Origin of the sequence: Streptomyces sp. MUSC 14 (assembly GCF_001866675.1) — a bacterium.
Lineage (GTDB): Bacteria > Actinomycetota > Actinomycetes > Streptomycetales > Streptomycetaceae > Streptomyces.
In genome coordinates, this window is the sequence record NZ_MLYN01000008.1 from 1 (window position 1) to 56,860 (window position 56,860).

Annotated in this window: 52 protein-coding genes (1 of these 52 cut by a window edge); 10 read left to right on the forward strand and 42 right to left on the reverse strand. The window is 71.7% G+C overall.

Features of this window, described 5'->3' with window-relative positions; all coding sequences use genetic code 11:
• From BIV25_RS03580 to BIV25_RS03660, 17 genes are all read right to left on the reverse strand, one after another.
• A partial coding sequence (locus BIV25_RS03580) for a TetR/AcrR family transcriptional regulator (RefSeq protein WP_071370651.1) occupies positions 1-521 on the reverse strand: 521 nt, incomplete at its 3' end.
• A gap of 115 nt (positions 522-636) precedes the next feature.
• Positions 637-1,479 (reverse strand): RNA polymerase sigma factor WhiG, encoded by an 843-nt coding sequence (whiG, locus tag BIV25_RS03585; RefSeq protein WP_071370652.1) that lies wholly within the window; start codon positions 1,477-1,479, stop codon positions 637-639.
• A gap of 347 nt (positions 1,480-1,826) precedes the next feature.
• Positions 1,827-2,984, reverse strand: a complete 1,158-nt coding sequence (gene dprA / locus BIV25_RS03590) for a DNA-processing protein DprA (RefSeq protein ID WP_071370653.1) — start codon at positions 2,982-2,984, stop codon at positions 1,827-1,829.
• On the reverse strand, positions 2,981-4,606 hold the full coding sequence (locus BIV25_RS03595) for a YifB family Mg chelatase-like AAA ATPase (RefSeq protein ID WP_071370654.1): 1,626 nt from the start codon (positions 4,604-4,606) through the stop codon (positions 2,981-2,983). The genes dprA and BIV25_RS03595 overlap by 4 nt, the downstream gene beginning before the upstream one ends.
• Entirely contained in the window at positions 4,607-4,969 is a 363-nt protein-coding gene (locus BIV25_RS03600; RefSeq protein WP_071370655.1) for a YraN family protein, read from the reverse strand.
• A gap of 128 nt (positions 4,970-5,097) precedes the next feature.
• The gene (locus tag BIV25_RS03605; protein WP_014675276.1) at positions 5,098-5,406 is read right to left on the reverse strand and encodes a DUF2469 domain-containing protein; all 309 of its coding nucleotides are present in this window, start codon (positions 5,404-5,406) and stop codon (positions 5,098-5,100) included.
• A 56-nt stretch (positions 5,407-5,462) separates the two neighbouring features.
• Positions 5,463-5,987, reverse strand: coding sequence for an NUDIX hydrolase (locus BIV25_RS03610; RefSeq protein WP_071370656.1), 525 nt, complete (start codon positions 5,985-5,987; stop codon positions 5,463-5,465).
• The gene (gene lepB / locus BIV25_RS03615) at positions 5,977-6,762 is read right to left on the reverse strand and encodes a signal peptidase I (RefSeq protein WP_071370657.1); all 786 of its coding nucleotides are present in this window, start codon (positions 6,760-6,762) and stop codon (positions 5,977-5,979) included. Before lepB (BIV25_RS03615) ends, BIV25_RS03610 begins: the two co-directional genes overlap by 11 nt.
• 168 nt (positions 6,763-6,930) lie before the next feature.
• Complete coding sequence (gene lepB / locus BIV25_RS03620) at positions 6,931-7,947, reverse strand: signal peptidase I (RefSeq protein ID WP_107485901.1); 1,017 nt, start codon at positions 7,945-7,947, stop codon at positions 6,931-6,933.
• Entirely contained in the window at positions 7,835-8,926 is a 1,092-nt protein-coding gene (lepB, locus tag BIV25_RS03625; protein ID WP_071370659.1) for a signal peptidase I, read from the reverse strand. Before lepB (BIV25_RS03625) ends, lepB (BIV25_RS03620) begins: the two co-directional genes overlap by 113 nt.
• Complete coding sequence (lepB, locus tag BIV25_RS03630; protein WP_071370660.1) at positions 8,919-9,614, reverse strand: signal peptidase I; 696 nt, start codon at positions 9,612-9,614, stop codon at positions 8,919-8,921. The genes lepB (BIV25_RS03625) and lepB (BIV25_RS03630) overlap by 8 nt, the downstream gene beginning before the upstream one ends.
• Positions 9,615-9,659: 45 nt before the next feature.
• Complete coding sequence (gene rplS / locus BIV25_RS03635; RefSeq protein ID WP_071370661.1) at positions 9,660-10,010, reverse strand: 50S ribosomal protein L19; 351 nt, start codon at positions 10,008-10,010, stop codon at positions 9,660-9,662.
• A gap of 135 nt (positions 10,011-10,145) precedes the next feature.
• Positions 10,146-10,979: a tRNA (guanosine(37)-N1)-methyltransferase TrmD gene (gene trmD / locus BIV25_RS03640; RefSeq protein ID WP_071370662.1), complete on the reverse strand. Its 834-nt coding sequence runs from the start codon at positions 10,977-10,979 to the stop codon at positions 10,146-10,148.
• Positions 10,976-11,521, reverse strand: a complete 546-nt coding sequence (gene rimM, locus BIV25_RS03645) for a ribosome maturation factor RimM (protein ID WP_071370663.1) — start codon at positions 11,519-11,521, stop codon at positions 10,976-10,978. Before rimM ends, trmD begins: the two co-directional genes overlap by 4 nt.
• Positions 11,522-11,603: 82 nt before the next feature.
• Positions 11,604-11,843 (reverse strand): RNA-binding protein, encoded by a 240-nt coding sequence (locus BIV25_RS03650; protein ID WP_003973401.1) that lies wholly within the window; start codon positions 11,841-11,843, stop codon positions 11,604-11,606.
• Positions 11,844-11,848: 5 nt separating this feature from the next.
• The gene (gene rpsP, locus BIV25_RS03655) at positions 11,849-12,268 is read right to left on the reverse strand and encodes a 30S ribosomal protein S16 (RefSeq protein WP_071370664.1); all 420 of its coding nucleotides are present in this window, start codon (positions 12,266-12,268) and stop codon (positions 11,849-11,851) included.
• Between the two features lie 305 nt (positions 12,269-12,573).
• On the reverse strand, positions 12,574-13,170 hold the full coding sequence (locus BIV25_RS03660; protein WP_067041283.1) for a hypothetical protein: 597 nt from the start codon (positions 13,168-13,170) through the stop codon (positions 12,574-12,576).
• A 522-nt stretch (positions 13,171-13,692) separates the two neighbouring features.
• Between BIV25_RS03660 and BIV25_RS03665 the strand changes: the two genes are divergently transcribed.
• A complete protein-coding gene (locus BIV25_RS03665) occupies positions 13,693-14,613 on the forward strand; it encodes a class I SAM-dependent methyltransferase (RefSeq protein ID WP_071370665.1) in 921 nt (306 codons plus the stop codon).
• A gap of 7 nt (positions 14,614-14,620) precedes the next feature.
• Here the strand turns inward: BIV25_RS03665 and ftsH are convergent, their stop codons facing one another.
• The 6 genes from ftsH to BIV25_RS03695 all read right to left on the reverse strand — a co-directional run bounded on the left by ftsH (position 14,621) and on the right by BIV25_RS03695 (position 24,199).
• Entirely contained in the window at positions 14,621-16,555 is a 1,935-nt protein-coding gene (ftsH, locus tag BIV25_RS03670; RefSeq protein ID WP_079176414.1) for an ATP-dependent zinc metalloprotease FtsH, read from the reverse strand.
• Positions 16,556-16,616: 61 nt separating this feature from the next.
• Positions 16,617-18,164 carry a signal recognition particle protein gene (ffh, locus tag BIV25_RS03675; RefSeq protein ID WP_071370667.1) on the reverse strand — a complete coding sequence of 516 codons (1,548 nt, stop codon included), beginning with the start codon at positions 18,162-18,164 and terminating at the stop codon, positions 16,617-16,619.
• A 96-nt stretch (positions 18,165-18,260) separates the two neighbouring features.
• Positions 18,261-20,708, reverse strand: a complete 2,448-nt coding sequence (locus BIV25_RS03680) for a [protein-PII] uridylyltransferase (RefSeq protein WP_071370668.1) — start codon at positions 20,706-20,708, stop codon at positions 18,261-18,263.
• 29 nt (positions 20,709-20,737) lie between these two features.
• Positions 20,738-21,076, reverse strand: coding sequence for a P-II family nitrogen regulator (locus BIV25_RS03685; protein WP_071370669.1), 339 nt, complete (start codon positions 21,074-21,076; stop codon positions 20,738-20,740).
• Positions 21,073-22,416, reverse strand: coding sequence for an ammonium transporter (locus BIV25_RS03690; protein WP_071370670.1), 1,344 nt, complete (start codon positions 22,414-22,416; stop codon positions 21,073-21,075). Before BIV25_RS03690 ends, BIV25_RS03685 begins: the two co-directional genes overlap by 4 nt.
• A 304-nt stretch (positions 22,417-22,720) precedes the next feature.
• Positions 22,721-24,199: a hypothetical protein gene (locus BIV25_RS03695; RefSeq protein WP_071370671.1), complete on the reverse strand. Its 1,479-nt coding sequence runs from the start codon at positions 24,197-24,199 to the stop codon at positions 22,721-22,723.
• Between the two features lie 469 nt (positions 24,200-24,668).
• Here BIV25_RS03695 and BIV25_RS03700 point away from each other — a divergent pair, with 469 nt between their 5' ends.
• Positions 24,669-25,331, forward strand: a complete 663-nt coding sequence (locus tag BIV25_RS03700; RefSeq protein ID WP_071370672.1) for a bifunctional DNA primase/polymerase — start codon at positions 24,669-24,671, stop codon at positions 25,329-25,331.
• A gap of 110 nt (positions 25,332-25,441) precedes the next feature.
• Here BIV25_RS03700 and ftsY read toward each other — a convergent pair whose 3' ends face one another.
• Complete coding sequence (gene ftsY, locus BIV25_RS03705; RefSeq protein ID WP_071370673.1) at positions 25,442-26,659, reverse strand: signal recognition particle-docking protein FtsY; 1,218 nt, start codon at positions 26,657-26,659, stop codon at positions 25,442-25,444.
• Positions 26,660-26,828: 169 nt separating this feature from the next.
• Between ftsY and BIV25_RS03710 the strand changes: the two genes are divergently transcribed.
• Positions 26,829-28,280: a cytosine permease gene (locus BIV25_RS03710; protein WP_071370674.1), complete on the forward strand. Its 1,452-nt coding sequence runs from the start codon at positions 26,829-26,831 to the stop codon at positions 28,278-28,280.
• 6 nt (positions 28,281-28,286) lie between these two features.
• Here BIV25_RS03710 and BIV25_RS03715 read toward each other — a convergent pair whose 3' ends face one another.
• A complete protein-coding gene (locus tag BIV25_RS03715) occupies positions 28,287-28,499 on the reverse strand; it encodes a hypothetical protein (RefSeq protein WP_071370675.1) in 213 nt (70 codons plus the stop codon).
• A 92-nt stretch (positions 28,500-28,591) separates the two neighbouring features.
• Between BIV25_RS03715 and BIV25_RS03720 the strand changes: the two genes are divergently transcribed.
• Positions 28,592-29,563, forward strand: coding sequence for an LLM class flavin-dependent oxidoreductase (locus BIV25_RS03720; RefSeq protein WP_071370676.1), 972 nt, complete (start codon positions 28,592-28,594; stop codon positions 29,561-29,563).
• Positions 29,564-29,700: 137 nt separating this feature from the next.
• On the opposite strand, the gene BIV25_RS03725 is transcribed toward BIV25_RS03720, so the two are convergent.
• The 4 genes from BIV25_RS03725 to BIV25_RS03740 form a co-directional block, all read right to left on the reverse strand.
• On the reverse strand, positions 29,701-31,119 hold the full coding sequence (locus BIV25_RS03725) for a sugar porter family MFS transporter (RefSeq protein WP_071370677.1): 1,419 nt from the start codon (positions 31,117-31,119) through the stop codon (positions 29,701-29,703).
• A 224-nt stretch (positions 31,120-31,343) separates the two neighbouring features.
• Entirely contained in the window at positions 31,344-34,949 is a 3,606-nt protein-coding gene (smc, locus tag BIV25_RS03730; protein WP_071370678.1) for a chromosome segregation protein SMC, read from the reverse strand.
• 249 nt (positions 34,950-35,198) lie between these two features.
• Positions 35,199-35,402 (reverse strand): hypothetical protein, encoded by a 204-nt coding sequence (locus BIV25_RS03735; protein WP_023546484.1) that lies wholly within the window; start codon positions 35,400-35,402, stop codon positions 35,199-35,201.
• 382 nt (positions 35,403-35,784) lie between these two features.
• The gene (locus BIV25_RS03740; RefSeq protein ID WP_071370679.1) at positions 35,785-36,066 is read right to left on the reverse strand and encodes an acylphosphatase; all 282 of its coding nucleotides are present in this window, start codon (positions 36,064-36,066) and stop codon (positions 35,785-35,787) included.
• A 181-nt stretch (positions 36,067-36,247) separates the two neighbouring features.
• Here BIV25_RS03740 and BIV25_RS03745 point away from each other — a divergent pair, with 181 nt between their 5' ends.
• Positions 36,248-37,441, forward strand: coding sequence for a CAP domain-containing protein (locus BIV25_RS03745; RefSeq protein WP_071370680.1), 1,194 nt, complete (start codon positions 36,248-36,250; stop codon positions 37,439-37,441).
• 3 nt (positions 37,442-37,444) lie between these two features.
• Here the strand turns inward: BIV25_RS03745 and BIV25_RS03750 are convergent, their stop codons facing one another.
• A complete protein-coding gene (locus BIV25_RS03750) occupies positions 37,445-37,924 on the reverse strand; it encodes a GNAT family N-acetyltransferase (RefSeq protein WP_071370681.1) in 480 nt (159 codons plus the stop codon).
• A 52-nt stretch (positions 37,925-37,976) separates the two neighbouring features.
• Complete coding sequence (locus BIV25_RS03755; RefSeq protein WP_071370682.1) at positions 37,977-38,561, reverse strand: flavodoxin family protein; 585 nt, start codon at positions 38,559-38,561, stop codon at positions 37,977-37,979.
• A gap of 106 nt (positions 38,562-38,667) precedes the next feature.
• On the opposite strand from BIV25_RS03755, the gene BIV25_RS03760 reads away from it, so the two are divergent.
• Positions 38,668-39,054 carry a helix-turn-helix domain-containing protein gene (locus BIV25_RS03760; protein ID WP_071370683.1) on the forward strand — a complete coding sequence of 129 codons (387 nt, stop codon included), beginning with the start codon at positions 38,668-38,670 and terminating at the stop codon, positions 39,052-39,054.
• On the opposite strand, the gene mutM is transcribed toward BIV25_RS03760, so the two are convergent.
• The 8 genes from mutM to BIV25_RS03800 all read right to left on the reverse strand — a co-directional run bounded on the left by mutM (position 39,027) and on the right by BIV25_RS03800 (position 47,322).
• On the reverse strand, positions 39,027-39,887 hold the full coding sequence (gene mutM / locus BIV25_RS03765; protein WP_071370684.1) for a bifunctional DNA-formamidopyrimidine glycosylase/DNA-(apurinic or apyrimidinic site) lyase: 861 nt from the start codon (positions 39,885-39,887) through the stop codon (positions 39,027-39,029). The genes BIV25_RS03760 and mutM overlap by 28 nt on opposite strands.
• A gap of 95 nt (positions 39,888-39,982) precedes the next feature.
• Positions 39,983-40,819 carry a ribonuclease III gene (rnc, locus tag BIV25_RS03770; protein WP_371272983.1) on the reverse strand — a complete coding sequence of 279 codons (837 nt, stop codon included), beginning with the start codon at positions 40,817-40,819 and terminating at the stop codon, positions 39,983-39,985.
• Between the two features lie 8 nt (positions 40,820-40,827).
• The gene (gene rpmF / locus BIV25_RS03775; RefSeq protein ID WP_003951102.1) at positions 40,828-41,001 is read right to left on the reverse strand and encodes a 50S ribosomal protein L32; all 174 of its coding nucleotides are present in this window, start codon (positions 40,999-41,001) and stop codon (positions 40,828-40,830) included.
• A gap of 2 nt (positions 41,002-41,003) precedes the next feature.
• Entirely contained in the window at positions 41,004-41,654 is a 651-nt protein-coding gene (locus tag BIV25_RS03780; protein WP_071370686.1) for a DUF177 domain-containing protein, read from the reverse strand.
• A 130-nt stretch (positions 41,655-41,784) separates the two neighbouring features.
• Positions 41,785-42,876, reverse strand: a complete 1,092-nt coding sequence (locus BIV25_RS03785) for an ATP synthase F0 subunit B (RefSeq protein WP_071370687.1) — start codon at positions 42,874-42,876, stop codon at positions 41,785-41,787.
• A 66-nt stretch (positions 42,877-42,942) separates the two neighbouring features.
• Complete coding sequence (gene coaD / locus BIV25_RS03790; RefSeq protein WP_071370688.1) at positions 42,943-43,422, reverse strand: pantetheine-phosphate adenylyltransferase; 480 nt, start codon at positions 43,420-43,422, stop codon at positions 42,943-42,945.
• 26 nt (positions 43,423-43,448) lie between these two features.
• Positions 43,449-44,036 (reverse strand): 16S rRNA (guanine(966)-N(2))-methyltransferase RsmD, encoded by a 588-nt coding sequence (gene rsmD, locus BIV25_RS03795; protein ID WP_071370689.1) that lies wholly within the window; start codon positions 44,034-44,036, stop codon positions 43,449-43,451.
• Positions 44,037-44,085: 49 nt separating this feature from the next.
• The gene (locus BIV25_RS03800; RefSeq protein ID WP_071370690.1) at positions 44,086-47,322 is read right to left on the reverse strand and encodes a helicase-related protein; all 3,237 of its coding nucleotides are present in this window, start codon (positions 47,320-47,322) and stop codon (positions 44,086-44,088) included.
• Positions 47,323-47,545: 223 nt separating this feature from the next.
• Here BIV25_RS03800 and BIV25_RS03805 point away from each other — a divergent pair, with 223 nt between their 5' ends.
• Positions 47,546-49,417, forward strand: a complete 1,872-nt coding sequence (locus BIV25_RS03805) for an HSP90 family protein (RefSeq protein WP_079176415.1) — start codon at positions 47,546-47,548, stop codon at positions 49,415-49,417.
• Positions 49,414-52,524, forward strand: a complete 3,111-nt coding sequence (locus tag BIV25_RS03810) for a hypothetical protein (protein WP_071370692.1) — start codon at positions 49,414-49,416, stop codon at positions 52,522-52,524. Before BIV25_RS03805 ends, BIV25_RS03810 begins: the two co-directional genes overlap by 4 nt.
• Positions 52,525-52,528: 4 nt before the next feature.
• Here BIV25_RS03810 and BIV25_RS03815 read toward each other — a convergent pair whose 3' ends face one another.
• The gene (locus BIV25_RS03815) at positions 52,529-54,226 is read right to left on the reverse strand and encodes a DAK2 domain-containing protein (RefSeq protein ID WP_071370693.1); all 1,698 of its coding nucleotides are present in this window, start codon (positions 54,224-54,226) and stop codon (positions 52,529-52,531) included.
• A 256-nt stretch (positions 54,227-54,482) separates the two neighbouring features.
• Here BIV25_RS03815 and rpmB point away from each other — a divergent pair, with 256 nt between their 5' ends.
• Positions 54,483-54,668 (forward strand): 50S ribosomal protein L28, encoded by a 186-nt coding sequence (rpmB, locus tag BIV25_RS03820; protein WP_003993230.1) that lies wholly within the window; start codon positions 54,483-54,485, stop codon positions 54,666-54,668.
• A gap of 106 nt (positions 54,669-54,774) precedes the next feature.
• On the opposite strand, the gene thiD is transcribed toward rpmB, so the two are convergent.
• On the reverse strand, positions 54,775-55,563 hold the full coding sequence (thiD, locus tag BIV25_RS03825) for a bifunctional hydroxymethylpyrimidine kinase/phosphomethylpyrimidine kinase (protein ID WP_071370694.1): 789 nt from the start codon (positions 55,561-55,563) through the stop codon (positions 54,775-54,777).
• Positions 55,560-56,525 (reverse strand): thiamine-phosphate kinase, encoded by a 966-nt coding sequence (locus BIV25_RS03830; RefSeq protein WP_071370695.1) that lies wholly within the window; start codon positions 56,523-56,525, stop codon positions 55,560-55,562. The genes thiD and BIV25_RS03830 overlap by 4 nt, the downstream gene beginning before the upstream one ends.
• Positions 56,526-56,772: 247 nt before the next feature.
• Between BIV25_RS03830 and BIV25_RS03835 the strand changes: the two genes are divergently transcribed.
• Positions 56,773-56,860, forward strand: the start of a protein-coding gene (locus BIV25_RS03835; protein WP_053137604.1) for an Lrp/AsnC family transcriptional regulator. It continues 146 nt past the right edge of the window; the window shows 88 of its 234 coding nt (coding positions 1-88); its start codon is at positions 56,773-56,775; the stop codon falls past the right edge of the window.

Below are 56,860 nucleotides of genomic sequence, written 5' to 3' on the forward strand. Positions count from 1 at the left end.
GCGTCGGTGATGGCCTCTGGGTCCTCCGCCGCCCCCAGCTCGATCCTGCGCACCGCCGCGTCCACGACCCCCTGGACCAGCATGGCCGCCAGCCGGGGCTGCTCGTGCCCCGCCTCCCCGAGTGCCTCGACGATCATCGCGACCAGGCCGCCGTGCGCCGCCCGGATCTTCTCCCGCGCGCCGGCGTCCAGCTCGCTCGCGGAGATGGCCACGACCGCCCGGTGCCGCCGGTCCCCGACCAGCGCCAGCTGCCTGCGCACATACGCCTCGACCTTGCCCTCGGCCGACTCCTCACGCTCCATCGCGGCGGCCACCTCGGCCGCCCACAGCGGAAAGTCGACCTCGCACAGCTCCTCGACCACGGCGGCCCGCGACCGGAAGTACTCGTACACGGACGAGCGCGCGAGCCCCGTCCGCTCGGCGAGAGCCGGGAAGGTCAGCGCCTCCGTCCCGCCCTCGGACAACAACGACCGGGCCGCGTCCAGCAGGGCGGCTCGCTGCATCGACCGGTGCTCGGCCACGGAGGCCGCTCGAATCCTTGGCACGCCGTCCACTTTACGGACGCCCCGGCCCGAACGGGAGAGCCGATCACCCGCGCGAGGTCAGCGGCAGGACCGCACCGGCCGCGCGCCCGCCTCACTGTCCGAAGCTCGCCAGCTTGGCCCGCAGCTGGAGCACGGACTTGGTGTGGATCTGGCTGACCCGGCTCTCGGTGACCCCGAGGACATTGCCGATCTCGGCGAGCGTGAGCCCTTCGTAGTAGTACAGCGTGACCACGGTCTTCTCACGCTCGGGCAGTGTGTTGATCGCTCGCGCGAGAAATCTGCGCAGCTCTCGGTCCTCGGCCACTTCCACGGGATCGTCCGCGGCGGTGTCCTCCAGCGTGTCCATGAGGCTGAGCCGGTCGCCGCCCTCGCCGCCGACATGCAGCAGCTCCTCCAGGGCGACCACGTTGGCCAGCGACAACTGGCTGAACACGGCGTGGAGTTCGTCCACCTCCATCTCCAGCTCGGCGGCGACCTCGCCCTCGCTCGGGGTGCGCCGCAGCCGCGCCTCCAGAGTGGCGTAGGCCCGCTCCACGTTGCGCGCCTTCTGCCGTACCGACCGCGGGATCCAGTCCAGCGCCCGCAGCTCGTCGATCATCGCGCCGCGGATCCGGGTGATCGCGTACGTCTCGAACTTGATCTCCCGGTCGATGTCGAACTTCTCGATCGCGTCGATCAGCCCGAAGACCCCGGAGGAGACGAAGTCCGCCTGCTCCACATTGGGCGGCAGTCCGACACTCACCCGGCCGGCCACGTATTTCACGAGCGGCGAGTAGTGCAGGATCAGCTGCTCCCGCAGCCGGTCGTCACCCGTCGCCTTGTACGACCGCCACAGCTCGTCGAGCGTCGAGGGAGCGGGCGGCCGCACGCTGCCACCGTCGCGGGCGGCTGGGGGGATCGCCGCCCGGTCTGACCCGGAGGTGTGCTGGGGCATTCGTCGCCTAGTGCCGTTCTGCCGTGAAGTGCTGTGAAGTGCTGCGAAGCGCCGTGGGGTGTCGTGAGTGTCGCGGGCCGGCGAGGGTGGGGTTGGTGGGTGAATGGGCTGCCTGGGTGAGCTGTCGGTCTGATGTCGAGTTGGTGCGATCTGTATCACTGTCTTCGTGAGCGTAGCGTGACTGAGGTGTCGCGGTGTGCGAACAGCGAGGCTCCACCCCCGTGCGGGCCCTCCGGCCGGTCTCGCCGGAGCGCTGCGCGCCCCGCTCCGCGCGACCGGCCGACGGCGCCAACTCCGGGAAACGTCAAGGGCGTCGGGGATTCCCCCGGACGGCCGAACCCCCCGGGTCAGCGGGGGTCGCGACCGGTGCGGACGGACATCACCGCCTGGCGTGTCAACTTCCAGCCGTCGCCGTGTCGTTCGACGTAGCCAAGTGCTCGGAGTTCGTACAGTCTCGCGATCGCCTCGTCCCGCGTGGTCCGCGCGCCGAGCGCGATCTCTCCGGCGGGGGCCGCACGGTCGCCGGGCAGGGCGGCGAGCACGGCCCGGACGGGGGGATCCAGCAGATCGCGCGGAAGCACGGGCCCGCGCCGGACCGGCGCCAGCTCGCCGATGTCGCCGACCAGCTCGACGACCTCCGCGGCGTCCGTGACCAGGGCGGCCTCGCCCCGCAGCAGTTCGTGCACACCGGCGGAGAGTGCGCTGGTCACGGGGCCGGGCACGCCCATGGTGAACCGGCCGAGGCGCTGTGCGGCCCGCGCGGTGGACAGGGAGCCGCTGCGGTGAGCGGCCTCCACGACGACGGTGCCCCGGGTCAGTGCGGCGATGACGCGGTTACGCAGGATGAACCGGCTCGGCGTCGGATGGTCGCCCGGCGGCAGCTCGCCCACGACCAGTCCCTGCTCCGCGATCCTGCCGATCAGGGCGGCGTGGCCGCGGGGGTAGGGACGGTCGACACCGCAGGCCAGGACGGCGACGGTGGCTCCGCGGGCGGCGAGGGCGCCTCGGTGGGCGGCGCCGTCGATGCCGTAGGCCCCGCCGGACACCACCACCCAGCCCCGCTCGGCGAGCCCGCTGGCGAGAGCGGCGGCCACATGGGCCCCGTACTCGGTGCAGGCCCGCGCCCCCACGACGGCCACGGATCTCAGCGCCCACACCCGCAGGCTGGGCCGTCCGCGCACCCACAGCCCGAGCGGCCGGGCGTCCCCGAGATCGTTGAGCTGCCGGGGCCACTCCGCGTCGCGGGGTGCCACGAACCGCGCCCCCGCGCTCCCGGCCACCTCCAGATCCCGCTCGGCATCGGCCTGCCCGGCCCGTGCGACAAGCCCCGCCCACCGCTGCTCGCTCACCCCCGGCAGCGCCTCGCCGCCCCGCAACCGCCGCACCACCTCTCCCACCCCGAACTCCCGCACCCACCGCCCCCCGACCTCGTCCCCGGGCTCGATGACACGGGTGAGGAGGATCCGGCCGAGCAGATCGCCGTCGGCGCTGTCGCCCGCTGTCATGTCAGCGCCCCGATGGCCATCGGCACACCACGCGGCACTCCGGTGCGCAGCTGGAGGGCCAGGGCGACGTCCGTGGCGTCCGGCCGGTCGTGTCCGACGAGGTCGGCGACCGTCCAGGCGACGCGCAGGACCCGGTCGATCCCGCGGGCGGTGAGCACGCCCCGTTCGAGGCTGCGCTCGGCCTCGTCCATCGCGCCGGGCGCCGCGTGATAGCGGCTGCGCAGTTCCCGGCCGGGCACCTCGCTGTTGGTGCGCCACGCGGTGCCGGCGAGGCGGGCCGCCGCCCTTTCCCGGGCCTGCCGCACCCGCCCGGCCACGGTCACCGTCGACTCGCCCCGGGCACCGGGGTCGGTGAGCTGGGCGCGGGTGACCGGGTCGACCTCGACGCGCAGGTCCACCCGGTCCAGCAGCGGGCCGGAGAGCCGGGACTGGTAGCGGCGGATCGCCGACGGCGGGCACTCGCACAGCGCGTCGCGCTGCGAGAAGCGGCCACAGGGACAGGGGTTGGCCGCCAGCACCAGCAGGAAGCAGGCCGGGAAGCGCACGACGCCCGCGCTGCGGGCGATCACCACGTGTCCCGACTCCAGGGGCTGGCGCAGTGCGTCGAGGGTCTGGCTGTGGAACTCCGGCGCCTCGTCGAGAAACAGGACTCCGCGATGGGCGAGGGACACCGCACCGGGGCGTGCGATGCCGGGGCCGCCGCCGACGAGTGACTGCATCGTGGCGGAGTGGTGCGGGGCGCAGTAGGGCGCGACGTCGATGAGCGGCTTGCCCGGTGGCAGCAGTCCGGCCACCGAGTGCACGGCCGTGACCTCAAGCGATTCCTCCCGGGTGAGCCGGGGCAGGACGGCCGGCAGCCGTTCGGCGAGCATGGTCTTGCCCGCGCCCGGCGGCCCTTCGAGGAACAGATGGTGTCCTCCGGCGGCGGCCACCTCCACGGCCGTACGGGCCGAGGTCTGGCCGACGACGTCCGCCAGGTCGTGATCGTGGCCGTGCTGTGCGGCCGCGACGCTGTGCATACCGGTGGCCGCGCCGGTGCCGGGCATGCGCAGGCCGGCCAGGAGCGGGTCCGGGCGGCCCTGCTCGTCCGGTTCCTCGTCGGGGACGGGTTCCTCGGTGAGGACCGCGATGAGCTGGCGCAGGCTGCGGACGCCGAGCACGGACACCCCGGGGACCAGCGAGGCCTCCGCGGCGGTGCATTCCGGCACGACCACCTGCTCGTAGCCGGCGTCGGCCGCCGCCAGCACCGCGGGCAGGATGCCCCGCACCGGCCGTACCCGACCGTCCAGGCCCAGCTCTCCGATCATGACGATGTCGGCGAGGACGCGGGGGTCGATCCGTTCGGCGGCGCCGAGCACCGCGCAGGCGACGGCCAGGTCGAAGCCCGAGCCGGCTTTCGGCACCGATGCCGGGCTGAGCCCGACGGTGAGTTTCTTCTGCGGCCACTCGCCGCCCGAGTTCACCACCGCCGCCCTGACCCGGTCCCGGCTCTCCGTCAGGCTCTTGTCCGGGAGGCCGACCAGGGTGAAGGCGGCGACGCCGGGTTCCAGGTCGGCCTGGACCTCGACGACCACCCCTTCGACACCGACCGGGGCGACCGAGCATGTGCGGGCGAATCCCATTCAGGCCACCCCCCGCGCATGCTCGACGGACGGGGCACCGCGCCGGGGCAGCAGGACGCCGATCAGGTCGATGCGGACGCCGCCCGGGGGCGCTCCTCCGTGGGCCTGGATCCAGTGTTCGGCCAGCTCGCGAAGTTTCGCCGCTTTCTCCGGGCCCACCGCGGCCATCGGGTGTTCGTAGTCGCCGTCCCGGCGGGTCTTGACCTCGCAGATGACGAGGGCGTCCCCGTCGCGGGCCACGATGTCGATCTCGCCGGACCGCCCGCAGCGCCAGTTCCGCTCCAGGATCGTCATGCCGGACGCGGCGAGCCTCCGGGCGGCCAGGTCCTCGCCGTACTTGCCGAGTGCTTCTCGTGCGTTCATGTCGGCACCACCTCTCGGCGCCAACGGTCACGCATCCCGCCCGGACATGTTGATCTTGGTGGAGCGCCCGGCGACTGTGGAAAACTCCCTCACCCTTGGGAGTGAACTCAGAGGTGAGTTCCGGACCCTCAGCCGCCCGGAAGCTCCAGGTCGCTCTTGTTCAGCTCCTCGATGTTCACATCCTTGAATGTCAACACGCGTACCTGCTTGACGAACCGAGCCGGCCGGTACATGTCCCAGACCCAGGCATCGGCCATCGTCACCTCGAAGAACACCTCGCCCTGGACCGAGTGCACCTGCATCTCGTAGTCGTTGGTGAGGTAGAAGCGCCGCTCGGTCTCGATCACGTATTTGAACAGACCGACGACATCTCGGTACTCCCGGTAGAGCTTCAGCTCCATCTCGGTCTCGTACTTCTCGAGGTCCTCGGCGCTCATGGCATGTTCCCCTTCAGCCGTGCGATCCCACCATTGTGCGCCAGTCCCGGGTGTCCTCAGACGATTTCCGTGTCGAGGGTCATGGGACCGGCCGGGGGACCTTCGTCGAGCAGCCGCTGGAGCAGCTCGGCGAGTCTGGTCGGATACACCGTCTCATGTGCCCGGGTCAGTTCCCGACACGTCCACCAGCGCGCTCCGGCGACGCTGCGCCGCTCCAGCTCCGTCAGTGCGGTCGGCGCGGTCGCCGTCTGTGTCGTACGGGCCAGGTAGTACCACTCGTCCTGGTCCCAGCGGCGGCCCGCGAAGGGGAAGGAGCACCTGCGCCGCCACAGCACCGGGCCGAGTTCGACCTCGGTGATGCCCGTCTCCTCGGCCAGTTCCCTGAGCGCCGCCTGCTCGCGCGTCTCGGCGCCCTCCAGACCGCCGCCGGGAGTGAACCACCAGTCGTCCGCCGGGTCTCCCGGTTCATGGCCGTGCAGGAGCAGGATGCGGTCGTCCGGGTCGAGAAGGACCACCCGGGCCACCTTGCGCAGCCCGCCTTCGTACGTCTCCTCGCCGGTCCGCGCGGCCTCAGCGGGCACCGGCCGCCTCCGGGCGGGTACCGCGCGCGCGGGAGCGGCCCGAGCGCGCGGCGATCGGGCCGTAGGCACCGCCGACGAGCACCAGCACGGCACCGGCGACGATCAGCAGCTCGATGATGCGCAGCGGCCCGGGCTGGGAGAGCGGGCCCAGCGCCTCGAAGCCGGTGGGGCGCCCCAGCATGCCCTTCCAGGGCCAGACGACGGCGTCCACGCGCGCGGAGACGGCATCGCTGGAGACCGTGCCCTTGGCCGCGTCGGTGAGGTGGGCGGTGGAGTCGAGGGAGCCCTGGCGCTCGTCACCGAGCAGGAAGAGCCGGCCCCTGGGCACGGTCACGGTCGGGAAGTTCATGTTCTCGGCCAGGGTGCCCTTGGGCAGATACGGTTCGTCGATCTGCTTGCCGTTGACGGTCAGCTTGCCGTTCGTGCAGCAGGAGACGGTGTCGCCGCCGACCGCGACGACCCGCTTGACCACCTTGGAGTTGGTGACCCAGGTCTTGTCCTCGAAGACGACGACGTCGCCGCGCCGGATGTCGCCGGCGTGGATGCGCTGGGCCAGCACACGGTCGCCGGCGTCGATGGTGGGGGTCATGGAGCTGGTGGGCACGGTGTACGGCCGGTAGGCCACCGCTCCCCAGGCGAATCCGCCGAGGAACAGCACCAGACCGAGTGCGACGGCCACCCCGGACAACCGCTGTCCGAACCGGCTGCCGCCGGCCTGTGCCGTGCCTGTCCCGCCGCTGCGCGGGGCCGTACGCGTCGTGCTCTCGCCGCTCATGGACCCGCACCCTACCCGGCGGTACCGGGCGTGGGCAGCCCCTGTCCCGGACCGGCGGCAAAGGCTCGGCCGACGCCGGAGTGAACCGCTCCGGATCGCCTCGGCCGACCCGGACACGCGGAAGGCCCGGCGCACACCGTCGAGTCGGTGCGCACCGGGCCTTCGTGGTCACTTGCTGCCGGCGGACGCCTTCCGCCGCACCTTGGACTCCAGTCGGTCCCGGCGGCTGCGCCGCCACACCACCACCGGCAGCACCGCCGCGACGGCCACGCCCTGCGGGGCCACCGTCAGGGCGGCGGACGCGGACGACTGCTGGTTCAGGTCAGGCTGGTCGAAGGTGTCCGGGACCGGCAGGGTGCCCCAGCGGTTGATCGGCCAGGCCTTGACGATCGCGCGGCCCACGACGTCGCTGACCGGGACCATGCCGTGGTGCTTGTCGGTCTGGTTGTAGCGCGAGTCGCGGGAGTTCTGGCGGTGGTCGCCCATCACCCAGATGTATCCCTTGGGGACCGTCACCTTGAACTGGCCGCCCTGGTCGTCCACGCTGCACGGCGTGTTGCCGGGGTAGACGTACGGCTCGTTCAGCGCATGGCCGTTGACCAGCAGCGGGCCCGAGTTCTTGCACTCGACCGTGTCACCGCCGACCCCGATCACGCGCTTGATCAGGTCCTTCTCCTCCGCCGACGGCATCAGGCCGATCCAGCTGAGGACCTTCTGCACCGGGTTCGGGGTCGGCGTCGGCTCGCCGGCCAGCCAGTTGTCCGGGTCGTGGAAGACGACCACCTCGCCCCGCCCGGGCTCGGAGCCGAACCACGGGGTGAGCTTGTCGACCAGTACACGGTCACCCTGTTGGAGGGTGTTCTGCATCGAGTCCGACGGAATCGAGAACGCCTGCACCAGGAACGTCTTGATCAACAGCGCCAGGACCAGCGCGATGCCGATGAGGATCGGCAGCTCCTTCCAGAAGGAGCGTGGTTTCCTCGGCGTGGGGGCGGTCCCGCCCTCGCCCGCGTCGTCCGCCCCGGGGGGCCGCTGCTCGTCGTCCCGCGTGCCGTCGTCGTCCGTCATCTCGTCATTTCCGGAGGTCACGGCGCCGTCCGGGCCGCTGGCGTTCGCTTCCACGGGGTGCCCGCGGTGCTCTTCGCCGTCGTGTCCCGACCGTGCGCCAACCGCCACATCCCCCACGCCAACTCCTTACTCTGTGCCACCGCCTGCCCGTGACACGGCGCAGGCCCACCACTCCCATAACGAGCGGGAGTTCCGCAGGGGTCGGGAGCTGAGTGATTCCGTTCGGATTCTCGGAGGTAACCCTATGCGACAGCAGGGGAGCGGCGGCCGTACCCGACACGGAGTGGGCGACGCTTGCGAAGGTTTTAGGTTCCTGGAGTCGGGTCCAGTGGCCGAAGGGCCAGCCGATGGCGACGGCCCGGCCGACGACGGAGTTGACGGAGACCGTGCCGCCGTAGGGCGTGTTCATGTGGAACCGGGAGTCCGCGGAGTTCCCCCGGTGGTCGCCCATCACCCACAGCCGGCCCCTGGGGACGGTGATGTCGAAGCGCATCGCGGACGGGGCGTCGCCCGGGTAGATGTAGTTGCCCTCGGTGAGCGGGGTGCCGTTGACGGTGATCCGGCCCTGCGCGTCACAGCACTTGACGTGGTCGCCGCCGACCCCGATGACCCGCTTGATCAGGTCTTTCTCATTGTCCGAGGGCAGCAGGCCGATGAAGGTGAGGCCTTCCTTGACCTGCTTGACGACGATGGGGTCGTTCTTCTTGGTGGTCTGCTCGTCGGCGAGCCAGCCGCCCGGGTCGTGGAAGACGACGACGTCCCCGCGCTGCGGCTCGGAGCCGAACCACGGGGTGAACTTGTCGACCAGGACGCGGTCGCCGATCCGGATCGTCTGCTCCATGGAGCCGGACGGGATCACGAAGGCCTGGACGAGGAAGGTCTTCAGGACGAGCGCGATGAGGACGGCGACGCCGACCAGAAGAGGGATCTCACGAACGGCTGAACGCCTGCGCTTGCGCTTGACCTTGCGCTGGAGTTTGCGCCGCTCCGCGCGCGTGCGGCCGCCGCCGGGCGCCGAGGTGCGGCGCGCCCCCGTGGGCAGCAGGTTGTCGGCGGGACCGGCCGGCACCCCGCGTGGTTTGCCGCGGTTACCCATGCGCACCGTCCGAGGACGGCACGCGCGCGTAGGCGGAGGGCCGCGTCAGATGCGTCCAGTGGCCGTACGGCCAGACGATCCAGTCGGCCCGGCCGATGACGTCGCCGACCGGGATCATGCCGCCGCCGGGCGAGCCGAGGTGGTCACGGGAGTCGCGGGAGTCGCTGCGGTGGTCACCGAGGACGAACAGGCGCCCCTCGGGCACCGCGACGTCGAAGGGGACGCTGGAGGCGCTGTCCCCGGGATAGAGGAAGGACGACTCGTCGACCGCGCGGCCGTTCACCTCGATCCGTCCCTTCTTGTCGCAGCAGACCACATGGTCTCCCCCTACCCCGACCACGCGTTTGACGTAGTCGGCGTCCCCGAAGTACCCGGAGCCGTCGAACACGATCACGTCGCCGCGGCGCGGCTGGGCTCCGAAACGGTACGCCAACTTATCTACGAGAATGCGGTCGCCGATCCTCAAGCCCTGCTCCATGGATCCGCTCGGAATCTGGAACGGTTGCACCACGAAAGCGTTGAGGAGCAGCAAAAACGCCAGGCAGACGAAGAGGATGAGGGTGATCCGGCCGCCCGGCAGCCAGTCGGTGATCCGCGACACCAACGCGAAACGCGACCGTTCCTCCGGCCCCGGGGATTCCGGGTGGGAGGAGCGGTCGCGTTCCGTCGGCTGTGCTTCGGTGTCCATCGGGGCGAGATGCTATCCCGCCTCGCTATGGGCTCCGCGCTGCGCTCAGTTGTCGCGCTTCTCCTTGATCTTCGCGGCCTTGCCGCGCAGGTCACGGAGGTAGTACAGCTTGGCGCGGCGCACGTCACCACGGGTGACGAGCTCGATCTTCTCGACGATCGGGGTGTGCACCGGGAAGGTGCGCTCGACGCCGACGGAGAACGAGACCTTGCGGACCGTGAAGGTCTCGCGGACACCGGAGCCCTGGCGGCGGATCACAACGCCCTTGAACTGCTGCACACGGGAGCGGTTGCCCTCGATGACGCGCACGTGGACGTTGACGGTGTCACCCGGGCGGAAGGCCGGGACGTCGCTGCGCAGCGACGCGGCGTCGACGGAGTCGAGCAGGTGAGACATTTCGTCTGCTTTCTTCGCTGATGCCACAGGTCATCAACGGGAACTAGGTGTAAAAGAGGTCTGCCGTGCGGGTCGGGGCGGGCGTCGTGTCCCCCTGCGGCAGGGGCGCACGCCGGACGGACGCACAACAGCGGTCTATTCTTCCACGCCCTGGGCCCGCCGCCAAAATCGGCCGAGCGGCTCTCCCTCGGGGTCCGGTTCCCAGCCCAGGATCGAGAGCATCTCGCGGTCCTTCTTGTCGAAGGCCTTGGGGCCGCAGTGCTCGATCAGGTCGGGCCGGTGGGCGGTCGTACGCTTCAGCGCCTCGTCGCGGCGCCAGCGGGCGATCCTGCCGTGGTGGCCGCTGAGCAGCACCTCCGGGATGTCCCGGCCCCGCCAGACGGGCGGCTTGGTGTAGACGGGGCCCTCCAGCAGGCTCGCCATGGCACCGGGCGCGAAGGAGTCGTCGCGGTGGGACTCGGCGTTACCGAGGACGCCGGGCAGGAGTCGGGCCACGGCCTCGGTGATGACGAGGACGGCCGCCTCGCCGCCGGCGAGGACGTAGTCGCCGATGGAGACCTCGTAGACGGGCACCCGGGTCGCGTACTCGTCCGTGACACGCCGGTCGATGCCCTCGTAGCGGGCCGGCGTGAAGATCAGCCAGGGGCGCTCGGAGAGCTCGACGGCCAGCTCCTGGGTGAAGGGCCGGCCGCTGGGCGTGGGCACGATGATCGCGGGGGCGCTCGCGCCGGTCTCGTAGCCGTCGGCCAGGACCGTGTCCAGGGCGTCGCCCCAGGGGTCGGTCTTCATGACCATGCCGGGCCCGCCGCCGTACGGGGTGTCGTCGACCGTGTTGTGCCGGTCGTACGTCCACGCGCGCAGGTCGTGCAGATGGACGTTCAGCTGGCCACGCGCGCGTGCCTTGCCGACGAGGGAGACGTTCAGCGGTTCGAGGTACTCGGGGAAGATCGTGACGACGTCGAGCCTCATTCGCTGTCTTCCCTCGAAGAGGCGATCTCCGCGCGGTCGTCGATCAGGCCCGGCGGGGGCGCGATGACGGCCTTCTGCTCCTCCAGGTCGATCTCGGTGACGATCTCCTCCACGAAGGGGATCATCACCTCGCTGCCGTCGGGGCGCTCCACGATGAACAGGTCCTGGGACGGCAGATGCGAGATCTCGGTGATCCGGCCGATCTCCTGCCCGTCCTCGGTGACCACGTCGAGATCCATGAGCTGGTGGTCGTAGTACTCGTCCTCGCCCTCGGGGAGTTCCTCGGGGTCGATCTCGGCGATGAGGAGCGTGTTACGGAGGGCTTCGGCGCCGTTGCGGTCCTTGACGCCCTCGAAGCGCAGGAGCAGGCGGCCACTGTGCACCCGGCCGGTCTCGATGGTGAGCGGTCCCGCGGCGGCGGGATCGGTGGCGAGTACGGCGCCGGGCGTGAGCCTGAGCTCGGGTTCGTCGGTACGTACCTCCACGGTGACCTCGCCCTTGATGCCGTGGGCGCGGCCGATCCGTGCGACTACGAGCTGCACTGTGCTTGATCTCCTGTCATACGACTACGGGCCGGGGACGGCCCAAGGGCCCTCCCCGGCCCGAGCCGGTTGCGATGAAGCGTCAGCGGACGTGGTCCACGTCGACGAGGTCGACGCGGACACCGCGGCCGCCGATGGCGCCCACGACGGTACGCAGAGCGCGCGCGGTACGGCCGTTGCGGCCGATCACCTTGCCGAGGTCGTCGGGGTGGACCCGGACCTCCAGCACGCGCCCGCGGCGCAGGTTGCGCGAGGCGACCTGCACATCGTCAGGGTTGTCGACGATGCCCTTCACGAGGTGCTCAAGCGCCTCTTCGAGCATGCTGCTCAGGCCTCGGTCGACTCGGACTCAGCCGCGGCCTCGTCCTTCTTCTCAGCCTTCTTCTTCTGGGTGATCGCCTCACCCTTGCCCTCGTCGTCGCCGCCGAGCGCCTCGAACGACGGACGCGCCGCCTTCGGGGCGGCAACCAGCAGCGGCGCCGGGGCGGGCTCGCCCTTGAACTTCTGCCAGTCGCCGGTCTTCTTCAGGATGGCGAGGACGGGCTCGGTCGGCTGCGCGCCGACACCCAGCCAGTACGCCACGCGGTCGGCGTCCACCTCGATGACCGATGGGTTGTAGGTCGGGTGGTACTTGCCGATCTCCTCGATCGCACGGCCGTCACGGCGGGTGCGGGAGTCGGCGACGACGATGCGGTAGTGAGGCGAACGGATCTTGCCCAGACGCTTCAGCTTGATCTTGACTGCCACGGGAGTGGGTTCTCCTGGATTTGACGTGGTTGGGCACGGCGAGAATGCCGCGTGGGGTTGCGGTACCCGAGTGCCCGATGGACGCGTCAGCCGGAGGAGAGAGGGGTCCTGTGCGGCTGTCGAGTACAGCTAGCCATTGTGCCACACCCCGCGGGGCGCTTCCGGCCGAGGGGTACGGCACCGCATCCGGGCATGCCGGACAGGCATCCGGCGTGGAGGTGAGTTCACGTCGGATGCGCTGCCCGCTGCCTGCGGCGAGGAGCCTGCTTCCGGCACCCACGAGATGCCGGTGTACGCGGCTCGCGTCACGCCGCTCCGGCGACCTCCGGGATTCTGAACGGTTTGCCGCAGCCGCCGCAGACGATCGGTGCCTGGGCCAGGACCGAGGGCACCACCCGGACGTTGCGGCCGCAGTCGCAGACCGCCTTGACGCGGACGCCTCCACCGGAGGAGCCGTGCCGGGCGGCCGGGCCGCGGAAGCTGCGGGTGGTGTCGGACGTCGTGGCCGCCGTATGGGCCTTCAGCGCGCGCTGGAGCCGCTCGATCGTCGGTCGGTAGCGCCGCCGCGCCTCGGGGTTGAGGGTGACCAGCGAGAAGCCGCTGCTCGGGTGCGGCTCCTCGGGGTGGTCCAGGCCCAGCTCCTCGGCGATCGCAAGGAAGCGGCGGTTGTGGTACCGGCCGGCGCGGGAGGTGTCGCGGATCCCACGGGCGGCGGCGATGCCGTGGACTGCCTCATGGAGCAGTCGTTCGAAGGAGAGCTCGTGACCGCACGCGGACGACGACTCTCCGATCAGGGACTCTGGGGCGGCGAGGTCCGGCAGCTCGGGGTGGTACCGCTGAATGTCGGCCCACGCCTGCGCCAGCTCCGCGGCGAGAACAGGTGGTGTCTGTGTCGTGCTCACGTAATGACAACGAGCGGGAGCTCGAATGTGTTCCTATTCCGGGTCATCCCAAATAATTTGCACGTACCAGTCAGTTGCCGCTGATGCGTCCTGACGAGGGCGGGTGCGCTGATCTGCGGAGAAGCCTCACAGCTCATACCAAGCTGGTGCGTAGTCCGCCGTACGGTCCGGCACGTAGTGCCCGCTGCGGGGTGAGGTCGGGGATGTGCAAGGGATGTTTCGGCCGCGATCGGCGTCATGTCTCACCTTGATCTGCGTTCGTGACGGCCGTGACGTTACCGCGCACCGCCCGGACCCCTGGCACCGGCCCCGATGCGGGAACGCACACCGTACGGCCGCCCGGATTACCGGGATGTGAAATCTCGCCACAGACACACCCGAACCTCAAGCGGGGCGCCACGACCCCTGGACGCCGTCGCGAGCCGGGAGTTACCTGACATACGTGGGAAGTGCGCGCGCACGGCACGGGGGCCGAACGACCGGGCGCAGCGGCGAACTGTCGGCGGATTGGGGCGCTTACCTATGACACCTGTGCTCGTGCGGCAGCACCTGGCTCACGCGGACCCCGAACCCCGCGCGGACCTGTGCGCACGCGCGCGTGACTGGTCGGAGATCCAGGAGCGGATGCTGGTGCCGCTCTACGAGGCCGTCCACGAACGGCTCGAAGTGGGCCCCGCCACCCGGCTGCTGGGCCTGCGCTGCGGCTCGGGGCTCGCCCTGCTGCTGGCCGCCCGCAGAGGGGCCGAGGTCACCGGCTGCGAGGCCGCCTCCCCCGAACGCCTCGCCCTCGCCCGCGAACGCCTGCTGCCGCACACCCCGCGCGGCGGGGACAGAAGCCTGCCGGACGTCTCCGGGCACCGCCCCGGGTGCGGCGAAAGCGGCCGTACGCGTGCGCGTGCCGGTGTGCGGCTCATCGCCGGGTCGCCCGCCGCCCGGGGCGACGCCGAGGCGGAGCCGTACGACCTGGTGACCGTCTTCGAGCCGGTCGGATGTCTCGCCGGGGACGCCGAGGGGCTCGGGGAATCGCTGGCGCAGGCCCTGCCGTTCGCCGCGCGGGGGGCCGCCGTGGTGCTGACCGGGTGGGGGCCGCCGGAGCGGTGTGCCACCTCCTCGGTGCTGCGGGTGGCGGCGAAGCTGGCCGATCCGCTGCGCGGCGCGGGCAGTTGGCGGCCCGCCGGGCGGGACGACCTGGAGGAGGTCGCGCAGCGCGCCGGCCTCGGGCCGGACGGCTCCGGACGGGTCGCCTGCCCCTTCGGGTACGCCGGCCTCGACAGTGCCGTACGCGGCCTGCTGTCGACGGGGCTGTTCGCCGCGGCGATCGCGGCGACGGACGCCAAGCAGGTCGACAAGGAGCTGGCCGAGGCCCTGCATCCGTACCGGCGCCCGGACGGCACCGTGTGGATGCCGAACGTCTTCCGCTATCTCGTCGCGCGCGTGCCCTGAACGTCCGTCACGCGTCAGTGTCCTTGGTCAGGCGCGTGATCCCGGCGACGCGGTACGCGTCCGCCTCCTCCAGGGTCTCGTTGGCCAGCAGCGCCTGCGCGAGGGCGTCCAACTGGCCGCGGTGGTCGCGGAGTTTGCGGCAGGCCTCCTCGTAGCACTCGTCCACGATCCGGCGCATCTCGGTATCGATGACGTCCAGGGTCTGCGGTGCGGCGGCGAGCCCGTAGGCCTGCTGGGCGTCGTTCGGGAGCGCGGAGAGCCGGCCGACCTCCTCGCTCATGCCCCAGCGGGACACCATTCCGCGCGCGATGTTGGTGACCTGCTCCAGGTCGCTCTCGGAGCCGGTGGTGATCACGTCGTAGACGACGTGCTCGGCCGCCATGCCGCCGAGCGCGCCGATGATCCGGCCGCGCAGGTACTCCTCGGTGTACGCGTACTTGTCGGCGTCCGGCGTGGAGAGCGTGACGCCGAGGGCCCGGCCGCGCGGCACGATGGTGATCTTGCGGACCGGGTCGGCGCCCGGCTGGAGCATGCCGAGCAGGGCGTGCCCGCTCTCGTGGTAGGCGGTGCGCCGGCGCTCCTCCTCGGGCATCACCAGTGGGCGTTCCGCGCCGAGCTGGACCTTCTCCAGCGCGTCGGACAGGTCGGACTGGGTCACGGCCTGCTGCTGGCGCTTCACCGCGAGCAGGGCCGCCTCGTTGGCGAGGTTGGCCAGATCGGCGCCGGTCATGCCCGGGGTCGTCCGGGCCACCTGGGCGAGGTCGACGTTCTCGGCGAGCGGGATGTCACGGGTGTGGATCTCCAGGATGGCCTCGCGGCCGCCGCGGTCCGGGGGCGAGACCTGGACGACCCGGTCGAAGCGGCCGGGGCGGGTCAGCGCCGGGTCGAGGATGTCGGCGCGGTTGGTGGCCGCGATGACGATGACGCCCTCCGAGCCGGAGAAGCCGTCCATCTCGGTGAGGATCTGGTTCAGCGTCTGCTCGCGCTCGTCGTGCCCGCCCATGGACGCCCCGCCGCCGCGGGCCCGGCCGATGGTGTCGATCTCGTCGATGAAGATGATCGACGGCGCGACCTTGCGGGCCTCCGCGAACAGCTCCCGCACGCGCGAGGCGCCCACGCCCACGATCATCTCGATGAACTCGGACGCGGACGCGGAGAAGAACGGCACGCCCGCCTCGCCCGCGACCGCGCGCGCGAGCAGGGTCTTTCCGGTGCCGGGCGGGCCCGCGAGCAGCACACCGCGGGGCATCTTGGCGCCCATGCGCCGGTAGGCGTCGGGGTTCTTCAGGAAGTCGACGACGTCGTTCAGCTCGCCCTCGACCTCGTCGATCCCGGCCACGTCGGCGAAGGTCGTGCGCTTCTCCCCCGGTACCAGCTCGACCGGCTTGGGTGGCGCCTTGCGGCCCAGCATGCCGCCTGCGCCGCCGAGGCCCGCACTCATCCGCCGCGCGACGAAGATCCACAGCGCGACGATGACGATCATCGGTGCCAGGGAGATCAGCAGATTGGCGAGAAAGCTGCGGTGCTGGACGACGGGCTGGGCCGTGACGGTGACGTTGTGCTTGGTCAGATTCGACCAGAGGCTGTCGTTCGCGAAGGACGGCCGCTCGGTGTTGAACTTGGTGTACGTGCCGCCGCCGGGGTTCTTCTGCTCCTTCTTGAGCTGCCCCTGGATCGAGTCGCCCTTGGCGTAGATCTTGGCGACATTGCCGTCGTTGACCTGCTTGCTGAACTCGGTGTAGGAGATCGTCGGCTCGTTGGCCTGGTCGAAGTAGGACAGCACCAGGTTGGCGATCAGGTACACGATCAGCGCGGTGAGGATCAGCCGCCACCAGCCGCCGCGCATCCGGGGCCCGCCCGGCTGTTTCGGCGGCTCCTCCGGGGCGCCTTCGGTACGCCAGGGCTGGTCGGGCGACTTGCGCGGCGGGGCGGGGTTGGTCATATCCGGACCGTACGACAACGACCAACCCCCGGCATGCCCAGCAAGGGGCTCAGGGGCGCACTCAGCCCATGAACTTCTTGAACTCGTCCGGCAGCTCGAACTCCTGGCCGCCCTGCTGCGGCACCCCGAAGGCGCCGCCCTGGGCCGCCGCCTCGCGGCGCTGGGCCTCCTCCAGCTCCTGCTGCTTGCGCTTCATCGGGTTGCCGGAGCGCTGCTTGCCCTTGGCCTTCTTCTGCTGCTTCTTCTGCCGGCCGGGGCCGCCGCCCATGCCCGGGATCCCCGGCATGCCCGGCATGCCGCCGCCCTGGGCCATGCGGGACATCATCTTGCGGGCCTCGAAGAACCGCTCGACCAGGTTCTTCACCGCGCTGACCTCGACGCCGGAGCCCTTGGCGATACGGGCGCGGCGCGAGCCGTTGATGATCGTCGGCTCCTGGCGCTCGGCCGGGGTCATCGACTTGATGATCGCGGCGGTGCGGTCGACGTCCCGCTCGTCGATGTTCTGGATCTGGTCCTTGATCTGGCCCATGCCCGGGAGCATGCCGAGCAGCTTGGAGATGGAGCCCATCTTCCGGACCTGCTCCATCTGGGCCAGGAAGTCGTCCAGGGTGAAGTCCTGGCCCTTCTTGGACGCCAGCTTCGAGGCCATCTTGGCGGCCTCTTCCTGGCTGAAGGTCTTCTCCGCCTGCTCGATCAGGGTGAGCAGGTCACCCATGTCGAGGATGCGGGAGGCCATCCGGTCCGGGTGGAACGCGTCGAAGTCGTCCAGCTTCTCGCCGTTCGACGCGAACATGATCGGCTTGCCGGTGATCTGCCGGATCGACAGGGCGGCACCACCGCGGGCGTCGCCGTCGAGCTTGGAGAGCACCACGCCGTCGAAGCCGACGCCGTCGCGGAAGGCCTCGGCGGTGTTGACCGCGTCCTGACCGATCATCGCGTCGACGACGAAGAGGATCTCGTCCGGGGAGACGGCGTCGCGGATGTCCGCGGCCTGCTGCATCATCTCCTGGTCGATACCGAGGCGGCCCGCGGTGTCCACGATCACGATGTCGTGCACCTTGGACTTCGCGAACTCGATGGAGTCCTCGGCGACCTTCACCGGGTCACCGACGCCGTTGCCCGGCTCGGGGGCGTACACGGCGACGCCGGCGCGCTCGGCGACGACGCTCAGCTGGTTCACGGCGTTCGGGCGCTGCAGGTCGGCGGCGACCAGCAGCGGCGAGTGCCCCTGCTCCTTCAGCCAGCGGCCGAGCTTGCCCGCGAGGGTGGTCTTACCGGCACCCTGGAGACCGGCCAGCATGATCACGGTGGGCGGCTGCTTGGCGAAGCGCAGCCGCCGGGTCTCGCCGCCGAGGATCGTGACCAGCTCGTCGTTGACGATCTTCAGGACCTGCTGGGCGGGGTTCAGCGCCTTGGAGACCTCGGCGCCGAGTGCCCTCTCCTTGATGTTCTTGATGAACGTGCGGACGACCGGCAGGGCGACGTCGGCCTCGAGGAGCGCGATGCGGATCTCGCGCGCGGTGGCGTCGATGTCCGCCTCGGAGAGCCGTCCCTTGCCGCGCAGGTTCTTGAAAGTCGCTGACAGGCGATCGGAGAGAGTGTCGAACACGGCGCTCGCGGTCCTCGGGGTCGGTGACGGTCTTGGTGGGAATCGCCCTCCAGGGTATCCCGGCGTCGAAAGTACCGGGGCAGGTCGTCCCCCGGCTCATCCGCGCAGCGTCTCCTCCAGCACCCGCGCCAGCGATGCGGCGTCCGGTGCCGGGAGCTGTGCGCCCGTGCCCGTCGTGACGTAGAAGGCGTCGACGGCGTTGGAGCCCAGCGTGCTGACGTGCATGCTGCGCACCCGTACGCCCGCCTTCTCCAGCGCCATGCCGATGCGGTGCAGCAGGCCGGGGGCGTCCTGGGCGCGGACCTCGATCACCGTGGCGTGGTGGGAGGCGGCCGGGGCCACCGTGACACGGGGCGGTGGGGCGGTCCAGCCGCGTCTGCGGGGGTAGGCCGCGTCCCGTTCGGCGAGGCGGCCGGCGATGTCCAGCGAGCCGTCGAGGGCGCGCACGAGGTCGGCACGCAGCCTGGCGGCCTGCGGCAGGGAGCCGTACTCGGCGGCGACCCGCCAGTTGAGCAGCAGGACCGAGCCGTCGTCGACGTCGTCCGGCAGGCTCAGGGCGCGCAGCTCGGCGGTGCGCACGGTCAGCCGGTGCACGGCGAGGACCCCGGCGACGGCGGGCAGCACGGCGGGCTGGTCGGGTACGGCGATGAGCAGCTCGACGCCGAGGGGTTCCTGGGCGGACTCCGCCCCGGTGACCGGTTCCGTCTGGGCGCGCAGGGCGAGGACCGGGCCGCCGGTGCGGAACGCCTCGATCGCCAGCCGTTCCTGTTCGGCGGTGGGCGCGGCGGTCGGCTCGGGCTCGTCCGGGGCGTCCCCGGCGAGGACGGCCGAGACCCGCCGGACGAGGTCGGCGACGAGGGAGCCGCGCCAGGAGGACCAGGCGGCCGGGCCGGTGGCGAGGGCGTCGGCCTCGGTCAGCGCGTGCAGCAGTTCCAGGGTGCTCTGGGTGCCGACCGCCTCGGCGACCGAGCGGACCGTGGCCGGGTCGTCCAGGTCGCGGCGCGTGGCCGTCTCGATCAGCAGGAGGTGGTGGCGGACCAGCGAGGAGAGCACCGTCACGTCCGCGCGGTCGAAGCCGATCCGGACGGCCACGTCCTTGGCGATGATCTCGCCGGCCACCGAGTGGTCGCCGGGCCAGCCCTTGCCGATGTCGTGCAGCAGGGCGGCGACCAGGAGCAGGTCGGGGCGGCTGACGCGGCGGGTGAGTTCGGAGGCGCGGACAGCTGTCTCGATGAGGTGCCGGTCGACGGTCCAGAGGTGCACGGCATTGCGCTGGGGGCGGCAGCGGACCCGCTCCCAGTCCGGCAGCAGTCGGCTGATCAGGCCCTCCGCCTCCAGCGCCTCCCAGACCTCGACGGTCGGGCGGCCGGAGCCGAGCAGGGTGACCAGCTGCTCCCGGGCCTCGGCGGGCCACGGTGCGGGCAGGGGGCGCGTGGTCGCCGCCATCCGCCGGACGGCGTGCAGGGAGAGCGGGAGGCCGGCCTGCGCGGCGGCGGCCGCGGCGCGCAGCGGCAGCACGGGGTCGCGCTCGGGGCGCGCGGCACGGGCGAGCACCACCTCGCCGTCCTGCTCCACCACGCCCTCGGCGAGCGGCGAGCGCTCGGTGACCGGCTTGTTGCCGCCCAGCATGGCGCGCAGGCGCGGTCGTACGGCGCGTGAACGCAGCACGCGCCCCACCTCGCGCCACGTGACGTCACTGGCGTACGCGATCACCCGCGCGGCCTCGTACACCTGCCGCAGCAGGGTGTCCGCGTCCAGCAGGTCCAGCTCGGCGGCCACCTGGTCCTGCTCCTGGAGGGAGAGGCGATCGGTGGCGCGGCCCGTCGCCAGGTGCAGGGCGTCGCGGACGTCGAGCAGGCGCCGGCGGGCGTCGGCGAGGCCCTCGCGCGGGGCGTCGGCGAGCCAGGAGGCGGCGACGGCGCGCAGGGCGGTGGCGTCGCGCAGGCCGCCGCGCGCCTCCTTCAGGTCGGGCTCCAGCAGGTACTGCAGCTCGCCCTGCCGCTCGGCGCGTGCGGCACACAGTTCCTGGAGTTCGGGCAGGCGTTTGGGGGCCTGGTTGCGCCAGTCGGTGAGGACGGCCGTGCGCAGCCCGGCGGTGAGCCCGGCGTCACCGGCCAGGTGGCGGGCGTCCAGGAGGCCGAGGTGGACCTTCAGGTCGTCCCCGGCGGTTCTGCGGGCCTCCGCCGGGGTGCGCACGGAGTGGTCGAGGGCGAGGCCGAGGTCCCAGACGGGGTACCAGAGGCGGTCGGCCAGCGCGGCGACCTCCTTGGTGTCAGCGCCGTCGTGCAGCAGGAGCAGGTCCAGGTCGCTGCGCGGGGACAGTTCGCCGCGGCCGTAGCCGCCGACGGCGACCAGCGAGACCCCCGTGAGCCCCGCTGCGGCCGCGCCGAACAGTCCGCGGAGCCAGTCGTCGGTCAGCTCCGCGAGGGCGGCACGGCGCGGCGGCCCGGACCGCGCCCCCTCGGTGAGGAGGCGCAGCCGGGCCGCCGCGTAGCCGCCGGGTCCCGAGTCCTCTGCTGGCATCCGCTCGTCCGTTCCCGTCACCCGGCGACTCCCGTTCTCAGAGGTGCTGGTCAGAGCGCGTCGGGGCCGCGCTCGCCGGTGCGGACCCGTACGGCCGTGTCGACCGGCAGGGCCCAGACCTTGCCGTCACCGATCTTTCCGGTGCGGGCCGCCTTCACGATGACCTCGATCAGCTGCTCGGCGTCGTCGTCCTCGGCCAGCACCTCGATGCGGATCTTCGGGACCAGGTCGACGGTGTACTCGGCACCCCGGTAGACCTCGGTGTGGCCCCGCTGCCGACCGTAACCGCTGGCCTCGGTGACCGTCAGTCCGTGGACGCCGAACGCCTGAAGCGCTTCCTTGATCTCGTCCAGCCGGTGCGGCTTGACGACGGCGGTGATGAGCTTCATGCGTCCACCTTCTTGGTCTGGGCGGCGGCCGGGGACGGGGCGTGGGCGGCGGAGCCGATGACACCGCCGCCGGTGCCGCTGAAGTCGTAGGCGCTCTCGGCGTGCTCGGCCCGGTCGATGCCGGAGATCTCCTCGTCCTCGGTGACCCGCATCCCGATGGTCTTGTCGAGGAGGAAGGCGAGGACCGCGGAGACGACCAGGGAGTAGGCGAGGACCGCGCCGACACCGGCGCACTGCTTCCACAGCTGGGTGAAGGAGTGGTCGCCGTAGAAGACGCCGGTCGCGGTGGACTGGCCCTTGCCGGTGGCGAAGAAGCCGATCAGCAGGGAGCCGATGATGCCGCCGACCATGTGGACGCCGACCACGTCGAGCGAGTCGTCGAAGCCGAACCTGAACTTGAGGCCGACGGCCGCGGCGCAGGCGACACCGGCGATGGCGCCGACGGCGATCGCGCCGAGCGGGGAGACCGCGCCGCCGGACGGGGTGATCGCGACCAGACCGGCGACCGCGCCGGAGGCGGCGCCCAGCGTGGTGAACGCACCGTGCCGGATCTTCTCGTAGGCGAGCCAGGCCAGCATGGCGGCACCCGTCGCGACCTGCGTGTTGACGAACATCAGCGCGCCGACGCCGTCGTCGTTGCCGAGCCAGGAGCCCGCGTTGAAGCCGAACCAGCCGAACCAGAGCAGACCGGCGCCGAGCATGACCAGCGGGAGGCTGTGCGGGCGCATCGGGTCCTTCTTGAAGCCGACGCGCTTGCCGATGACGAGGATGACACCGAGCGCCGCCGCACCCGCGTTGATGTGGACCGCCGTACCGCCCGCGAAGTCGATCACGCCGAGCTTGAAGGCCCAGCCGTCGGCGCCCCAGACCCAGTGGGCGACCGGGACGTAGACGATCGTGGCCCACAGGGCGATGAACAGGCACCAGGCCGAGAACTTCACGCGGTCGGCGAGGGCTCCGCTGATCAGGGCCGGGGTGATGATGGCGAACATCATCTGGAACACCATGAAGACGAAGATCGGAATGGTGTATCCGGGCCACAGCTCGGTCAGGCCGATGTGGCTGAGACCGAACCAGTTCGCGTTCCAGCCGATGAGGCCGTTGTGCGTGCCGAAGGCGAGGGAGAAGCCGTAGAGCGTCCAGAGGATGGTGATGATGCCCATGCTGATGAAGCTCATCATCAGCATGTTGAGGGTGCTCTTGACCCGGACCATGCCTCCGTAGAAGAAGGCCAGACCCGGGGTCATGATCAGCACCAGGGCGGAAGCGATCAGCATGAAGCCTGTGTTCGCGGATGACAGCTTGGGTGCCTCCGCGGCAAGCGTGATGGCTGGGGCCATCGGCGTCTCCTCGTCGGTTTCTACGGCCCCGTGCGGGCGGTACCGGGCCTGGGGCGGTCCGGTCGGGTGAGGGGTGGGCCGGTTATGCGCCATGAGATTGACGCAGCGCGGTTTCGGTGGAAGCCCCTCGTTGTTTCGCCGGGGTGACGAAGGCGCCGTGCGTGTTACGCGTGGATGAACGACCGGATCTCCGGGAGGGAGACAGACCGGCCGCGGCGGGCCTCTCGATGACCTGGCATGGGGGAGCCGAGTCGAGCGGTTCGGGAGGCCCGGCCGCGGCCGGGGCTTGGCGTGCCGGGGTCGGTCAGACGGCCTCGGCGGTCTCGGGGAGGTCCACGGCGAGCTGGTCGGTGAGGCCGACGACGACGGCGAGGTCGCCGTAGTCCCGCGCGGCGGTGTCGACGGTCTTTCGGATACGAGTGTTCACGCGCTCGGAGCGGACCTTCTTGGCGATCTCCATGGCCCGGGAGGCGTATTCCGTGCCCCGCTCGGGCTCACGCTGGAGCAGGTGCACGGTGGCCTTGCCGATCAGGTTCAGCGCATACGACCGCTGGTGCTCCGGATCGTCGGCGAACAGCTCCACCGCCCGCCGCATGAGCGGCTCGGCGAGGGAGGCGTAGGTGGGGCTGCGCCCGGCGACGTAGGCGAGGTCGCGGTAGGAATGGGAGTTCTCGCCGTACAGCTCGGCCTCGGAGAAGAAGCGGATCCAGTCGGGGTCCGGCTCGTCCCACTCGTCGGCCTCGGCGAAGGTGTCCTCGGCCATGCGGACCGCGCGCTTGGTCTTGCCGGGCTGGCCCATGTTCGCGTACGCGCGGGCCTCCATCGCATACAGCATCGCCTGGGTGCGCGGGCTCGCGCAGTCACGGCTGCCGTACTGAGCGAGGTGGATCAGCTCCAGGGCGTCGTCGGGCCGGCCCAGGTGGATCATCTGGCGGCTCATGCTGGAGAGGATGTACGACCCCAGGGGCTTGTCGCCGGCCTCCTTGGCGGCGTGCAGGGCGAGCACGAAGTACTTCTGCGCGGTGGGCTGGAGGCCGACGTCGTACGACATCCAGCCCGCCAGCTCGGCCAGTTCGGCGGCGACCTTGAACAGGATGCGGGTGGTGGCCTCGGGCTGGGGTTCCTGGAGCAGGTCGGTGACCTCGTGGAGCTGCCCGACGACCGCCTTGCGGCGCAGGCCGCCGCCGCACTGGGCGTCCCACTGGCGGAACATCCTGGTGGTGGACTCCAGCAGGTCCAGCTCGGGCCGGGACAGACGGCCGGGGCGGCGCGGGTCGAGGGCGGCGCGGGACTCGGGGCAGCCCGGGGAGGCCGGGCTCGGCACGAGCCAGCGCTGCATCGGCTCGATCAGGGAGGGACCGGCGGACAGGGCGAGGGAGGTGCCGAGGAAGCCGCGCCGGGCGAGCATCAGGTCGCTGCGCGAGAACTCGCTGAGCAGGGCGACGGTCTGCGGTCCGGTCCAGGGCAGGTCGACGCCGGTCGCGGAGGGTGACTGGCGGGCCGCGCGCAGGCCGAGGTCCTCGATGGAGACCACGCAGCCGAAGCGCTCCGAGAACAGCTCCGAGAGGATGCGCGGGATCGGTTCGCGCGGGTTCTCGCCGTCCAGCCAGCGTCGTACGCGCGAGGTGTCCGTGGAGATGTGGTTGGCGCCCAACTGGCGGGCCCGGCGGTTGACTTGGCGGGCCAGCTCGCCCTTGGACCAGCCGCTGCGCACGAACCACGAGCCGAGCAGCTCGTTGGGGTGCTTGTCAGCGTTCACCCCGCTACCGCCGTTGCCGCTCACTGGAACGCCCCCATTCCTGAGACCACTTGTCGCCGCGTACGCCAAGCCCTATCAGAATGCCGGTAAATACGGCCTCCCGTCCGCCGGTTCTCACCCTTCGAACGGGATGACGACTCGCCTCCGGCATACCCATGGACGCATATGCCCCCAGGACTCGCACACTCACAGTAATCCTACGATCACCCGTCCAGCCATGGCGATCCCGGAAACGCCACCATTCGCCACCCCTTCGAATGAACTCACGATCCCCGGGACGCGATTCACTTGACATAGGACGACCGGAAGTGGGCGGAGTGAAGCACCTGGGGGCGCAGGCAACCCGGTGCGCCACCCCGAGCGCTTCCAGGCGCCGCGTTGACCCCGCGCTTGATCGACGGCCGGCGCGGGAAGGCGGAGCCGTAGCGTTACGTTCCGCTTTCGTCCCGTTCCGTGTCGTAACCACCGGCGCGCTGGACCCGTTGGAGGGGGCATGGGCTTCACGATCGGCGGCATCCGCGAGATCCGCTCCGGCGCGCGTCGGCGCGGCCGGTCATCGGAGTGCACGGCCGTCGCCGAGTTCACCGGGCTGTGGGGCTGGGACGTGGTGCCGGGCGCGCGAGCCGCGGCGGGCGCCTGCTCCTGCGGGCGCGCCGAGTGCCCGGCACCGGGGGCCCACCCGCTGGACTTCGCGCCCCAGGTGCCGGCCGGGGCGACGCTGGACGAGGTGAGCAAGGCCTGGTCGGAGTTCCCGGGCGCCGCGGTGATGCTGCCGGTGGGCCAGGCGTTCGACGTCGTCGAGGTCTCCGAGGCGGCCGGCCGGCGCGCCCTGGTCCGCCTGGAGCGGATGGGACTGCCCCTCGGCCCGGTGGCCGCGACCCCGGACGGCCGCGCGCACTTCTTCGTCGGGCCCGGCTCCGCCGCCGAACTGCCCCGGCTGCTCTACCGCATGGGCTGGGACGACCCCTCGGCCCTGGACCTGAGCGGCCTCGGCCCCGGTGCGTACGTCACGGCGCCGCCCTCCGACCGGGGCGGGCTGGGCCCGGTGCGCTGGCTGCGCCCGCCGGCGCTGGACTCGGCGACCGCGCCTCCGGCGGCCCGGCTGGTGCTGGGCACGCTGGCGTATGTGGCGCACCGGTCGCGGGCGCGGGCCTGACCCCGAGCACCGGCCCGCGAGCACCGGCCCGCACAAGGCGAAGCGCCCGTCCCCAACTGCACCTTGGGGCCGGGCGCTTCTCACGCGCAGGTAGTAAATTTACGACCTTCTCAGTCACCGATCAGTGCGTCCACGAACGCCTCCGGCTCGAACGGCGCCAGGTCGTCCGCGCCCTCACCGAGGCCGACGAGCTTGACCGGCACGCCCAGCTCACGCTGGACCGCGACGACGATGCCGCCCTTGGCAGTGCCGTCGAGCTTGGTCAGCACGATGCCGGTGATGTCCACGACCTCCGCGAAGACGCGGGCCTGGACCAGACCGTTCTGGCCGGTGGTGGCGTCGAGGACGAGCAGCACCTCGTCCAGCGGCGCGTGCTTCTCCACGACCCGCTTGACCTTGCCCAGCTCGTCCATGAGGCCGGTCTTGGTGTGCAGGCGGCCGGCGGTGTCGATGAGGACGACGTCGACCCCCATCTCCTTGCCCTCCTTGACCGCGTCGAAGGCCACGGACGCCGGGTCGCCGGCCTCGGGGCCGCGCACGGTGTGGGCGCCGACGCGCTCGCCCCAGGTCTGGAGCTGGTCGGCGGCGGCGGCGCGGAAGGTGTCGGCGGCGCCGAGCACCACGGTGCGGCCGTCGGCGACGAGCACGCGCGCGAGCTTGCCGGTGGTGGTGGTCTTGCCGGTGCCGTTGACGCCGACGACCATCACGATGCCGGGCTTGCGGTCCTCGGGCTCGGTCTTCACCGTGCGGTCGACATCGGTGCCGACCAGCTTGAGCAGCTCCTCGCGCAGCAGGCCGCGCAGCTCCTCGGGGGTGCGGGTGCCGAGCACCTTGACGCGCTCGCGCAGGCCCTCGACCAGCTCCTGGGTGGGCTGCACGCCGACGTCGGCGGTGAGCAGCGTGTCCTCGATCTCCTCCCAGGTGTCGTCGTCGAGGTGCTCGCGCGACAGGAGCGTGAGCAGGCCCTTGCCGAGTGCGTTCTGGGAGCGGGACAGGCGGGCGCGCAGGCGGACCAGCCGGCCTGCGGTGGGCTCCGGGATCTCGATCTCCGGAGCCTCTTCGAGAGAGGGCTCGGCGGCGGGAGGCTCCTCCACGGCGACCGGTGCGGCGCCGCCGGGGAGATCCACCTCCTCGATCGTCCGGCGCGGTTCGTCGCGCGGTGTCTCGGCCTCGTCGCCGACGTGCGGCTCGGCCGGGGGGGCGGTGATGTCGGGCGTCTTCGGGGGAGGCGGAGGCAGCGGCTTCCGGCGCCGGGTGCCCACGATCAGCCCGCCGAGCGCGCCGATCACGACCACGGCGATGACTACAGCAAGGATGACGGTTTCCATAACCCGTCCAGTATCAGCCATGGGTGACGACGGACGCCGGTTTGTGGCTTCCTCTGAGAGACAAACGCCACGTACGGCGAGGAGTCGGAGCAAAGTACGATGGTGGCGCATCTGTTGACGCGCGTAGAGTCCGAGCGTCCCCGTTCCCCCCACGGCAGGCCCCTTTTCCATGAGCAAAACCGTCGAGACCGAAGGCGCTCTCGAGACCCGAGGGATCGAGCAGGTCCCGGATCACGAGCGCACCGCGAAGACCCGTGAGCTGTTCCCGACCTGGGTCGGCGCCAACATCAGCGTGCTGCTGCTGACGATGGGCGCGAGCCTCGTCGTCGCGTACCACCTGAACATCTGGCAGGCGCTCGTGGTCGCGGCGGCCGCGCCGGTCGTGTCGTACGGCCTCGTCGGGCTGATCGGGATCGCGGGCAAGCGGGGCGGCGCGCCCGGCATGGCGCTGTCCCGGGCGGTCTTCGGCCAGCGCGGCAATCTGCTGCCCGGCTCGCTGATCTGGGTCGCGCGCTGGGGCTGGGAGACGATCAACGCGGTCACCGGCGCTTACGCGATGCTCACCATCCTGGACATCGCGTTCGGCCTGAAGGCGAACAGCGTGCTGGACATGGTGATGCTGCTGGCGTTCGTCGTGGCGACCTTCGCGATCTCCGGGCTCGGCATCAACGCCGTGCAGAAGTGCAACAAGTACGCGACGTATCTCTTCGGCGTCTTCTCGGTGCTCGTCCTGGCCTACCTGGTGGCGAACACCGACTGGTCGAAGGTGATGCACCACGGCGGCGGTTCGACGGCCGCGGTGATCACCGGTGTCGGCATGATCGCGGCCGGCGGTGTCAGCTGGATCCCGACCGCGCCGGACTTCACCCGCTACCTGCCGCGCACGGCGTCGTCCAAGGCGATCGTCGGTACGGCGGTGGGCGGCGCCGGTGTCGTCGTGCTCCCCATGGTCCTGATGGGCGCGGTGATGGCGGTCTCCACGCCGGACCTGGCCTCGGCGACCGACCCGGTGTCCTTCCTCGGCGAGATCCTGCCGACCTGGATCGCGGTGCCGTACCTGTGCATCTCGCTGATCGGCATGCTGCTGATCAACTCGATGTCGATGTACTCGGCGGGCTTCACCGCGCAGACCCTCGGCTTCAAGGTGCCGCGCCACTGGGCGGTCTCCGTCAACGCCGTGATCTCGCTGATCTTCGGCGGTGTGCTGATGCTGGTGGCGACGAGCTTCATGGGTTCGTTCATCGCCTTCCTCTCCCTGCTGGCGGTCGCCTTCTCCGCGTGGGTCGGCGTGTTCGGGGCGGACATGCTGCGCCGCACCGAGTACGACGGCGCGGCGATGGCCGACACCACCCGCACCAGCGCCTACTGGTACAAGGGCGGCTTCTCCCCCGCGGCCGTGGCCGCCTGGGCGATCGGCCTGGTCTCGGGCCTGATGTTCACGACGTCGGACTGGTTCACCGGCCCGCTCGCGAAGAACAACGTCATCGGCGAGTACGGCCTCGGCTGGGTCGCCACGATCGTGATCTCCGGCCTGCTGTACCTGGTCCTGCCGAAGCCCGCGGCGACCCGGCCGGCTGCGGCCGCCGAGCCGGCCGAGGAGCCCGCGACCGTCGACGCCTGAGGCGCCTCAGCGCGGCCGGCCGCTCTTGTGGAGGGCCGCGCTCGCCCGGAAGCGCAGGCGTGAGCAGCGGTCCCTCGTTTCCTGCTCGGCGTCGTCGGGACAGCAGCAGTGGCGGGCGAGCCACCGCAGATCGTCCGGTGCGAGCCAGAGGGCGACGCGGTCCCGCCCGGCCTCCGCCCGCGGGTCGGTGGGTACGGCGCCGGGTACGGCTCCGGTCATCCCGCGAGCCTACCTCCCGTCCCGCCATGGCCATCTGACGCTACGTCAGCTACCGTCCCCCTCCACCGAGCCGTACCGGAGGGGGACTTGCCATGCCCGTCACGGTCGTCCGTTTCAACCTCGTCGCTCCGGGCGCCACGCCCGCCGCCCTCTCCGCCCGCTACCGGGCCGCCCTGGAGATGGCCGCGTACGCCGACGAGCACGGCGTCGCCACCGTGCAGACCGAGGAGCACCACGGCGCCGGGAACAACTGGCTGCCGTCGCCGTTCGCCTTCGCCGGAGCGGTGTTCGGGGCGACCCGGAACATCGCGGTGACGGTGTCGGCGGTGATCGGCCCGCTGCACGACCCGCTGCGGCTGGCCGAGGAGATCGCCGTACTGGACCTGCTGAGCGGCGGGCGGCTCGTGACGGTGGCCGGCATCGGGTACCGCCCCGAGGAATACGCCCTGTTCGACGTGGACTGGAAGCGCCGGGGCCGGCTCCAGGACGAGCTGCTGGAGACGCTGCTGGCGGCGTGGTCGGGCGAGGAGTTCACGTACCGGGGCCGTACCGTACGGCTCACCCCGCGCCCGTTCACCGCGCCGCACCCGCTACTGCTGGTCGGCGGTTCCTCGAAGGCCGCCGCCCGCCGGGCCGCCCGGCTCGGCCTGCCGTTCTTCCCGAGCGCGCATCTGCCCGAGCTGGAGGCGTACTACAAGGAGCGGCTCGCCGAGTACGGCACCGAGGGCTGGGTCATGATGCCCGCGCCGCAGACGCCCCTGCTGCATGTCTCCGAGGACCCGGACCGGGCGTGGGCGGTGTACGGCGAGCACTTCCTGCACGAGGCGCGGACGTACGCCTCCTGGCAGTCCGGGCAGATCCGCTCGGCGGTGAAGTCGGCGGCCACGACGGTCGAGGAGCTGCGCGCGGAGGGTGTCTACCGGATCCTCACGCCGGAGCAGTGCGTGGCGCAGGAGCTGGACAACCTGGTCCTGCATCCGCTGGCGGGCGGGATGCCGGTGGAGGAGGGGTGGCGGAGTCTACGGCTGTTCGCGCAGCGGGTGCTGCCCGCGCTCGGCACCTGACACCTGGCCTCGGGGCGACGACACCGCCGCCCCCGTTCCGGACAGTGGCCGGAACGGGGGCGGCGGACGGTACGAGGAGAGGGGCAGCGGGGACTTGGCCCCTACTCCTCGGTCTCGGTGGGCCTCCTCGGGGAGGGTCAGCCCATCTCCTCCAGCGCCTTGCCCTTCGTCTCCTTGACGAACTTCAGGACGAACGGGATGGAGAGCGCGGCGAAGACCGTGTAGATCACGTAGGTGCCGGACAGGTTCCAGTCGGCCAGCGACGGGAAGCTCGCGGTGATGGCCCAGTTGGCGATCCACTGCGCGGAGGCGGCGACACCCAGGGCGGCGGCGCGGATCCTGTTCGGGAACATCTCGCCGAGGAAGACCCAGACCACCACGCCCCACGACAGGGCGAAGAAGAGGACGAAGATGTGCGCGGCGATCAGGGCGGTCCAGCCCTGCGTGGCGGGCAGCTTGCCGTCGACCAGGTGGTAGCTGAACGCCCAGGCCTCCAGCGCCAGACCGACGACCATGCCGACCGAGCCGATGAGGGCGAGCGGCTTGCGGCCGACGCGGTCCACGAAGATCATCGCGATCACGGTGCCGACGATGTTGATGATCGACGTCGTGAAGGAGTAGAAGAACGAGTCCGTCGGGTCGATGCCGACCGACTGCCACAGCGTCGAGGAGTAGTAGAACGCGACGTTGATGCCGACGAACTGCTGGAAGACCGACAGGCCGATGCCGACCCAGACGATCGGCTTGAAGAAGAACCCGCCGCCGAGCAGGTCCTTGAAGGTGGACTTGTGCTCGCTCTTCATCGCGTGCTCGATCTCGGCGACGCGGGCGTCCAGGTCGGTGCCCGTGCCCTCGACCTCGGCGAGGATCTCCTTGGCGCGCTCACGCTTGCCGACGGAGAGCAGGAAGCGCGGGGACTCGGGGATCGCGAAGGAGAGCAGGCCGTACAGGACGGCCGGGACGACCATGACGCCGAGCATGACCTGCCAGGCCTCCAGGCCCATCAGGTGACCGCGCTGCTTGCCGCCGGCGGCGTTCAGCAGGCCCCAGTTGACCAGCTGGGAGATGGCGATGCCGACGACGATCGCGGCCTGCTGGAAGGAACCGAGCCGGCCGCGGTAGGCGGGCGGCGCGACCTCGGCGATGTAGGCGGGGCCGATGACGGAGGCCATGCCGATGGCGAAGCCGCCGATGATGCGCCAGAAGGCGAGGTCCCACAGCGCGAAGGGCAGCGCGGAGCCGACGGCGCTGATGGTGAAGAGGACGGCGGCGATCTGCATGCAGCGGATCCGGCCGATGCGGTCGGCTATGCGGCCGGCCGTGGCGGCGCCGATGGCACAGCCGATCAGGGCGATCGCGATGACCTGGGCGAGGGCGGCGGAGCCGATGTCGTACTTGGTGCGGATGGCCTCGACGGCACCGTTGATCACGGAGCTGTCGTAACCGAAGAGGAAACCGCCCATGGCGGCGGCAGCCGCGATGAAGATGACGTGCCCGAGATGTTCGGGATGAGCCGTTCCGGCTCCTGACTGAGGTGCCTGCGCTGTGCTGGTCACGTGTATCTCCTCGGGCCACGGCAACGCTGCCGGGTGGGGGGCGAGCCCTGTCAAGTTCAAGTGGCGCATACGGGGGGTGCGCTCACACCTGAAGGTAAAAGCAACGTTGCAGAGACTATGCCTTCAAGTTTCGAAGTCAATAGTTCAGCCCCTGTGAGCTTTTAGATATTCCAGGACACCCCGTGTTCACTTCTCGAACACAGGGTGAGTTGATCTTGAATGGGCTAGCGAAGCCGCTGAGAAATGACCTTCGAGACGCCGTCGCCCTGCATGGAGACGCCGTAGAGCGCGTCGGCGACCTCCATCGTGCGCTTCTGATGCGTGATCACGATCAGCTGCGAGGCCTCCTGCAGCTCCTGCATGATCCGGATCAGCCGCTGGAGGTTGGTGTCGTCGAGCGCGGCCTCGACCTCGTCCATGACGTAGAAGGGGCTCGGCCGGGCCTTGAAGATCGACACCAGCAGTGCGACGGCCGTCAGCGACCGCTCACCGCCCGACAACAGGGAGAGCCGCTTGACCTTCTTGCCCGGCGGGCGGGCCTCGACGTCCACACCGGTGGTGAGCATGTTGTCGGGATCGGTCAGGATCAGCCGTCCCTCGCCGCCAGGGAAGAGCCGGCTGAAGACGCCCTCGAACTCGCGGGCCGTGTCCCGGTACGCCTCGGTGAAGACCTGCTCGACGCGCTCGTCGACCTCCTTCACCACCTGAAGCAGGTCGGCCCGCGTCTTCTTCAGGTCCTCCAGCTGCTCGCTGAGGAACTTGTGCCGCTCCTCCAGCGCCGCGAACTCCTCCAGCGCCAGCGGATTGACCTTGCCCAGCTGCTGGTACGCCCGCTCGGCCGCCTTGAGCCGGCGTTCCTGCTCGGCCCGGTGGAAGGGCCGGGGCTGGTTGCGCGGGTGTTCGGGGTCCTCGGGCAGCACCTCGCCCTCGGCGGGCGGCGAAGGCGGCACCGGCAGGTGCGGCCCGTACTCCGACACCAGTCCCGCCGGCTCGACGCCCAGCTCCTCCAGCGCCTTGGTCTCCAGCTGCTCGATCCGCAGCCGCTTCTCGGCGCCGAGCACCTCGCCGCGGTGCACCGAGTCCGTCAGCTTGTCCAGTTCCGACTTCAGTTCGCGGCCCGCGGTGCGCGCGGCGGTCAGCTCCTGCTCACGCCGCGCCTTCGCGGCCTCGGCGGCGGTGCGCTCCCGCTCGGCGCGGGCGAGGGACACGTCGATGTGCGCGAGCAGCTGCCGGCTGCCGGCGGCGACGGCCCCGGCGACGGCCGCCTCGTGCCGCAGCCGGGCCCGGCGCTGCTCGGCACGCGCGCGTGCCTCGCGTTCGGCGCGGGCGGCCCGGTCGAGCGAGTCGGCCCGCCCGGCGAGCCCCTTGACCCGCTCCTCGTGGGTACGGACCTGGAGCCGGGCCTCCATCTCGGTCTGCCGGGCATTGGCCCCGTCGGCGGCGAGCCGGTCGCGCACCGAGGTGTCCGGCTCCTCCTCGACCGGCATCTCCTCCGCGACGGCGAGCCGCTCGGCCAGCTCCTCGGCCTCCTGTACGGCCCTGTCCAGCGCGTCCTGCGCGCGGGCGGCGGCCGCGGCGGAGCGCTCGGCCTCCCCGGCGGCACCGCGGGCCTGCCCGGCGAGCCGGCCGAGCTGCTGGGCGACGGCGGACTTCTCCCGGTCGGCGGCCCTGCGCCGCTCCTCCAGCTCTTCCACGAGGGCGGCGGCCTCGGCACGCCGGTCGGTCGCCGCCCGCTGCGCCTCGGTCAGCTCCTCGCAGCGCAGCGCCAGCTCGTCCAGCTCGGCCGCGGCCTCGTCCACGGAGGCCTGCACCTCCAGCAGGCTCGGCGCGCCGGCCGAGCCGCCGTGGGCGAAGTGGGCGCCGAGCAGGTCGCCCTCGGCGGTGACGGCGGTGAGTTCCGGGTGCGCGTAGACCAGTTCCTCGGCGTCCTCCAAGGTCCCGACGACCACGATTCCTTGCAGGAGGCGGTGGACGGCGGGCATGAGTTCGGCGGGGCCGCGCACGAGCTCAGTGGCGGTGCGCCCACCGGGGGGTGTGGTGATGGATGCATCGGCGACTGCGGGTGCGTCGTGGCTGAGCGCGCAGTTCCCCGCGCCCCTGCGGGGCGCATCGTCCCCCGCCAGGATCAATGCCGCCCGGCCGCCGTCCTGTTTGCGCAGGAGGCGGATCGCGTCCGCCGCCGCTGCCGGGGTCGACACGGCGATGGCGTCCGCCGCCGCGCCGAACGCCGCCGCCAGGGGGACCTCGTAGCCGGGGGCGACCGTCAACAGTCCGGCCGCCGGGCCGAGTACGCCCGTCAGCCGGTCCCGGGCACCCAGCAGTATCCCGGTGCCGTCCTTCCGCCGCAGGCCCAGGGCCAGGGCCTCCCGGCGGGCCTGGGTCGCGGCGCGGCTGCGCTCGGCCGTGGTGAGGGCCTCGCGGGCAGCGCTCAGGGCGGACTCCGCCTCGGCGAGCTGCCGTCTGGCCGCCTCGTGCCGCCCGGCAAGGTCCGCGTCGTCGGCGTCGAGGCCGTCCACCTCGGCCTTGAGTGCCTCGTACTCCTCCTGGGCGGCGACCGCCCGTTCCTGGGCCTCGTCGCGGGCCGCGGCCAGCCGGTCGATCTCGGCCTGCGCCGAGGCCGCGCGCGAACGGGCCGCGTTGACCTGGCCGTTGAGGCGGGCCAGACCCTCGCGGCGGTCGGCGATGGCGCGGGCCACGTCCTTCAGCCGGCGCTCCTCGACGGCCAGTTCCCGCTCCAGCTCGGCCCGGTGGGCGACGGTGTCGTCCAGGGCGTGCTGGGCCGCGTCCAGGGCGGCCTCCAGCTCGGCCTCCTGCTCGCGGATGCGGGCGGCCTCGCGCTCCAGGTCCTCGGGGTCGCGCCCGCGCCGCTCCTCGGGGGGCGCGGACGTCGCGCTCTTCACGCGCGCGTCGGCCAGCGAGATCGTGCCCCGTACGCGTTCGGCCAGCTGGGACAGCTCGTACCAGGTCTGCTGGGCGCGCTGGAGGCGCGGCGTGAGCTGCCGGACCTCGTCCTCCAGCAGGGCCTCGCGCTGCAGGGCCTTCTTCAGCTCCTGCTCGGCCGACTCCTTGCGCTCCTTCAGGGCGGCCTCGTCGGCGATCTCGGTCCTCAGCGCCTCGCGCAGCCGTACGAGGTCGTCGGCGAGCAGGCGCAGGCGCGCGTCGCGGAGGTCGGCCTGGATGACGGCCGCCCTTCTCGCCACCGCCGCCTGGCGGCCGAGGGGCTTGAGCTGGCGGCGCAGTTCGTCGGTCAGGTCCTGTACGCGCGCGAGGTTGGCCTGCATCGCGTCCAGCTTCCGCAGCGCCTTCTCCTTGCGCTTGCGGTGCTTGAGGACGCCGGCCGCCTCCTCGATGAAGGCGCGGCGGCCCATGGGGTCGGCGTGCAGGACGGAGTCGAGCTGGCCCTGGCCGACGATGACGTGCATCTCGCGGCCGATGCCGGAGTCGGAGAGGAGGTCCTGGATGTCGAGGAGGCGGCAGGTGTCGCCGTTGATCTGGTACTCGCTGCCGCCGTTGCGGAACATGATCCGCGTGATGGTGACCTCGGCGTACTCGATGGGCAGCGCACCGTCGGAGTTGTCGATGGTCAGGGACACCTCGGCGCGGCCCAGCGGCGGGCGGCCGGTGGTGCCGGCGAAGATGACGTCCTCCATCTTGCCGCCGCGCAGCGACTTGGCGCCCTGTTCGCCCATGACCCAGCTGAGCGCGTCCACGACATTGGACTTGCCCGAGCCGTTCGGTCCGACGACACACGTGATGCCCGGTTCGAACCGGAGTGTGGTCGCCGAGGCGAACGACTTGAACCCGCGGAGGGTCAGGGCCTTGAGGTGCACGCCGTCGGACTCTACCGGGCGCCGCTATCTCACTCCACGAACCCTCCGGGCCGCGCGGTTTCACCAGTGAACATGCAGGGCACACCGTACGTTAAAGAGGGTGAAACGATGCGGGGGAAAGCAGAAAGAAGGAAGGGACGCCGAAGCGTCCCTTGCAACTCTGACGACTGGGTTGCAGCCGTCCGATCAACTGAGCGGTTGATTCGGCAGCCCGATGACTGCGACTGCTGTCGTGGAGCGATGCAGTAATCAGGTGAGCGCAGGCTCCGCCTGGTGTGCGTCGATGCTCTCCATGATCCTGTCCTGAGAGGCGGCAGCCGTCAGCGCATCGTTCTCCGCCTGGATCCGTACGAGCTCGGACTCCAGGTCCTGGACGCGCTGCTGCAACCGTCGCATCTCGGCGAGGAGTCGAGGGTCGGAGCCGCCGACGTAACCGAGAAGCGCCTTTGCCATGATGGATGGTCCTCCACACTGAGTGACCGACCGATGCGGTGTGGGTCGTGAGGGATTCGCACCCGCGGTGCTTGGCACATCCGGGTGTTGCTCTGCTGTTGCTTCATGCCAAACAGCTAAGGTGCGCGGGGCTTTCAGCGTCTCACCAAAAAGTTTGACGGTCAACACGATCACACCCCGTATTGGCGGGCGAACCGGGGGCACGCGGCCGGGAAATCGGCGGCGCGGCGACTCTTCCGGTGCCTCGGGGCGTGTCGATCAGTCGTAGCAGGGGAGCCTGCCATGCCGGGCTCTTCTTGGCAACCACCAGGCCGTTTCCACCGTCCGCACCCGCGCGCGGCGCCTCTTCGCGCGCCCGCCGGCGCGGTGTCGCGGGCCCCGGTCAGCGGATGGCGAAGCCGTCGTAGCCGCCGCGGGGTGTGTCCCAGATCTCGGTGACACCTTCCACGCGCCCGGGCGTGTCGGTGCCCTGGAGCCAGTCGAGCAGTCCCTCGCAGTCCTCGCGCGGCCCCTCCGCGACCACCTGGACCCGGCCGTCGGCCAGATTGAGAGCAAAACCACTCAGGCCGCCGATCTCCAGTGCCTTCGCGCGCGTGAACCAGCGGAAACCCACACCTTGGACGTGTCCACGCACCCAGGCGACCAGCCGTACATCCTCGTTCATGGGTGCAACCTAACCGGCCGATGCCGCTCGGGACACGGCACCTCCCGATGCCATGGGGTAGCGTCCCCACCCAATGAATCTCATATGAAACTCACTCGATCGAGTGGGTCGGGTGGGCCAGGGGGAGTCAGGCGCCACCGGGCACCGGGCAGCCCGCGAGGACGAGGAAGAGGGCAAGGGGATGGGACGGCACCGACGCGCCGCCGAGGGCCGCGCCACGGGGCTCACGCACACGGACACCTCCGCCACCGGGAGCGACGGCCCACCGGACTCGTACACGCGTGACCCGTACACGACGGACTCATACGCGGCGGACTCGCACATGCGGGATCCGTACGCGACGGACTCGCACATGCCGGATCCGTACACGCGGGATCCGTACGCGATGGAGCTGTACCGGCGGGACGGGGTGCCCAAGGGCATCGCGCCGTATCTGAACCCGGAGGCCTACGCGGAGGCGAACCCCCGGGCCCACGCCTATCCGTTCGCCGACGGCGGTGGCCCGGGCTCCGGTGCGGGTGACGGGTTCACGCCGGGCGGCGACTCCTCGCGCCGCCGACGCCGCAAGAGGACCGGCGGGCCGGTGCGCGTGGGCCTGCTCGGCACGGCGGCCGCCGTCGCGCTCGGCACGGCCGCGGTGGCCACGGGCGTGGTGCCGGGACTGCAGCAGTACAGGCTCGGCGGCAGCACGGACACCGGCAGCGACTCGGTGCAGGCGGCGGGCTCGCCGGGCAACACGGCGACCGAGCAGGGCGGCACGTCGGGCAGCGCCGACCAGCGCGCGGGCGCCCCCGGCGTCGGCAGGACCGAGACGCGCCCGGCGTCCCCGAGCCCGTCCGCCTCCGCATCCGCCTCCGCATCGGCGTCGGCCTCGCCGTCCAGGACGGCAGGCGGGACCCCGGCGCCCCGGGCCACCGCGTCCCGGGCGGCGAGCACCCCGTCGCACACGGCGAGCAAGGCGCCCGCGGCGAGCGCCGCACCGGCGACGGTGTCGGCGCGGAGCGCGGCCGAGACGGAGGTGCTGAGGCTCGTCAACCAGGAACGGTCGAAGGTCGGGTGCAGCGCGCTCGCGGCGAACTCCTCGCTGGCCAAGCTGGCCGGGGCGTTCAGCGACGACATGGCCGCACGGGGCTTCTTCGACCACACGGACCCGGACGGCAAGTCACCGTGGGACCGGGCCTCGGCGGCCGGGATCAGCAACCTCGGCGGCGAGAACATAGCCCGCGGCCAGGCCGACGCGCAGGCCGTGATGACGGCCTGGATGAACAGCCCCGGCCACAAGGCCAACATCCTGAACTGCGACTTCAAGACCCTCGGCGTCGGCGTCCACTTCGGCGCGGGCGGCCCTTGGTGGACACAGGACTTCGGTTACTAAGGCTCACAGGGCGCGGCGGTAGGTCAGCGCGGGGCGGCCATTGAGCAGAGTCTCGCCGACGACCGCGAAACCCGTGCGGGCCAGCACGGCCCGTGAGGCGGCGTTGTCGAGGGTGGCCCGGGCCCGCAGGACCGTGAGGCCGTACCGCTCGGCGGCCAGGGCGCACACCTCCCGCACGCCCCAGCCGGCCAGCCCCCGGCCCGCCGCCCGCTCCGCGATCCGGTAGCCGAGTTCGGCGCCGCCGTCGGCCACGTCCACGAGGTTGACCCGGCCCAGCACGTCGCCGTCGGCCCCGATCACCACGTGGAAGCAGCACTCCCCCGCCTCCTGCTCCGCCAGCGAGGCGCGCAGCCGCTCGTCGAACCGGGCGAAGTACTCCTCGCCGCGGTCCGGGATGGACGCGGCGAAGTACGCCCGGTTCTCCCGCTCGAAGGCGAGGAGCGCGGGGGCGTGGTCCGGGCGGAGCAGACACAGCTCGGGCATGCGGGAACCGTACGCGTCCCGGCCCGCCGCCGCCCCCGTGTTTCCGGCGGCCTCAGGCTGCGCTGCGCCCGCGCGTGAACACCAGCGCGGTCTCCGTCACCCGGCGGCCCAGGTGCTCGGCGGTGGCGATGTCCGCCTTGTGGACGCCCTCGGGGCCCTGGTCGTTGTTGCTCTGCGCGGCGGCACCGGCGAAGAAGCCGAGGCGGTTGAGGTCGTTCTCGGAGCCGGTGCTGCTGTTCCAGCCGGGGAGCAGGCCCAGGTTCACCCAGGTCATGCCGTGCTGGGCGGCGAGGGTCTGGAAGAACTGAAGGGTGTGCAGCTTGTCGCCGCTCTTGGAGGCCGAGTTGGTGAAGCCGGCGGCCAGCTTGTCCTGCCAGGCGCGGGTGAACCAGCGGCCCGAGGTGCCCTCGGCGAAGACGTGGAAGGCGCCGGAGGCGGTGCCCATGTAGGTGGGCGAGCCGAAGACGATCGCGTCGGAGCGGTCCAGCGTCTCCCACTGCTCGTCGGTGATCTCGTCGACCTTGATCAGGTGCACCTCGGCACCCGCGTCGGCGGCACCGGCGCGCACGGCCTCGGCGAGGACGGCGGTGTGGCCGAAGCCGGAGTGGTAGGCGATGGAAACGACGGGGGCGGTCATGGGGACTCCTCAGATGGGCAGCTCGGAAGCAATGAGCAAAGGAAAGCACTAACTTTTCGATAGTGCAACCTGGCGGTTAGCGCTGCACCGGCGTACGCTTGTACCCATGGACCAGCAGCTGGACGACCTCGCCTACGACGTCTTCGCCAAGGCATGCCCCTCGCGCGCGACGCTGGAGCACGTCACGGGCCGCTGGGGCGGGCTGACACTCGGCGCGCTGTACGAGGGGTCGCTGCGCTTCAACGAGCTGCGCCGCCGGGTCGACGGGGTGAGCGAGAAGATGCTGTCCCAGACGCTGCACGCGCTGGAGCGCGACGGGCTGGTACACCGCGAGGCACAGCCGACGAACCCGCCGCGCGTGGACTACGAACTGACCGCGCTCGGCCGCGAGGTCGCCGGGCGGCTGCTCGCCCTCATCCACTGTGTGGAGGGCGCGATGGACGACGTGCTCACGGCACGCGCGCGTTACGACGAGACGCGCGGCGCCCTCTGACACTTCGGGCAGAAGTAGCTCGACCGGTTCATCCACGGGCGGCGGCGGATCGGCGTACCGCACCGCCCGCAGGGCTCGCCCTCGCGGCCGTACGCGTCCAGGGACCGGTCGAAGTAGCCCGACTCGCCGTTGACGTTGACGTACAGGCTGTCGAAGCTGGTGCCGCCGACGGCGAGCGCCGCGTTCATCACGTCCCGGACGTGGCCGAGGAGTTCCTGGGTGACCGGGCGGGTGAAGTTCGCCGTCGGGCGCTCGTAGTGGATGCGGGCGCGCCACAGCGCCTCGTCCGCGTAGATGTTGCCGACGCCGCTGATCAGCGACTGGTCGAGCAGGGCCCGCTTGATGGTGGTGCGCTTGCGGCGCAGCGCCCGGTGGAAGGCCTCGTCGTCGAACAGCGGGTCGAGGGGGTCGCGGGCGATGTGCGCGATGACGTCGGGCAGCCCGTCGGGGGTGTTGTCGTGCAACGACAGTCCGCCGAAGGTGCGCTGGTCGACGAAGCGCAGCTCCGTGCCGAGGGAGTCCGCGAACCGGACGCGGATGCGCAGGTGCTTCTCGTCCGGCGCCTCGTGCGGCTGCACCAGCAGCTGGCCGCTCATGCCGAGGTGCGCCAGGATCGACTGGTTCGTCTCCTCCAGCGGCAGCCACAGGTACTTGCCGCGACGGCTGGGGGTGCCGATGTGCCGGCCCTTGAGACGGTGCGCGAAGTCGTCGGCGCCCGCGATGTGCCGGCGTACGGCGCGCGGGTGCAGCACCTCGACCTCGGCGACGGTGCGCTCGGCCACCCAGCGCGCGAGACCGCGCCGTACGACCTCGACCTCGGGCAACTCGGGCATCGGGACCCCCGTACAGAGCGCTCGCACAAAGCGGTGGATGAACCGAGCGCCCGGCCCGCCGGGAACGGCGGGGCGGGCGCTCGTACTGCTGTGGGTCAGGCCGGAGCGGACGAGGACTCGCCGTCCTCGGCACCGGCCCCGGAGGCTTCGCCGGCCGCCTCGGCGGCCTTGGCGCGCTCGTCCGCGGCGGCCTTGATGGCCCGCCAGGCGGACTCGGCGGCCTGCTGCTCCGCCTCCTTCTTGCTGCGGCCGGTGCCGGTGCCGTACGAGACGCCTCCGACGCGGGCGGCAGCAGTGAAGGTCTTCTCGTGGTCGGGGCCGGTCTCCGTGACCAGGTACTCGGGCACGCCGAGCCCCTCGATCGCGGTCAGCTCCTGGAGACTGGTCTTCCAGTCCAGGCCGGCACCGAGGTTGGAGGACTTCTCGATCAGCGGGTCGAAGAGCCGGTGCACCAGCTCGGACGCCGCGTCGAGGCCCTGGTCGAGATAGACCGCACCGATCACCGCTTCCAGGGTGTCGGCGAGGATGGACGCCTTGTCCCGGCCTCCTGTGCCCTCTTCACCACGGCCGAGCCGGATGAAGGCGCCCAGGTCGAGGCCACGGCCGACCTCCGCCAGCGCACGCGAGTTGACCACCGCGGCCCGCAACTTGGCCAGCTGGCCTTCGGGCAGGTCGGGGTGGGTACGGTACAGCGTGTCCGTGACGACGAGGCCGAGCACGGAGTCCCCGAGGAACTCCAGCCGCTCGTTCGTCGGCAGACCGCCGTTCTCGTACGCGTACGAACGGTGGGTCAGCGCGCGCACCAGAAGGGCGGACTCGAGCTGATACCCGAGCCGCCCTTCCAGAAGCGTGTGGGACGAGGCCTGGTTGTCCGCCGGGCTCCCGCTCGCACGGGAAGAGTTCTTCTTGGGCGTGGACACAGTGCCTCTCACCTGGCCGCTCAGACTTCGAGGACCTGGCGCTTGTTGTAGGTGCCGCAAGACGGGCACGCGATGTGCTGCTGCTTGGGCTCGTGGCAGCGCTCGCACGCAACCAGGGTGGGGACCGCAGCCTTCCACTGCGACCGGCGGTGGCGCGTGTTGCTGCGCGACATCTTCCGCTTCGGAACAGCCACGGCTACTTCTCCTGCTTCTCGTCGACGCCCGCTTCCGCGTCAGCGCCGCTCATCTCGTCCTTCTCGCCGTCTTCGAGTGAACCGGCGAGTCCCTGCAAAGCCGCCCAACGGATGTCGACGGCGTCGTGGTGGTGGTCCGGGTCGTCCGTGAGCCGCGCTCCGCACTCGGAGCACAGGCCCTGGCAGTCTTCCTGGCACACCGGCTGCATCGGCAGTGCGAGCACCACCGCGTCACGCAGCAGAGGTTCGAGGTCGAAGAGTCCGTCCTCGAGGAAGAACCGGTCCTCGTCGTCCTCGGCGTCGTCGCCCGGTTCCGCGATCACGCGGCCCCGGTCGTCGGCGTCAGGGTACGAGAACAGTTCCTGGAAATCCGCTTCGAGCTGCTGCTCGACCGGCTCCAGACACCTTACGCACTCCCCCTCGGCCCGTGCACGGGCGGTGCCTGTGACGAGCACCCCTTCCATGACCGACTCAAGGCGGAGTTCGAGCTCCACCGGGGCGCCCTCGGGCACTCCGATGACTCCCTGGATCCCGAGATCCGCGGGGGCGTCGATCGTGCGGGTCAGGCGCTGGAGCGCGCCAGGACGCCGTCCCAGCTCGTGTGTGTCGAACACGAGGGGGTCGCGGTGGTCGAGGCGGGCGTTGGGAGCCATTCCTGCTTTCGATCTTCAAGCTCGAAGGGACACCGCCCGTCGGTGTTCCGGGCAGCGCTGATCGCGGACATACGCGCGACCGAAGAGCCAGGATACTGGACCATTCGCTCTCGGCCCAATCCGGCCGTTTCTACAGGCCCCGGCCCTGCTCGTAGGCCCGCAGCTGCTCCGCGCTGATCATGCCGGTGTCGAAGAGGCTGGTCTCGTCGAGGGCGTAGCCCTGCTGCCCCTGATGCTGGTGGGGCTGCTGGATCTGCTGGGGGTCGTAGGCGGCCTGCTGGGGGTCGTAGGAGCCCTGGTAGGCATAGGGGTCGGCCTGCTGGTAGCCGTAGCCGGACTGGGTCTGCTGCGGGAAGCCGGGGGCACCTCCCGCCGGAGCGTAGTCGGAGGTGGGGGAGTACGGGTCCGGCTGCTGCTGGTAGCCGTACGCCGGCTGCGGCTCGTACGACGGCTGCTGGGGCTGCTGCGCCGACCGGTCCTGGCGCTCGGCCGGGGCGTCCTGCTCGGCGAGGGCCGCGAGGTCGGCGAGGTAGTCGGCGTCGCTGGAGTGCTGGAAGGTCGTGGTGTCGTCGGCGAGGGCGCCGAGGTCGTCCGTGGCGATCCGGCCGTGCAGCTTCTGCCGGCCGCGGCCGACGGCCTCCAGGGTCTTGGCGAGGACCGCCTCGAAGGCGCCCAGCTTCGCGTCGACGTACTGGTCGGCGGTGTGGCGCAGGGTCTCCGGGTCATGGCTGCGCTCGGGGGCGTCCTCGTCCTCGTAGCCGTTCTCGTCCAGGCCGGGGCCGGTGCCGAGCAGCTTCTCGCGGCCGCGGCCGACCGAGCCGAGGGTCTTGGTGAGGACGACCTCGAAGTTGGCGAGCTTGGAGTCGACGTAGTCGTCGGCCTCGGCGCGGACCTCCTCGGCCTCCTGGCGGGCCTCGGTGAGGATCCGGTCGGCCTCCGTCTGGGAGCGGCGGGCGATCTCGGTGTCGGAGATCAGCGAGCCGCGCTCGACGTGCGCGCCCTCGATGATCCGCTCGGCCTCCTGGCGGGCCTGCTCGACCATCTGGTCACGGCCGCCGATCAGCTCCTGCGCCTGCGCGAGGGAGCCGGGCAGGGCCTGGCGCACCTCTTCCAGCATCGCGAGCAGCTCGGCGCGGTTGATCACGCACGAGGCCGACATGGGCATGGCCCGGGCGCCGGCCACCGCGGAGACGATCTCGTCGAGCTTCTTCTGCACGTCCACCTGTGCTCGCCACTCTCTACAGCCGGGTTGGAGACGGACGGGACGACTGTAGTCCCCTCCGTCCCATCAGTCCTTGTGCAGGCGCTTGTTGAGGGCCTCCAGCACCGGGGCGGGCACCAGGTGCGAGACGTCGCCACCCCAGGCCGCGACCTCCTTCACCAGGGAGGAGGACAGGAAGCTGTAGGTGGGGTTGGTGGGCACGAACAGCGTCTCGACGCCCGTGAGCCCGATGTTCATCTGGGCCATCTGCAGTTCGTAGTCGAAGTCGCTGACGGCGCGCAGGCCCTTCACGATGGCCGGGATCTCACGCTGCTTGCAGAAGTCGACCAGGAGGCCGTGGAAGGCCTCGACGCGCACGTTGTCGTACTCGGCGGTGACCTCGCGGATCAGCTCGATCCGCTCCTCGATCTCGAACAGGCCCTTCTTGGACTTGTTGATCATCACCGCGACGTAGACCTCGTCGTAGAGGCGCGAGGCACGGGCGATGATGTCGAGGTGTCCGTTGGTGATGGGGTCGAACGACCCGGGACAGACGGCGCGGCGCACTTGTGATCCCTCGCTCTCCGGTCCGGTCATCGTGCGTCTTCGCACGTAGAGGCGGCGCGACCGTACCAAAACGTTCCCTCGCCGTAGCGACGGGACCTCAGTGGTACGAATCCGTCGGGCCAGCGGAATTCTCCGCCTCTGGTGCTGCGCTCCACGGTGACGAGGGCTTCTTCGCTGAGCCAGCCCTCCGAGCGGAGTGTGAGCAGAATCTCGCGAAGATCGTCGTCCGTGACGGCGTAGGGAGGGTCGAGGAAGACGAGGTCGTACGGCTCGGCGGGGGGTGCGGTTCTGATGACTTGTTCCGCTTTGCCCGCTCGCACCTCGGCGCCGGGCAGGCCGAGGCTCCTGACGTTGTCGCGGACGGTCCTCGCCGCACGGGTGTCCGCTTCCACGAGGAGTGTGTGGCTCGCGCCGCGGGAGAGTGCCTCCAGGCCCACGGCGCCCGAGCCGGCGTAGAGGTCGAGGACCCGTTCGCCGTCGAGGGGGCCGCCGAGGAGGGACTGCCAGGTGGAGAAGAGACCTTCGCGGGCGCGGTCGGAGGTGGGCCGGGTTCCGGTGCCTGGCGGTACCGCCAGGCGACGTCCGCCGGCTGCGCCGGCGATCACGCGGGTCATCTTCGGTCCTTGGTCGGGGGTGGTGACGGATTCAGTGTGGCAGGCCGCTTCATCCCTTTTCCAAGTACTGCTCCCGCTCGTCGTCCAGCAGGGCGGCCAGAGCCGTGCGCAGGCCCGGCAGGTGCTCCAGCTCCGGGTCCGCCGTCACCACCGCCGTCGCCTCCTGCCGCGCCTCCGCGATGACCTCCTCGTCCTCGATGACCGCGAGGACGCGCAGGCTGGTGCGCGCGCCGGACTGGGCCTGGCCGAGGACGTCGCCCTCGCGGCGCTGTTCGAGGTCGATGCGGGAGAGCTCGAAGCCGTCGAGCGTGGCGGCGACGGCGTTCAGCCGCTGGCGGGCCGCGCTGGCCTCGGGCATCTCGCTGACCAGCAGGCACAGGCCGGGGGCGGAGCCGCGGCCGACGCGGCCGCGGAGCTGGTGGAGCTGGGAGACGCCGAAGCGGTCGGCGTCCATGATGACCATGGCCGTGGCGTTGGGGACGTTGACACCGACCTCGATGACCGTGGTGGCCACCAGGACGTCGGTCTCGCCGGCCGCGAAGCGGCGCATGACCGCGTCCTTGTCGTCGGGGTGCATACGGCCGTGCAGCACCTCGACCGCGAGGCCCTGGAGGGGGCCCTTGGCCAGTTGGTCGGCCACGTCCAGCACGGCCAGCGGCGGGCGCTTCTCCGCCTCGTCCTCGGGGGACTTCTTCCTGGCCTTCTTCGCGTCCGTCTCGTCGATGTCGTCGCCGATGCGGGGGCAGACGACGTACGCCTGGTGGCCGTTGGCCACCTCCTCGCGGACCCGCTCCCAGGCGCGGGCGAGGAAGTGGGGCTTGTCGGCGGCCGGGACGACATGGCTGGCGATGGGTGAGCGGCCGGCCGGGAGCTGGTCGAGGACCGAGGTCTCCAGGTCGCCGAAGACGGTCATGGCGACCGTGCGCGGGATGGGGGTGGCCGTCATGACGAGGAGGTGGGGCGGTTGCCTGCCCTTGCCGCGCAGGGCGTCGCGCTGCTCGACGCCGAAGCGGTGCTGTTCGTCGACCACGACCAGGCCCAGGTCGTGGAACTGGACCTTGTCCTCGATGAGCGCGTGCGTGCCGATGACGATGCCGGCCTCGGCGGTGACCAGGTCGAGCAGGGCCTGGCGGCGGGCGGCGGCGCCCATGGAGCCGGTGAGCAGCACGACCTTGGTGGCCTGCTCGGCGCCGCCCAGCAGGCCGCCCTCGGCCAGCTCGCCCATCATCTCCGTGATCGACCGGTGGTGCTGCTGGGCGAGGACCTCGGTGGGCGCGAGCATGGCCGCCTGCCCGCCCGCGTCGACCACGGCGAGCATGGCGCGCAGGGCGACCATGGTGTTGTGGGTCACCGCGAAGTGGTCGGTGACATACGCGTGACTGGAGTGCGCGACGCTGATGCACTGGACCGGTTTCCGGCCCACATGCTCCACCGCCCGGATGCCACGCCTGAAGGTGTTGTGTTTCGGACGTGGTCGCATGCGCTCGGCCTTGCGTGTGAGCCGGAAGGGGGCGAACTCCTCGGGCAGCGCGACCGAGACGTCGAAGGCGGATCCCTTCGGCAGCACCCGCGCCCGGCCGCCCAATGACCGCACGATCCAGGCGACGTCATCCGCGAGCCTGCGCGAGGCCGAGCACAGGGAGATGCTCATCCCGTCCCGGTGAATCGTGCCATCGGTGTCCAGCAGCCCTTGCAGGAGGGCGAGCCGGTTCTTGACCGACGCGTTCTTGAAGTCGTCGGGGATGAACGTGTCGTGGGACGTCAGGCCCCAGAGACCGAGGTCACGCAGGACCTGGATCACCGGGTTCCGGACGCCGCCCGCGCGCTGCGCCGGCTGGATCGTGTAGTCGCACCGGGAGCCCTGGACCGCCACGAGGCGGCAGTCCGGAGCCACGGAAGCCGCGACGGCGTCGTGGATCTCCGCGTCCGCGGTGGACAGGCGCAGGTCGTGCCGGAACGAAGCATCGCCCAGGAGGAGTCCGAACAGATACGGGTCCAGCGGGAGTCCCGAGTCATCGCCGAGGTCCACCGGCGTGGCCGCCGGGATGTACCACTTCGACGAGCCGTCGGCTTCGAAGAGGTCGTGCCGGATCTCCCTCGCGGTCATCACCTCCGGCGGCTGACCGCGATGCCACCCGCAACCCGTGCCGACGATCCAGAGGTGCTCGTCATCGCATTCCACGGAGCTCCCGTCGGAGAACACCATGCGCCACACTTCGCGCTCTCCCTGCGGGAAGACCCCGTCGACCAGGGCGACGTCTCCGTCGGGCACGACGACCTCGTCGCCCACCCTCACGTCTCCCATCCGCCTGAACCCCATGGGCGTCAGGACGAGCGAGTCCAGTGGCTGGGCCTTCCCCGATCCCACCTCGCCCTGGAGCAGGCGGTGCATCGGATGCTCCGTCGCCAGATCGTCGAAGATCTCGCGGGAGACCTTCTGCTGGCCCTCGGTGAGGGTGAAGGGGAGGCGGTCGTCGAAGGCCGTGAGGAGGCCGTCGGGCCGGGGCCTGCGGGGGACGGCCGGGAGCTGGGCGTCCGCGTGGCGGCGGCGGGCCAGGGCCACCTGGAGGACGAAGGCCTCGTCCCACTTCAGCCGGGCGCGGGCGTCGGCGATGTCCGTCTTGGTGTGCGGGCGGTGGATCTTGAGCAGTGCCTCGGGGAGCGGGAGCAGGCCGCGTCCTTCGAGGAGGGAGCCCGGCAGCGGGTCGACGGCCTCCTGGGCGGTGGGCAGCACCGTCTGGACCGCCTTGCCGATCTTCCAGGACTCCAGCTTGGCGGTGGCCGGGTAGATCGGGATCAGGGCGCCGGCCCAGCTCTCGACCGTCTCCTCGCTGTCGCCGCGCAGCAGTTCGTAGGCGGGATGGGCCAGTTGGAGACGGCGGTTGAAGACGGAGACCTTGCCGGCGAACAACGCGCGCGTGCCCGGCAGCAGTTCCTTGTGCGGCTTGTGCACGCCGTTGCCGAAGAAGACCAGCTGGAGCCGGCCGCTGCCGTCGGTGATCGTGACCTCCAGACGCTGGCCCTTGCCGCGCGGGGCCTTGGCGGAGGCGAACGTGTGCAGCCGGGCGTCGGCGACCTGGGCGACCACCGTGACGTGCTCGTCCATGGGGAGGTCGGCGAGGTGGGTGAGCTGGCCGCGCTCCTCGTATCTGCGCGGGTAGTGGTGCAGCAGGTCGCCGACGGTGTCCAGGCCGAGGTGCTCGGCCATCACCTTCGCGGTGGCGGGGCCGAGCACTGACTTCAGGGGCTGCTTCAGGGGTTCTTCCAGTGCGGGCACGAGATCCATTGCACACCACGGCACTGACAATGCCGTAGCACCGCCCGGCCCGGCCGCCGTGCGCGCTGCCCTGCGCATTCGCCCCGCCACGCCGTCAAAATCGGGGAAAGCCCTGGTCAGGTGCGCTGATCCGGCCCTAGGATGGCGCGCTCCGGCCCCCTTTCGCGGTCACCGGCCCGTCCGGGACCGCCCGACCCCGCGCCGCACGCGTCCCCCCTCCGGCGCAGTGACGATGGACTCCCAGACCTCACAGTCATCCCAGGCATCCCGGTCATCCCACCAACCTCACCCACCTCACACGTTCCAGGTCGACCTGCGCGGTCTGGTGGATCTGCTCTCCCATCACCTGTACTCCAGCCCCAAGGTCTATCTGCGCGAGCTGCTGCAGAACGCGGTCGACGCGGTCACCGCGCGGCGGGCCGAACAGCCGGACGCGCCGGCGCTGGTCCGGCTGCACCCGGCGGACGGCGGGCTGCGCGTCGAGGACAGCGGCATCGGGCTCACCGAGGCGGACGTGCACGAGCTGCTGGCCACCATCGGGCGCAGTTCCAAGCGGGCCGAGGGCCTGCGGGAGGCCCGCTCCGGCTTCCTCGGGCAGTTCGGCATCGGACTGCTCGCCTGCTTCGTGGTCGCCGAGCGGATCCGCGTGGTCAGCCGCAGCGCCCGTACGCCCGACGCGCCGCCGGTCGAGTGGACGGCGCGCGACGACGGCTCGTACACCGTGCGCACGCTGGACGGTTCGGCGCGGCCCGAGCCGGGCACCACCGTGTACCTGACCGCGCGTCCGGGCGCCGCCGAGTGGCTCGCGCCCGAGCGGGTCCTGACCCTGGCCCGGGACTTCGGCTCGCTGCTGCCGTACGACGTCCGGGTCGGCGAGGAGCCGGTCACCGAGCTGCCCGCGCCCTGGGACCGGTCGTATCCCGGTCCGGCGGGCCGCAGGGTGGCGCTGGCCCGGCACTGCCAGGAGCTGTTCGGGTTCGCGCCGCTCGACTCGATCGACCTGGACCTGCCGCTGGCCGGGATCCGCGGGGTGGCGTACGTGCTGCCGGCCTCGGTCGGTCCGGCCCAGCGGGCGCGTCACCGGGTGCATCTCAAGGGCATGCTGCTGACCGAGCGGGCCGAACAGGTGCTGCCGGACTGGGCGTTCTTCGTGCGCTGCGTGCTGGACACCGACAGCCTGCGGCCCACGGCCTCGCGCGAGTCGCTGTACGAGGACGAGACGCTGGCCGCCGTCCGCGACGCGCTCGGCGAACGGATCCGCTCCTGGCTCACGGGGCTCGCCGCCGGTGACCCGGAGCGGCTGCGAGCCTTCCTCGCCGTGCACCACCTGGGGGTCAAGTCCCTGGCCCGGCACGATGCCGGGATGCTGCGCACGATGCTGCCGTGGCTGCCGTTCGAGACGACCGACGGGCAGCTGTCCCTGGAGGAGTTCGCGCAGCGCCACCCAGTGGTGCACTTCACGCGGACCGTGGAGGAGTACCGGCAGGTCGCGCCGATCGCGTCCGCGCAGGGCGTGGGCGTCGTCAACGGCGGCTACACGTACGACAGCGAGCTGGTCGAGGCGCTGCCGTCGGTGCGGCCGGGGACGGCGGTCGCCGAGCTGGACGCGGACACCGTGACCGCGCACCTGGACTGCGTGCACCCGGCCGAGGAGCTGGCCCTGTCGGGCTTCCTGGCCGCCGCGCGCGCGAAGCTCGACCCGCTGGGCTGTGACGTCGTCCTGCGGTCCTTCCACCCCCTGTCCGTGCCCGCGCTGCACCTGGACGACCGGTCCGCCCGGCACGAGCAGGCCCGCGCGGACGCCGAGGAGCGGGCCGACGACCTGTGGGCGGGCATCCTGGGCTCGCTGCGCGGCAGCGCCCCGCGCGCGCGTCTGGTGCTCAACCATCTCAACCCGCTGGTGCGGCGCATCGGTTCGCTGGCGGACCCGGAACTGATCGGCACCGCCACCGAGTCGCTGTACGGGCAGGCCCTGCTGATGGCGCAGCGCCCGCTGCGGCCGGCCGACTCGGCGCTGCTCAACCGGGCGTTCCTCGGCCTCCTCGAATGGGCCACGCACGGAGAGTCCGCTCAGGGGGCTCGGGAAGAGGGCGATCACCGATGAGCGGAATCGACGGGACCGCGGGGACGGAAGGGACGTGGGGGGCCGACGGGATCACGGACTTCGACGCGCTGCGCCGGGCGCTGGCGGAGAACTCCGAGCAGCCGGAGGGTCCCGCCCGCAACGCGCGCGCGGAGCGGCTGCTGGCCGACGCCGAGCGGCTGGACGTCCCGCTCGCCGTGATCGAGGCGCTCGGACACCAGCTGAAGGTCTACAACTACAGCTCCGAGAAGGACAAGATGTTCGTCCCGTTCGCGCGGCTGCTGCGCATGTGGGACGAACGGCCCGAGGACTTCGACGCGTACGAGGCGCACTCACTGCACTGGGTCTTCAAGTGGATGTCGGCGGGCATGCTGGACCAGCCGCACGTGCCGCTCGCCTCGGTCGAGAAGTGGCTCGGCGAGATGGCGCACCGCTACCGGATCGCCGGGCACTCCGAACGGGCCGTGCGCAGCGCGGAGTTCAGCGTGGCCGCGCACGTCGGCGACCACGCGCGCGCGGAGCGGGCGTACGCCGCGTGGCTGGCCGCCGACCGGGACGAGATGGCCGACTGCCACGCCTGCGAGCTGCACGGGCAGGGCGAATGGCAGGTGACGCTCGGCCGGGACGAGGCGGCGCTGGAGCTGTGGCGGCCGGTGCTGGAGGGCGAGTACGCGTGTGCGCACGAACCCCACACCGTGCTGGCGTCGTCGCTGGCCCCGCTGCTGCGCCTGGGCCGCGTGGCGGAGGCCCGGGCGCATCACCTGCGGGGCTTTCGCCTCGTACGCCCGATGGAGTCGATGCGGGGTGCGTACGCCGACCATCTGGAGTTCTGCGTGCTCAGCGGCAACGAGGCGCGCGGTCTGGAGCTGCTCGCCGAGCGGCCGGCGTACTTCACGGACACCGGGCATCCGCGCAGCCTGCTGGACTTCATGTCCGTGGTGACGCTGCTCATGGACCGGCTGACCGAGCTGGGCCTCGGCGGCCGGCGGGTGCCGGGGCCGGCCGGGCGGACCTGGACGGCGGGCGAACTCGCGGTCCACGCGCGCGCGGAGGCGCTGGCGCTGGCCGAGCGGTTCGACCGGCGCAACGGCACGGCGTACGTCGGTGAGCGGGCACGCGCGCGTATGGCCCAGCGGCCGCTCGCCGACCGGCTCCCGCTGGGCGTCCGTACGCCCCGCACCGCACCGGCGCCGGTGGCCCCGCCCGCGCCCTCCGGTACGGCGGCGGCACCCGGCCTGCCCGCCCTGCTCGCCGAGGCCCGGAGCCTGTCGGAGACGCTGCGCCCGCACGCTCTGGAGGCCTGGGCGGCGGTCGCTCGGGCGGCACCGGGCGCGGAGCTGGATGCCCGGGCCCGCGCGGAGATCACCGACCACGAGGCGATGGCCCGCGGCCCCGAGGGTGTCGCGCTGTTCGCCCGGGCGGCGGAGCTGTACGCCGAGGCGGACGACCCCGGCGAGGCCCTGGGCGCACGCGCGCGTGGCGCCTACGTCCGCGCCCTGACGGGCGAGGTGCCGGCGGCCCTGGCCTCCGTCACGGCCCTGTACGACGAGATCCTCGCCCTGTACGCCGAGGAGGGCACCGGAGTCCGGCAGACAGCGTCGGTGGCGATGAGCCGAGCCCGGATTCTGCTGCGCGGCGTGCACGAGGGAACCGTGTTCGACACCCCGGCACGCGAGGAGCCCACGGCCGGGAAGCCCACACGCGAGGAGGCCGAAGCCGAGCGGCAGGCAACCGGCGGACCGGCGGCCGAAGCGGCCCGTACGGGTGGGTTCGGGGTGGCGGTGGGGGGTGATGCCGTGGGGCGGGCCGAGCGGGCCGTGCGGGAGGTGCTCGCTCTCGTGGACGGGCGGGGTGCGGACGATGTGCGGCTGGCCGCGCGGGCCGCGGAGGCGCGGGCGATGCTGGCCGAGCTGGCGGGTGTGCGCGGGGACGCCGGGCGGGCTGCGGCGTCGTTCCGCGAGGCGGCCGCCGCCTATGTCGACGCCGGGCTGCCGTGGTTCGCCGTCGAGTACGAGGTACAGGTCGCCGCCCTCGCGCATCAGGCGGGTGACGCGGACGCGGCCGAGCGCGCGCTGCGGTCCGCGCTGGAGCACGGCGGGGCGTACGTGGAGCCGGTCGGGCGGGCCCAGCTGCATCTCCAGCTCGCCGAGGTCGTCGGCGGGCGCGACGATGTCGTCGAGGCCGCCGAGCAGGCCCTGCAGGCCGCGCACTGGGCCGACGAGGCGGGCGAGAGCGGCACGCTGGGCGCCTGGGCGCGCCAGCAGCTGGGCGGCTTCCTGCTGCGCCAGGGCCGCTGCGCGGAGGCCGCCGAGGTACTGGAGTCGGCCCTGGCGGACCTGTCGGCCGAGACGCACGGCGACGGGCCCGTCGTCCAGGCGTTGTGGTGGCTCGGCGACTGCCTGAGCGCGCTGGGCGATCACCAGGGAGCCGCCGAACGCCGGCTGCGGGCCGTCGAGTTCGCCCGGCACTGGCCCGAGCAGCAGGACCACGCCACGCTCGCCCATCTCGCCGCGGAGTCCCTGGGCAACGCCGGGCTGCTGGACGAGGCGGAGCAGGCGTACACGCGCGCGGGCGAGCTGTGGCGGGCGCTGGGCAACCCGCACTTCCTCGTGCGCTCGCTGCGCGCCCGCGCGTGGCTGGCGCTGCGCGCGGAGTCCGGTGCACAGGGTGCACGGGAGCTGATGGCGCAGGCGGTGCGTACCTGCGAGGCCGCACGGGAGGCCGCGGCGGATCCGGTGGTCCGGGAGCAGCTCACCGCCGAACTGGGCGCCACGCACCACCAGTTCGGTGAGCTGCTGGCCCGCTCGGCGGCCGAGGAAGCTGAGGAGGCCGAGGAGGTCGAAGACCGTGTGGTCCAGGGCGTGTTCGAGGCCGCGCTGGCGCAGCTGGACCGGGCGGCGGCGCTGTTCGGCACGCTCGGCGCGGACGGGCTGCACAGTCGTACCGGTGCCGAGCTCGCCGCGGGCCGGCTGGAGGCCGACCTCGGCCGGCCCGCCGAGGCGGTCGCACGCGCGCGTGCGGTGCTCGAAGCCTACGAGAGCGCCGCCGAGGACACCGACGACGCCGAGGACGAGACGGTGCGGGAGCGGCGGGCGCAGGCGGCGGAGCTGCTGGAGCTGGAGCGGTGAACTCTCACTCCACACCGATGAGCAGCAGCGCGCCCTGCCGGCCGCCCCGGTACACCACCGTGTCCACGGCGAGGTAGGACTCCCGGACCCGGGCTTCAAGGCGCTCGGCGACGGTCTCGGGGGCCTCGTCGCCGACGACGAGGGTGACCAGCTCGCCACCGGCCTGGAGCATGCGGTCGAGGACGGTGACGGCGGTGGCGGTGACGTCGGCGCCGATCACCGCCACGTCGCCGTCGATGAGGCCGAGGACGTCCCCGGCCTGGCAGATGCCGGCCGTCGTCCAGGACTCGTGCTCGGCGACGGCCACCTCGGCGTAGCGGGTGGCGCCCGCCGCCGAGGTCATCTGGACGACGTCCTCGTCGAAGCGGCGCCCCTGCTCGTGCACGGCGAGCGCGGCGATGCCCTGGACCGCCGAGCGGGTCGGGATCAGGGCCACCCGGATGCCCTCGGTGCGGGCCTGCTCGGCGGCCGCGGCGGCCGTGTGGCGCAGCTCGGCGTCGTTGGGCAGCAGGACGACCTCGCGCGCGTGGGCCCGCCGAACGGCCTGCACCAGCTCCCCGCTGGCGGGCGGCTCCCCGGGGCGCGCGAGGACCGTGGTCGCGCCGGCCTCGGCGTACAGCCCGGCCAGGCCCTCCCCTGGCACGACGGCGACGACGGCCCGCTGCACGCGCTCGCGTGGCGGCCGGCCGCGCCCGGTGTGCGCGTCCCCGAGTCCGAAGTGCGTGATCCGGATCCGGTACGGCCGCCCGGCCTCCACGCCCGCCTCCACGGCGGCACCGGCGTCGTCGACGTGCACGTGGACGTTCCACAGCCCGTCGCCGCCGACCACGACCAGGGAGTCGCCGAGTGCGTCGAGCCGTTCCCGGAGCCGGGCCACGGCGCCGTTCCCGGCCTCCAGGAGATAGATCACCTCGTAGGCGGGGCCGTCCGTGCCGGGCCCGTCGTCGCACGGCCCCGCCCCGGAAACGGCCGCTACGCGCGGGTGGCCCCCGGAAGCGGCGGGGGCCCCCGGCGCCTCCCGTACCGCCTCCCCCGTGAACGCCTCCACGAGCGCGCCCAGGACGGCCACGAGGCCGCGTCCGCCCGCGTCGACCACCCCGGCCCGGCCCAGCACCGCCAGCTGGCCCGGAGTGGCCGCCAGGGCCGCCCGTGCGCCCTCGTAGGCCGACCACGCGACCGCCCCGCAGTCGCCCTCGGTCCCCTCGGCGGCGTCGGCGGCGGCCGAGGCGACCGTCAGCACGGTGCCCTCGACGGGGTGGGCCACGGCCTGCCGGGCGGAGTCGGCGGCCTGCCGCAGTGCCCGCCTCAGCCCGGCGCCGTCGACGCGAGCGGCCTCGCCGTCCTGCGCGAGCACCTGGGCCATCCCCCGCAGGAGCTGCGCGAGGATCGTCCCGGAGTTGCCCTGTGCCCCGATGAGCGCGCCGTGGGCCATCGCGTGCACGGCGTCCGCGAGGGACGGCTCCCCGGCGCCCGGAGCGGGGCCGGACCCGGATCCCGTCTCGTACCCGGCGAACACGGCCTCCACGGCCGTCGCCGCCGATTCCAGGGTGAGGTAGAGGTTCGTGCCGGTGTCCCCGTCGGCCACGGGGTAGACGTTGATGGCGTCGATCTCCTCGCGTGCCCGGCCCAGTGCGCCGAGCGCCAGACCGCACCAGGTGCGCACCGCGAGAGCATCGAAGAATGTCTGCGGCACCTGCGCCACCTGCGCCTCCTTGAGCCGGCCGTACGTGGGACGCAGCGTAGACCCCGGGCCGGTGTCCGGCGGAAGAGGGCCGGGGCGGGGGCCTGCGCCGCCATGGTAGTTTCGTTGCACGGACGCAGTCGTTGTATGCTGCTCCGGTTGCCCGATCCACATCGGGCCGTTCCCCTGGCAACGCCACTCAGATTCAGGTCGTACGATCTCGATCCCGGCATGCCGGGATTAACCGTAAGTGCATCTGAAGTCTTTGGAGTGACCCGTGGCTGCCAACTGCGACGTCTGCGGCAAGGGGCCGGGCTTCGGCAACAACATCTCGCACTCGCACCGCCGTACGTCCCGCCGCTGGAACCCGAACATCCAGCGTGTGCGTACCGTGGTCGGCGGGACGCCGAAGCGCGTGAACGCTTGCACCTCGTGCATCAAGGCCGGCAAGGTCTCGCGCTGACGCACAGCTAAGCGCGCGGCCACTGCTGGTTCGCTGCACTGAGCCGGTCCACCTCACGGTGGGCCGGCTTTTTGCCGTACCCGCGCCTCGACGCCACACCCGCGCCTCAGTCCCGAAAGCGCCAGCCGTGGTCCACCGGCCCGATCCCCGCGCCCAGCGCGAACCCGGCCGCGATCGCGCCCGTGACGTACTCCTTGGCCGCCGTGACGGCCTCCGGCACGCTCTGTCCCTTCGCCAGCCCCGACGCGATCGCGGAGGCCAGTGTGCAGCCCGTACCGTGCGTGTGCCGGTTGTCGTGGCGGGGCGCGCGGTAGCGGTACTCGTCCGTGCCGTCGGTGAGCAGATCAACGGCATCTCCGGGCAGATGCCCGCCCTTGATCAGCACCCAGCGCGGCCCGTACTCCAGCACGGCCGCCGCGGCCCGGGGCAGATCGTCCTCCGACTCGACGCGTACCCCTGTGAGTTGGGCCACCTCGTCGAGGTTCGGAGTCGCCACGGTGGCCGCCGGGAGCAGCTTCGTGCGCACGGAGTCCAGCGCGGAGGCGGCCAGCAGCGGGTCGCCGTGCTTGGAGACGCCGACCGGGTCGACCACGGCCGGGGCGTCCGTCCCCAAGATCAACTCGGCGACCGTCCTGACCAGTTCCGCCGAGGCCAGCATGCCGGTCTTCACGGCCTGGACGCCGATGTCGTCCACGACGCTGCGGTACTGGGCCCGCACCGCCGCCTCGGGCAGTTCCCAGACGCCCTGCACGCCCAGCGAGTTCTGTGCGGTCACGGCCGTGATCACGCTCATGCCGTGCACGCGGAGCGCCAGCATCGTCTTCAGGTCGGCCTGGATGCCCGCGCCGCCGCCGGAGTCCGAGCCGGCCACCGTGAGAACCCTGGGCAGGCTCATGACTCGATGTCCCCGAAGTGGTCCCAGCCGCCCTTGCTGGTCCAGGGCGCCCCGTCGACGGTCACCTGGGGCAGCGCGGAGGGGTTGAGGACCTCGCCGATGACCTTCCAGCGGGCCGGCAGCTTGGTGTCCGGCGGGAAGGTCGCCACGATCGCATGGTCCTCTCCCCCGCTCAGCACCCACTGGAGCGGGTCGACGCCCACGGCCTGACCGATGTCGTTCATCTGGGTCGGGATGTCGATCGCGCCGGATCGGATGTCGATGCGCACCTTGCTGGCCTCGGCGATGTGCCCGAGGTCGGCGATCAGTCCGTCGCTCACGTCGCACATCGCGGTCGCGCCGAGCCCGGCGGCGGCCGGGCCCGCGTGGTACGGGGGCTCGGGGCGGCGGTGGGCCTCGACGAAGGCGCGCGGGGAACGGAAGCCGCGCGAGAGGACCGCGTAACCGGCCGCGGACCAGCCCAGCCAGCCCGTGACGGCCACCAGGTCGCCGGGCTGGGCTCCCGCGCGCGTGACGGGCTCCTGGTTGCGCAGATCGCCGAGCGCGGTGATCGACACCATGATCGTGTCGCCGCGTACGACGTCCCCGCCGACCACCGAGGCGCCCGCGACCTGGCACTCGTCGCGCAGGCCGTCCATCAGCTCGCTCGGCCAGGTCACCGGGAGTTCGGCGGGCACGACCAGGCCGAGCAGCAGCGCGGTCGGCACGGCACCCATGGCGGCGATGTCGGCGAGGTTCTGGGCGGCCGCCTTGCGGCCCACGTCGTAGGCCGTGGACCAGTCGCGGCGGAAGTGCCGCCCCTCCAGCAGGATGTCGGTGCTCGCCACCACGCGCCGGTCGGGCGCGGCGACCACCGCGGCGTCGTCGCCGGGGCCGATCCGTACCGCCGGGGTGGTGGTGAGACGGGAGGTGAGCTCCCTGATGAGCCCGAACTCCCCGAGCTCACCAACAGTGCCCTTCATTTCCCTTGCTCCCCTTCTGTCCCTGGTCGTACCCCGTCGCGCGTCAGTCGTGCCCGGTCGCGCGTCATCAGTGTCCCCGATACGGTCGAGATGACCGTCGCCCGGTCGAAGTCGGCCGTCAACCTCCGTCGCGCCTGCACCCTGGCGCGCAAGCCCGGTTCCCGCAGGTCTCCCCTCGGGGAGCGGCGACGCGATACCGTGGCGTTCCTTTTCCCCACATGATCCTCGTGGCCGCCCTGGAGGTTCCGTGGTACAGGCGTACATCCTGATCCAGACGGAGGTCGGCAAGGCGTCGACCGTCGCCGAGACGATCAGCAAGATCCCTGGAGTGATCC

Bases quoted from the DNA above. Each gene is read 5' to 3' on its own strand.
- ftsH (WP_079176414.1), bottom strand. From the start codon at position 16,555: ATGACCAACCCCGCCCCGCCGCGCAAGTCGCCCGACCAGCCCTGGCGT.
- BIV25_RS03605 (WP_014675276.1), bottom strand. From the start codon at position 5,406: ATGAGCGCCGAGGACCTCGAGAAGTACGAGACCGAGATGGAGCTGAAG.
- BIV25_RS03780 (WP_071370686.1), bottom strand. From the start codon at position 41,654: ATGGCTCCCAACGCCCGCCTCGACCACCGCGACCCCCTCGTGTTCGAC.
- rsmD (WP_071370689.1), bottom strand. From the start codon at position 44,036: ATGACCCGCGTGATCGCCGGCGCAGCCGGCGGACGTCGCCTGGCGGTA.
- whiG (WP_071370652.1), bottom strand. From the start codon at position 1,479: ATGCCCCAGCACACCTCCGGGTCAGACCGGGCGGCGATCCCCCCAGCC.
- BIV25_RS03595 (WP_071370654.1), bottom strand. From the start codon at position 4,606: ATGGGATTCGCCCGCACATGCTCGGTCGCCCCGGTCGGTGTCGAAGGG.
- BIV25_RS03735 (WP_023546484.1), bottom strand. From the start codon at position 35,402: ATGGCAAAGGCGCTTCTCGGTTACGTCGGCGGCTCCGACCCTCGACTC.
- BIV25_RS03710 (WP_071370674.1), top strand. From the start codon at position 26,829: ATGAGCAAAACCGTCGAGACCGAAGGCGCTCTCGAGACCCGAGGGATC.
- BIV25_RS03750 (WP_071370681.1), bottom strand. From the start codon at position 37,924: ATGCCCGAGCTGTGTCTGCTCCGCCCGGACCACGCCCCCGCGCTCCTC.
- BIV25_RS03740 (WP_071370679.1), bottom strand. From the start codon at position 36,066: ATGAACGAGGATGTACGGCTGGTCGCCTGGGTGCGTGGACACGTCCAA.
- BIV25_RS03810 (WP_071370692.1), top strand. From the start codon at position 49,414: ATGAGCGGAATCGACGGGACCGCGGGGACGGAAGGGACGTGGGGGGCC.
- BIV25_RS03665 (WP_071370665.1), top strand. From the start codon at position 13,693: ATGACACCTGTGCTCGTGCGGCAGCACCTGGCTCACGCGGACCCCGAA.
- BIV25_RS03720 (WP_071370676.1), top strand. From the start codon at position 28,592: ATGCCCGTCACGGTCGTCCGTTTCAACCTCGTCGCTCCGGGCGCCACG.
- thiD (WP_071370694.1), bottom strand. From the start codon at position 55,563: ATGAGCCTGCCCAGGGTTCTCACGGTGGCCGGCTCGGACTCCGGCGGC.
- mutM (WP_071370684.1), bottom strand. From the start codon at position 39,887: ATGCCCGAGTTGCCCGAGGTCGAGGTCGTACGGCGCGGTCTCGCGCGC.
- trmD (WP_071370662.1), bottom strand. From the start codon at position 10,979: ATGAGGCTCGACGTCGTCACGATCTTCCCCGAGTACCTCGAACCGCTG.
- dprA (WP_071370653.1), bottom strand. From the start codon at position 2,984: ATGACAGCGGGCGACAGCGCCGACGGCGATCTGCTCGGCCGGATCCTC.
- BIV25_RS03690 (WP_071370670.1), bottom strand. From the start codon at position 22,416: ATGGCCCCAGCCATCACGCTTGCCGCGGAGGCACCCAAGCTGTCATCC.
- BIV25_RS03805 (WP_079176415.1), top strand. From the start codon at position 47,546: ATGGACTCCCAGACCTCACAGTCATCCCAGGCATCCCGGTCATCCCAC.
- BIV25_RS03745 (WP_071370680.1), top strand. From the start codon at position 36,248: ATGGGACGGCACCGACGCGCCGCCGAGGGCCGCGCCACGGGGCTCACG.
- BIV25_RS03700 (WP_071370672.1), top strand. From the start codon at position 24,669: ATGGGCTTCACGATCGGCGGCATCCGCGAGATCCGCTCCGGCGCGCGT.
- lepB (WP_071370657.1), bottom strand. From the start codon at position 6,762: ATGAGCGGCGAGAGCACGACGCGTACGGCCCCGCGCAGCGGCGGGACA.
- ftsY (WP_071370673.1), bottom strand. From the start codon at position 26,659: ATGGAAACCGTCATCCTTGCTGTAGTCATCGCCGTGGTCGTGATCGGC.
- BIV25_RS03685 (WP_071370669.1), bottom strand. From the start codon at position 21,076: ATGAAGCTCATCACCGCCGTCGTCAAGCCGCACCGGCTGGACGAGATC.
- rplS (WP_071370661.1), bottom strand. From the start codon at position 10,010: ATGTCTCACCTGCTCGACTCCGTCGACGCCGCGTCGCTGCGCAGCGAC.
- BIV25_RS03650 (WP_003973401.1), bottom strand. From the start codon at position 11,843: ATGCTCGAAGAGGCGCTTGAGCACCTCGTGAAGGGCATCGTCGACAAC.
- BIV25_RS03715 (WP_071370675.1), bottom strand. From the start codon at position 28,499: ATGACCGGAGCCGTACCCGGCGCCGTACCCACCGACCCGCGGGCGGAG.
- BIV25_RS03755 (WP_071370682.1), bottom strand. From the start codon at position 38,561: ATGACCGCCCCCGTCGTTTCCATCGCCTACCACTCCGGCTTCGGCCAC.
- BIV25_RS03800 (WP_071370690.1), bottom strand. From the start codon at position 47,322: ATGGATCTCGTGCCCGCACTGGAAGAACCCCTGAAGCAGCCCCTGAAG.
- BIV25_RS03830 (WP_071370695.1), bottom strand. From the start codon at position 56,525: ATGAAGGGCACTGTTGGTGAGCTCGGGGAGTTCGGGCTCATCAGGGAG.
- BIV25_RS03760 (WP_071370683.1), top strand. From the start codon at position 38,668: ATGGACCAGCAGCTGGACGACCTCGCCTACGACGTCTTCGCCAAGGCA.
- lepB (WP_071370660.1), bottom strand. From the start codon at position 9,614: ATGGACACCGAAGCACAGCCGACGGAACGCGACCGCTCCTCCCACCCG.
- lepB (WP_071370659.1), bottom strand. From the start codon at position 8,926: ATGGGTAACCGCGGCAAACCACGCGGGGTGCCGGCCGGTCCCGCCGAC.
- BIV25_RS03600 (WP_071370655.1), bottom strand. From the start codon at position 4,969: ATGAACGCACGAGAAGCACTCGGCAAGTACGGCGAGGACCTGGCCGCC.